The organism is Nocardiopsis sp. NPDC055879, assembly GCF_053615935.1.
Window position 1 is genome coordinate 228,316 of sequence record NZ_JBSHCT010000009.1, and the last position, 51,971, is coordinate 280,286.

The window sequence follows — 51,971 nt, forward strand, 5'->3', positions numbered from 1 at the left end:
AGGCGTACCCGTTCGCCCAACCCCGCCAGCCCGACCCCGGCCCCCGGGAGCTCCAGCGCCACCAGGCCCATCGGCAACACGTTGCGCACCGCCACCTCCAGCCCGCGACCCGGCGCTCCGGTCACCGCGACCGCGACCCGCGCGCCGGGGGCGTGCTTGCGGGTGTTGGTGAGTCCCTCCTGCACGACCCGGTAGGCGGTCCGCTGCACCTGTTCGCGGGGCCGATCGCTCTCGGGAAGAGCGAGGTCGAACTCGACCCGCTCCCCGGCCTCGACCACCTCCCGGACCAACCGCGACAGGTCGTCCAGGCGCGGCTGCGGTGCGGAGCGGTCCTCCTCCGGTCCCTCCCCGACCAGGTCTCCCGAGCGCAACACGTCGAGGATGTCACCGAGTTCGTCCAGCACCCGGTGGGCGTTGTCGCGGATGACCCGCATCGCCGACCCCACCTCGGCGGGCTCCAGCGGTTCGGCCTCCCCCGTCTCGGCCCGTTCCGTGCGGTAGGCCAACGCCCCGGCGTGCACGGACAGCAGCGACATCCGGTGGGCGAGGACATCGTGCATCTCCCGCGCGATCCGGCGGCGTTCCTCCACCCGCGCCGAGATCAGACGTTCCTCGTGCATCTGTCGTTCGCGGCGCACGTCCTCGCGCAGACGTTCGACCAGGCTGCGCCGGGACCGGATCGCCGTGCCCCAGGCAAGGCAGGCACTGAGCATCACGACGATCGTCACCATGGTCACGATCGCGCCCGCGGGGTAGGGCGTGACCAGCAGCACCCAGGGCAGCGACAACACCACGGCCAACAGCGTGACCGCCGCGGCCTGCACGAAGGGCCGGTAGGCCGCGAGCGAGATCAGGGCGACGACCAGCGCGCCCACCGCCGACACCGAGAACACCGAGACCAGGGTGACGCACAGGGCCACTGTGAGGGGGTGCGAGCGTCGCAGCCACAGGCCGGCGCAGGAGAGTGGCAGGAAGGCCAGGTCCAGCCACAGCACCCAGTCCGGCACCCGGTCGACGGGGTGCAGGTCCCCGCCGTAGGAGGAGAAACCCGCCAGGCCGTAGAGCACGGCGAACGCGATCAGCAGGGCGTCCACGGCCACGTCGCGGCGGCTACGGCGACTTCGGTGGTCTGGTTCCACGCCTTGCCTCCTCCCCCATGTACCGCGGCCGTCCACCCCAGGTTAGAACGGTCACCCGTCGTCGGGCCTCGATCGTGTGGCCACCGAACCCGAGGATTCGGCGAGCCCGCCTGTCCACCCGACCGGCCGTGGATGTCCGTACGGCCGATGCGCGCGGCCCGTGTCCACGACCAGCATGGAAGGCATGAAGAGCACAGACCCGCCCACGAGTGACATTCCGGCCCTGGAGCTGGACGCGTTGACCAAGACCTTCAACGAGACCCGGGCCGCGGACGGGGTGTCCCTGGCCGTCCCCCGCGGCACGATGCTGGGGTTGGTCGGCCCCAACGGCGCGGGCAAGACCACCTCGCTGTCGATGGCGGTGGGACTGTTGCGCCCGGACTCGGGGACCGCGCGGGTCCTGGGCGTGGACGTGTGGACCGACCCGGTCGGCGCCAAACGGCGCCTGGGTGTGCTCCCCGACGGTCTCTCCTTGCCGGAGCGCCTCACCGCCGGGGAGCTCCTCGACTACTGGGGGCGGCTGCGCGGTCTCGAACGGGAGCTCACCCGTACCCGGGCCGAGGAACTGCTCCAGGTGCTGGAGCTGGATCGGGCCGAAGGGGACGGGGTCCTGGTCGCCGAGTACTCCACCGGTATGCGCAAGAAGATCGGGCTGGCCACGGCGTTGCTGCACGCGCCGGAGGTCCTGGTCCTGGACGAGCCGTACGAGGCCGTGGACCCGGTGTCGGCGCGGGTGCTGACCGCCATCCTGCGCCGGTTCACCGACGGCGGCGGGACCGTCGTCATCTCCAGCCACGTCATGGCGCTGGTCGAGCAGCTCACCGACCGGGTGTCGATCATCGCCGACGGTCGGGTGCTGGCCGACGGCACCCTCTCCGAGGTGCGGGGGACGGACGCGACCCTGGAGGACACCTTCGTGCGGCTGGTCGGAGCGCGCGAGGTCGGAGAGGGGGACCTGGCGTGGTTGAGCTCCTGATCCGACTCAAGTTCACCCTGGGCCGGCACACCAAGAGCGGTACCCGGTGGCTGACGGTGATCCTGCTCGTGGGCGGCACCGCCTCCACCTGGTTCCTGGCCGTGGCCGCCGCCTCGGACGCCGTGCGGTCGAGTCTGCTGATGCTGGCCCTGGCGGTGTGGGCGGGCTCGTGGATCCTGGGCCCGACCATCACCAACGGGGTGGGGGTACTGCGCTCGCAGTACTTCACCCTCCTGCCGCTGGACCGCGACCGGGTGGGCATGGGCCTGCTGGTGACCATGTTCGCCGGGTTCGGGCCGGCGATGACGCTGGTGTCCGCCGCCGCCCTGGTCTGGCACGCCCATGCCTCGGATCCGGCGACCCTCTTCCTGGGGCTGCTGGGCATGCTGGCGCTGGTGGTGTTCTCGGTCTCCCTGGGCCGACTGGTGTTCCGGGCGCTGGGCGCCGCGATGCACTCACGGATCGGGATGGAGATCGCCTCGCTCCAGTGGGGTCTGATCGTCGCCGGGCTGTTCTTCGGCTGGGTGGCGGTCCAGCCGGCGTTCGTCGCGGCGGGGGCCCTCACCGAGAGGGGCTTCGGAGGAACGACCGCGACGGTCCTGGCCGTGCTGCCCACCTCCTGGCCGGTGCTGGCCGTGGACGCGGCGACCGCGGGTTCGTGGAGCGCCGCCTTCGCGTGGCTGGGCGCGTTCGCGCTGTTGACCGTGGTGACGGTGCTGGTCACCGGGCGTCTGCTGGCGCCGAGCGTGTCCACGCGTGGGGTGCGCCGGCGCTCCCGTCCCCTGGGCTCCGGGGTCCTGGAGCGCCGGCGGTCGTTGCTGCCCGACACCCCGATGGGCGCGGTGGTCGGCAAGGAGCTGCGCTCCTGGTGGCGGGACCCCTGGCGCGGCCTGGAACTGAGGGCGGCCCTGTACGCGGGCCTGTTCATCGGTCTGTTGGGGCTGCTCACCGACATCCCCCAGGTCATGCTGTTCTCCGGGGTGTTCGCGGTGCTCATCATGGGCATGGGCGGGGCGAACATGTACGGGCACGACGGAACGGCCCTGTGGCTCACGGTGGTCGGTCAGGACCACGACACCCTCCGCGCCGACGTGCGCGGCAGACAGATCGCCATCGCCGTGCTCATCGCCCCGCCGGCGACCCTGCTGAGCGCGGCGGCCATCGTCGTCTCCGGTGAGTACTGGGCGGTCCCCTACGTGCTCGCCTGTCTGCTGGTGTTCGTCGGGGTGAGCAACGGGTTGGCGTCCCTGCTGTCGGTGGTGACCGTGACCCCGGGCGTCGACCCCCACAAACGCGTGGACGCCAACGACACCGGTGACAACCAGGTGCAGGTGTGGATCATGCTGCTCGCCGTCCCGCCGCTGTCGTCGCCGACCCTGGCGGTCCTGGTGTGGGGGGCGTTCCAGGGGGCGCCGTGGTGGTCGGTGCCGGTGGCCCTGCTCAACGGGGTCCTGGCCGCCTGGCTGCTGGGGCGGGTCGCCCACCGAAGGTTGGCGGGCCGGCTGCCGGAGACCTTCACCCGGATCCGCTACGGCAAGGAGATCGCGCGACAGTCGCTGTCCATGACCGGGGGCGGTCTGCTCGACCGGCTGGAACGCGGCGCGTTGGCCACCAACGAGGAGATCAAGCCGACCGGTTCCTGAGCGGGCTCCGTCGGCGGGTGAGCGGTAGTGCCAGGGCCAGACCCACGCCGGCCACCAACGCGGCGACGAACGGTACCAGCCCTGTCCCATGGGCGATGGCCGTGCCGCCCACCGCCCCGCCGAGCGCGGCACCCACGTACACGGCGCTGCTGAGCACGGCCAGGACCCGGATCGCCGTGCGGGCTTCCACTCGATCGAGCACCAGGGCCTGCAGGGTGGGCGGCAGCGCCCAGGCCGCGGCCGACCAGCACACCAGCAGTGCACCGGTCACCACGACGTGCACCGGCGCGAGGAGCCAGAGCAGCGCGAGCGCCACCATGGTCAGGCAGAACACCCCACCCGCCAGGAAGAACGTGGCTCGGGGCCCGGACCGGTCCACCAGCCGTCCCGAGTACCGGGTGCCCAGGAGCCCGCCCACCCCGGAGACGACCAGTAGTACGGCCAGGTCCCGGGGTTCGACCTCGGACAGGCCGGCCAGGAAGGGCGCCAGGTAGGTCTGGAACCCCAGGTTGCCGGCCACCACCAGCACGGTGACCATGAGCAGCCCCATCAGGACCGGGTCGAGACGGAACCGTCCGGGGGCGCTCTCGTCGGGCTCCTTCGGTACGGGGTCGGTCTCGGGGAGGCCCCATGCGATCAGCGTCAGGGCGGCCAGCCCCAGCAGCCCGCAGAACACGAAGGTGGCGCGCCAATCGGCCACGGCCCCGATCCAGGTCCCGGTGGGCACCCCGATCAACACCGCCCCGGTCAGTCCGGTCATCACCGTGGCCAGATAGCGGCCTCGTTCGCCTTCGGGGGCGCCGCTGCTCGCCGCGGCCAGGGCCAGGGGCAGGACCACCGCGGCGGCCAGGGCCGCGACCACTCTCAGCACCATGAGGGTCACGTGGTCGTCCACTCCGAGGACGGCCAGGTTGGCCAGGACGAACACCGCCAGCGCGACCATGAGGGCACGGCGTCGAGAGGTGTGGACCAGGGCGACCGCCCACAGCGGCGCGGTGAGCGCGTACACGAGCGAGTACACCGTCACCAGTTGGCCGGCGGCGGTTTCGGAGACCCCGGTGTCGGCGGCCAGGGCGGGCAGGACCCCGATGATGACGAAGTCGTCGGTCTGCACGGTGAAGGCGGCCAGGGCGAGGGCGAGAAGCCAGAGGGGTGGGGTTCGCATAGAATAAAGGTAACACTTGTTACCCTAATGCTGTGTGCCAGAGTGTGGGGATCAAGGAGGTGCGCATGCCGCGCAGGGCCGACCCCGCACGACGCCGCGAGGTACTGGACGCCGTCATCGACCAGCTCGCGCACACCGGGGTCACCGGGTTCACGTTGCGCGGCCTCGCCCAGGGCCTGGGGCAGAGCACACGCGTGCTCACCCATCATTTCGCCGACAGGGAGGCCCTGGTCACGGCGGTGTTGGAGCGCCTGGACGAACGTCAGCACAGGGCCCTGCTCGACACCGGGGGTTGGGAGGACCCGACGGTCCCGATCGGTGACATCGTCCGGTCGGCGTGGCGGCGCAACCTGGTCGACGAACGCGCCATGACCCGGCTCATCCGCGAGATCGAAGGGCTGGCCGCCGCCGAACGCCTGCCCGTTTCCGGCATGGGTTTCGTGCGTGGACGGGCGGAGTTCGTCGTCTCCTGCCTGGCCCTGCGAGGAGTCCCCGCAAGCCGGGCCTCGCACCTGGCCACCCTTTTGAACGCGGCCTTCTCCGGTCTACAGACCGATCACCTGATCACCGGCGACGTCGAACGCGTGGAGTCGGCCCTGGACGAGCTGTGCGCCTGGATCGACGCCCAGGCACCCGCCCTCAGTTAAAGGATCGATCCTTCGCACTCTCGGTCGTCTGGGCCGCCTCGACCCGGACCTTCTCGAAGACCGGGGCCAGTCCGTCCAGGAACGCGGTGAGCGCCAGCTCGAAGCTGTCCTCGTCGATCTCCGCGGCGACCTCGGCCAGCCGGTGGGCCTGGGAGAGGTTCGGATAACGGTCCTGGTAGACACGCGCGTCGTCGTCGAACCCGCGCGCGAAGGAGTTGGTGGCGGCGCCCACGACCAGGTACTTGGTGGAGGCGCCGATCATCGTGGCGAAGCGCGGCGGCCATCCGGCGCCCACCAGTCCCCCGTGGACCGCGTCGGCGCGGCGCAGCGCCTCCTCCCGACGCCCGGGCCCGGAGGCGATCACCGGCAGCAGGTTCGGGTGCTCGGCCAACGCCGCGCGGTAGGAACGGGCCCAGGCGATCAACCCGGCGCGCCAGTCCCCGCCCTCGAACTCGCTGACGTCCACGTGCGCCATGACCTCGTTGGCGACGTCGCTGAGCAGCTCCTCCTTGGTGCGGTAGTGGCTGTACAGCGAGGCGGCCTGGACGTCCAACTCCTGGGCGATCCTGCGCATGGAGAGTTTCTCCAGGCCATCTCGGTCGATGAGCGTCAGCGCGACCTGCCGGATGGCCGGCTTGCTCAGAAGCGGAGTCTTGGGTCGGGCCACGGAAAGGCTCTCCTTCTACGCTGCGCCGCCACCGGCCCGTCCGGCTCGGCGTCCGCCGATCATCGCACGACGGCGTGGTGAGGTGGGCCCGCGACCATTCGTCCTAACACTGTTCGGTTACACCCTTGCGGGGAGGGCGAGGCACACCGTACCCTCAAATAACCGAACAGCGTTAGGTTATTGGGGAGCAGCAGTGATCGATTTCTCACTGAGCGAGGAGCAGCGCGCCATCCAGAGCTGGGTGCGGACCTTCGTCGAGCGGGAGCTGATGCCGCTGGAGAACGAGGTTCTGCGGCGCGAACGCGAGGGCCACCCTCCCGGGCTGACCGCCGAGGAGCGCGACCGGCTGCGCGCCCTGGCCCGCAAGTCCGACTTCTGGGGCGTGGCCACGCCGGAGGAGTACGGCGGCATGGGCCTGGACGCGGTCAGCGAGGCCCTCATCGAGATCGAACTCGGTAGGACCTTCCTGACCTTCAAGTTCGGCGGTGAGGCCGACAACATCCTCTACTACGCCAACGAGGAGCAGAAGCGGCGCTACCTGCTGCCCACCATCGCCGGTGAGCGCAAGTCCTGCTTCGCCATCACCGAGCCCGGCGCCGGTTCCGACGCCAAGGCCATCCGCGCCAAGGCCGTCCGTGACGGCGACGAGTGGATCATCAACGGCGAGAAGACCTTCATCACCGGTGGCAACGAGGCCGACTTCACCATGGTCTTCGCCGTCACCGACCCGGAGAAGGGCGCCAACGGTGGTGTGACGTGCTTCCTCGTCGACCGCGAGATGGGCTGGACCTCCGAGCCCATCGACACCATGGGCGAGCGCCGACCCGCCTCGCTCGTCTTCCAGGACGTGCGCGTCCCGCACGCCAACGTCCTCGGCGAGGAGGGACAGGGCTTCGCGCTGGCCATGAAGTGGATCGGCAAGGGCCGCTACCTGCTGCCGGCCCGTGCCCTGGGCGGCTGCGAACGACTGCTCGACATGGCCATCGAGTACTCCAAGACCCGCGAGACCTTCGGCGCCCCGATCGCCGACCGGCAGGCCATCCAGTGGATGATCGCCGACTCCCAGACCGAGATCGAGGCGCTGCGGCTGCTGGTGCTGCACGCCGCCTGGCAGGTCTCCCAGGGGCGCGACTCACGACACGCTCAGTCCATCGCCAAGCTGTTCGGCGGGGTCAAGGCCAACGAGATCGTCGACCGTGTCATGCAGATCCACGGCGGCATGGGCTACACCCGCGAGCTGCCCATCGAACGCTTCTACCGGGACGTCCGGCTGCTGCGCATCTTCGAGGGCACCGACGAGATCCAGCGCCGCACCATCGCCCGCGACCTGCTCAAGGGCCACGTGAAGGTGGGCGCAACCCTGGGGTAGGACGAGCGGGAGGGGCAAGGGCCCGACGGGACGCCCAGGCGTGCCGCGGGCCCTTGCCGTGTCAGCCCCCGACGGGACGGAACCGGGTCAGTTGACGCCGACCAGGTCCACCACGAACACCAGGGTCTCCCCCGGCTTGATGACGCCGCCGGCGCCACGGTCGCCATAGGCCAGGTTCGGCGGGATGACCAGCTGACGACGGCCGCCCACGCGCATGCCCATGACGCCCTGCTCCCAGCCCGGGATGACCTGGCGCGCACCCAGACGGAAGTTGAGCGGCTCGCCCCGGTTCCAGCTGGCGTCGAACTCCTCGCCCGTGGAGTGGGCGACCCCGACGTACTGGACGCTGACGCTGCTGCCGTGGCCGGCCTGCTCGCCCTCGCCGATCTGGATGTCGGTGACCTCCAGGTCGGCGGGCGGCGGGCCCTCGATGAAGTCGATCTCCGGACGCTCAAGCGCCATAACGGGTCCCCTCTCGCTTCTGTGAAATGCGAGGCCCACGTTATCGGTGTTGTCGGTGCACTCGTCCCGGAATGGTTCAGTGCGACCCGACGGTCGTGGCGATCACGTGGCCCCGCCCCTCGACCTTGATGGGCCCGCTGTCGGCCTGCACGAACACCGACTCACCACGGCTCAGGGTGACGCCCTCGCCGACCTCGGCGACCAGTTCCACCTCGCCGTGCAGGACCAGGATCACGGTGGGTCCGGCCCCGGGCAGGTGCGCGGTGACGCGGCCGGGGCCGATCTCGTGCAGCGCGAACTCGGGGGCGGGCGGGCGGAACTCACGGCGCCCGTCGAGGAAGTCGGGCCGGGCGTAGGGGATGGGCAGGACGGAGAAGTCCACCACGTCGAGCAACTCGGGGGCGTCGACGTGTTTGCCGGTCAACCCGGCGCGGAGCACGTTGTCGGAGCTGGCCATCACCTCCACCGCGGTGCCCTGCAGGTAGGCGTGCAGGTTGCCCGCGGGCAGGAAGAGGGCCTGGCCCGGCCACAGGGTGAGCCGGTTCAGCAGCAGCGCGGCGATCGCCCCGGGATCGCCCGGATAGCGGGCGGCCAGGTCGGCGACGATCTCGGCGTGCGCGCAGACGCGGTCGCGTTCGACCCACTCGGCGACGAACTCGTCGATCATCCGACCGCGGTCGGCGCCCGGGAGGCTGAGCAGGCGGGTCAGGGCGGCGCGCAGCGCGGCGTGGGTGTCGGGGTGCGACAGGTCCTCGCGCAGCCGCACGGACAGGTCGGAGTCGAGACCGACCAGGTCGGCGTGGGTCGCGGCGGGTTCTCGGAAACCGCACAGGGCGTCGAACGGTTCCAGTGCGAGCAGCAGTTCGGGTTTGTGGTGGGGGTCCCGGTAGTTGCGGTGCGCGGCGTCGACCGGGATCCCGGCGCTCTCCTCGGCCTCGTATCCGGAGCGGGCGCGGGCGGCGTCGGGATGGACCTGTAGGGACAGGGGCGCCTCGGCCGCCAGGTACTTGAGGAGGTAGGGCAGACGGGCGCCGAAGCGTTCGGTGGTGGCCGGACCGAGCACGCGCTCGGGGTCCTGGGTGATCAGCTCGGGCAGGGGCCTGGAGCCGTCCCGGCAGTGCGCGGTGCTGGGCGCGCCGTGGTGGGCTCCCAGCCACAGCTCCGCCTGGGGCGTGCCGTCGGGTTCGACACCCAACAGCCGTGGGATGGCGGCCCGCGCTCCCCAGGCGTACGGTCGTACCTGGTTGGTGAGCCTGTGCATCCGCTCCCCACTTTCCCGTCTACGTGTTCTCACCCCGTGGACACCCCGGCGAGGTGGGAACAGTCTCGCGAAGGGCGGCCCCCGGGTCGACCCGGCACACCCCACTCATCGAGGTAGTGCACACTTCACCTCACCAGGTAAGCAGGCCCGTGACCGGCACGAAACCCGACTACGGCAACGAAGTTACTGGGAAGTAAACCACGTTCCCGGACGCGTGAACAGCACCACATTGTCACCTTCCGGACCCGTACAGGGGACCACGAAAACGGCCGGCGCGAGGGGAACCGGGGCCGGCATCATGCCCTCGACGCGTCCTGTTCACCGGCGGGGCACGTCGCACACGCCCCCACGAGCACGGGAGTGAGCCCATGCGGCTACGCCGAGGCGGCACCGAGGACGTTCCGACGCTGACGCGGTTGTTCGACGAGGCGGTGGCCTGGTTGACCGAACGCGGGTCCGGCGCCCAGTGGGGCACCGAACCCTGGTCGAGCGACCCCGACAAGGTGGCGAAGGTGAAGGAGATCGCCGCCGAGGAACTGTGGTTGGCGGAGGTGGACGGGACGACCGTCGGGGCACTGGCCGTCAGTGACACCCCCATCTCCTACACCCCGCCCGTGGCCGAACCCGAGCTGTACGTGCACCTGCTTCTGGTCTCCCGCGGACACCGGGGGCTCAACGTGGGCGGACGCCTGTTGGACCACGCCCGGAGGCGGGCGCGCGAGCGGGGGACGTCCCTGGTGCGGGTGGACTGCTGGGCCGGTGGGGACGGCGCCCTGGTCCGCTACTACGAGGACCAGGGCTTCACGCGGAGCCTGCGCGTGCCGGTGCGCGGCACCGAGGTCCAGGTCTTCGAGGACCGGGTGTAGGGGCCGCCGGGCTAGCGGTGACGCCGGACCCGGTCCGACTCCTCGACCAGGCGGTCGATCATCTTCTGGGTGAGTTCGGGGTCGGGTCGGCCCAGCCCGGCGATCGCCGCCATGTACAGGCCGTCCCCGGCCCGCAGGATGATCTCGGCGAGAACGGGGTCGGTGAGCTCCTCGTGCAGAAGGTCACGCCAGTGCGCGAACAGGTACTGCACGTGCCGGACCGCCTCCTCCTCCAACTCCTCGTGGCTGCGCAGGGCGGCGATGAGCGCCCAGTACAGTTCCCGTTCCTCGGGGCTCTGCGGGAGCGACGTGCGCAGGAAGACCCGGACCACGCCCTCCCCGCCCTCCCGGGCCTCCTTGAACTCGGCCTCGGCGAGCTCGACCAGCCGCTGGACCAGCCCGTTCATCAGGGCGGCCTTGGAGGGGAAGTGGTACAGCAGTCCCCCCTTGGACACCTGGGCGTCGCGCGCCACGGCCTCCAGGGTCACCGCGGAGTAACCGACGCCGACGAGGATGTCCTGGAGCGAGTCGAGGATGCGGTCACGTGTGTTCGAAGTACTCACGATTGACACTGTACCGGCTGGACGGTACTGTACCGGCTGGACGGTTGAAGAGTCCCGGTCCTGCGTCCCGCGGCCCGACCGGTCGACCAGACTTCCCGCCCAGCCCGGACACGACGACACCTCGCGTCCCGGGCCACCTCCGCGCCCTCACACGAGTCGCGCGAGACCCTGCGATCCGATAACGAGGGAAAGATGAGTTCCGCCAAGGCCGGAAACGGCCCTGTCCGCGCACACGGGGGCGACGGGGCCCCGCCCGCGCTCGCGGGTCCGCGCGAGTGGGCCGCACTCGCGGTCCTGGTCCTGCCCGTGGTCCTGATCTCGGTCGACATGACCGTGTTGGGGTTCGCCGTACCCGCGCTGAGCGAGGCGCTTCGCCCCACCTCCGGTCAACTGCTGTGGATCGTCGACATCTACGGCTTCATCCTGGCCGGCCTGCTGATCACCATGGGTTCGCTCGGTGACCGGATCGGGCGACGACGCCTGCTGATGACGGGATCGGCCGCCTTCGGCGTGGCCTCCCTGCTCGCGGCCTTCGCGCCCAACGCCGAGACCCTGATCGTCGCCCGCGCCCTGCTGGGCGTCGCGGGCGCCTCACTGATGCCCTCGACCCTGTCGTTGCTGCGCAACATCTTCCTGGACCCACGCCAGCGCCTGCTCGCCATCGCGATCTGGGCGTCCGGGTTCTCCGGTGGCGCCGCCCTCGGCCCGATCCTGGGCGGCTGGTTGCTGGAACACTTCTTCTGGGGCTCGGTGTTCCTGATCAACCTGCCGGTGATGGCGCTCATCCTGATCCTGGTGCCGTTGCTGGTGCGCGAGTCGCGCAACACCGACTCCGGCCGGATCGACCTGGTCAGCGTGGTGCTGTCGCTCGGCGCCATGCTGCCCGTCGTGTACGGGATCAAGAAGCTGGCCTCCGAGGGCCTGACGGTGGCGCCGGTCGTCTCCCTCGTGCTCGGCCTGGCCCTGGGCTACCTGTTCGTCCGACGCCAGCGCAAGCTCGCGGACCCGCTCATCGACGTCGACCTGTTCCGCTCACGGGTGTTCAGCGTCGCCGTGGTCACCAACCTGATGATCGTGTTCTCGATGGTGGGGTCGCTGTTCTTCCTCACCCAGTACCTGCAACTGGTCCTCGGTGTCTCGCCCATGCGCGCCGGCATCGTGCTGGTGCCCGGTCTGGTGATCTCCGTCGTCGCCGGCCTGGTCGCCGCCCGGGTGGCCCGCCACCTGAGCCTGTCCACCGTGCTCGGGGTGTCCCTGACCGTCACCGCGAGCGGGTTCGCCGCCCTGCTGTTCACGCCCGCCGACGACGTCACTCGTGGTGTGGTCCTGGTCGCCACGGCGTTCGCGCTGATCGCCCTGGGCACCGGTTTCGCCGAGACCCTGACCAACGGCGCCATCATGTCCGCGGCCCCGCCCAAGCGGGCAGGCGCCGCCTCGGCGATCTCCGAGACCGCCTACGAGATGGGCGGAGCGCTCGGTGTGGCCGTGCTGGGCAGTGTGCTGACCGCGTTCTACCGGACCAACCTGACCGAACTGGACGGGGTTCCGACCGCGGCCACCGAGGCGGCACGGGAGACGTTGGGCGGCGCGGCCACCGCCGCGGACCAGGTGGGCGGTGGCGCGGGCGCGGCCCTGATGGACGGCGCGCGGGCCGCGTTCACCGACGGCATGCACCTGACCTCGACGATCGCCGTGGTGATCGTGCTGGTCGCGGCCGTTCAAGCCTGGTTCCTGCTGCGAGGGCGGGGCAACCCGGCCGTGGAGACCCCGGTCCCGGCCTCGACCCAGGTGTCCGAATCCGAAGAGGGCGCACGAGCCCGGGTTCGGTGAGGTAGGGGCGGCCCCGGGGAGCGTGTTCTCCCCGGGGCCGCCCCCTGTGGTTCATGGCACATCCGATCGGTGACCGAGGTCCCCGACTCCACGCCGAGGGACGGAACCGGCGGGGGCCTACGTCCCCGGCAACCGGAGTAGTTCCACATCCGTCCCCGGGCCTTCCGGTGGGACCACCGCGTAGGCCCGGGCCAGCGCGGCCCCTCGCAGACTCCCCGGTCGGTCGTGACCCACCGGTTCGGCGCGACCGTCCACCACGCGCACCGCCACCAGCCGGGTCCGCCCCCCGTTCCGTCCTCGGACCTCACCGACCAACGGCGCTCGACCCAACCCCAGGGTCGCCTCGTCCCGGCGGACCATCCCGGCCAGCAGTGGGACCAGCAGTGTGAGGGAGGCGACCAGCGCGGCGTTCGGATTGCCGGGCAGACCCACGAAGACGGTCTCCTCGGTGTGCGCCAACAACTGCGGGTGTCCCGGTCTACAGGCCACCCCGTCCACCACCACGTTCGCTCCGAGTCCGTTCAGGACGGCGCGCAGATGGTCGGCCGGGCCCTTGGAGGAGGATCCGCACACCACCACCACGTCGGCCCCGCCCCCGATCAACGCCTCGCGCAGGTCGTCATGGCCGTCACCCAGGTGGCGCGTACGCAGCAGTCGGCCGCCCGCCCAGGACACCACCCCGGGCATCAGCGGGCCGATGGCGTCACGTACCGCTCCCTCCCCCGGTAGTCCGTCGGCGGTGATCTCGTCCCCGGTGACCAGTACCTCCACGGTGGGCAGCCGCACCGGCAGCGTGTCGTGCCCCAGCGAGGCGGCCAGTCCCAGCGCCGCCGGGGTGACCTCGGTGCCCGCCTCCAGCACGGTCTCGCCGGGGGCGGTCTCCTCACCGCTCCAGCGCACGTGCCGGCCGGGCGGCGCTTCCCCGCTCACCCACCCGTCCACGACCTCGGCGTGTTCGTAGGGCAACACCGACTCGGTGCCCTTGGGAACCCGCGCGCCCGTGGCGATCTCCACCGCCTCTCCGGCGGTCAACGACAGTCCGGCCACCGGGGTACCCGCCAGTTGGGTTCCGGTCGGTTTCCATGGGGGTGGGCCGGCCACCGCGTACCCGTCCATCGCCGAGGCGTCGAAGGCGGGCAGTCCCACCAACGCCTTCAGGTCTTCGGCCAACCGGCCGCCCAGGGCCCCCTCCAGCGGAAGGTCCACCACGGGACAACCCCGCCGCTCCCCCAGTCCCCGGGCCAGCTCCCGAGCCCTTGACCAGGTCGTCTCCCCCTGGTGTCTCCCGCACTCCTCCGCCACGGTCAGATCCTCCTTCTCCGGCAAGGTGCGCCCCGTCCCTACCGGGCCCTGTGTCGCGGACGCTACCGGGTGCCCTCGGCACGTCGACCACCGCCGCACCCAACCCCGCCCAACATCGATTTTGCCGTCCGTCGAATCTCCGCTAAAGTCTTAACCAGCGGCAAGGCACGGCCCCGGCAAAAACCGGTGGTCAGGCCCGAAAGCACGCGGACGTGGCTCAGCTGGTAGAGCATCACCTTGCCAAGGTGAGGGTCGCGGGTTCGAATCCCGTCGTCCGCTCGGAGGAGACGCTGGTGCGGTTCACCCCGCCCACGTGTACTCGGTGGAGTGGCCGAGAGGCGAGGCAGCGGCCTGCAAAGCCGTCTACACGGGTTCGAATCCCGTCTCCACCTCCCAGTTCCACCCAGGGCGATTAGCTCAGTTGGTTAGAGCACTACCTCGACACGGTAGGGGTCACAGGTTCGAGTCCTGTATCGCCCACAAGTAGCACCGCGGGTCAGAGAGTTATCTGACTGTGGCGGCGAAGAAGATCATCATCGAAGCGGGTTCCTCCGGGAGCCCGCTTTCGCTGTTTACACGGAAGTGCTCTTCGAGCATCGGCGCCATACCGAACAACCGCTCCCGTTCCTTGTGGGTGAGAGCCGCCACGCTCCGCTGCCAGCGCTCTTCCAGCACCGTGAGTACACGCCACTGCATCTGCGGGGTCACGTGTTCGTAGATCCGCGCCATCCCGGGCAGGGTGTGCCCCAATCGTGCGGCCTTGGCCACCTCTGGGATGTTCTCATCGGCCAACCAGGTGCGTTGTGTGTGCCGTCCCGCCTCGTTGAAGGTGATCCCTCGCAACAATGCGCCCTGAAACCACTGCGGCTCGCTGGCGGGGGCACCGTCCCAGGCCGGTCGCCAGAACCTCTGCCGGAAGTTCCCTCGCCGCAGTAGCCCGCCCCGGGGGCCGGTGAACAGGTACTCGTGCTCACAGCCCTCGATCAGATGGGTGTAGAGCAGGTCCAGGAATGGCGGCAGCTGGACCCACCGCTTACCCGCTGGCGTCTTGGGCTTCTTAGCGGCCTCCAGTGCCCCGGCGACCTCACGCAGGGGCGTACGCACCGGGATGGCGTGGTTGACCTCGTCGTAGTCGTGCGGCTGGAGCACGACGAGTTCCGACCACCGGGCGCCGGTGTAGGAGTTCATCAGCCCCAACACCAGACCGGCCTGGCCGAAGCCGTGGTGCAGGCGCATCGCCGCCCGCAAAACCTGGGAGGGGGTGGCGACCTGACGCTCACCCACGTACTCCCCCGAGGTCACCCGTACACCTCGGGCCGGGTTGGCGGGGATCTTGCGTTCCTTGACCGCCACTTCCAGGATCCTGGAGAAGTAGGCGAAGACCGAGGCCACCGACGGTTCGGTGAGTTCCTCGTGCAGGTCCTTCACCCACCCCTCGATCTCCTGGTAGTCGTTGAAGATCGCGCCCAGCGGATAGTCCTACCACTGAGGCAGGATGTGTCGGTCCAGTTAGGAGCGGTACTTGGCGCGGGTGTTGATCGCCAATCGGGCCTTGACGAAGACCTGTTCGGCAAAGCTTCCGAACCTCTCCTCAGCGTGCTTGGGGTCGATCCAGGTACTCCTGCGGATGTCCGTCTCCTGGTCACGACCCCAAGCCAGTGCCGCCTTCTTGGTCTCGAACCCGGACTCCGAAGCCCAGGATCCGTTGGGTTTCTTGTACTTGACGCGCCAGGTCTTACCCCGGCTCTCTGCGTACGCCATGCGTACGAACTCCTTTCCTGGGGTTACTCGATTCTTCTCCGGGAGCGTCCGGCAGGTCCGGTTACGGGGTCGCGATGACCGTCACGGATGATCTGGGCCAGGTCCTCGGCGCTGAACCGCAGGTGCTTACCGATGAAGGTGCACGGCACTTGGCGCCCGGAGGCGCGCTTACGTAGCCAAGACTCGGGAACCTTGAGCTTTTCCGCGGCTTGGGCTGGAGTGAACAACTCCAGCGGTGCGGACTCCCCGGAGGAACTCGAAGCGTAGGTAGCGCTCAGCGGCTGAGGAACCCGCTCGCGGCGCCTGTTCTCAGGTCGCTGCCGTTCACTCACGCGGCACCGCCGTTCATGCCGCCAGTACCGCGGCAACACCACGGCATCCCCTCCCCAGCAGTCTCTGAACAGGAACGGCGCCCGGGGTGAACAGAGCCGTCGGGTAGGTCGAGTATTAGGCGCCGCACGGCAGTGGTCGCCTGTTGCGGCAACACCCCGTTGCCGAGTGTGCGGATCTGCGCCGAGTGCGGCATGCCGAGGTGCGGGTCGGTGACCCATCCGGAGGGGAGGCCCATCATCCACTCGACGAACGCGGCACTCAGCCGGGGTTGTCCTCGGGTTCCGGTCTCGGTGGGTGGGGGTGCCGTGGTGCCGAGCACCGTTTCCCAGTGCCGGATCGCGGGTTCGTAGTCTCCCCATCCGTACGCGAACGGGGTGGAGCATGGCCGTGGGTGTCGGTGGTCATAGCGATGGCCACGCAGGGCAGTGTGAGGCGCCCGTCTGAATCGTTCCGGTTGGAGATCCCCCTGGTTCCGTCGCTCGCGCAGGGCGTGGGCAACAGACGTTCGGACGAGCGCGTGCGGTGTCCGGTGGGGTGCGTCGTGTGGGCGGGTGCGTACGCGAGGGTGTGGGGTGGGTGGCACAGCACATCGACGAGCCGGATCTGTTGGCCGCGCTGGCGTCGTTCCTCGGGTGTGAGGCGACCACCGTTTCCGCCGCTGGCGCACGGGGTGGGCAGCAACGAACACTCGCTCACGTTTGTGGGGTGCTCCGACGTCGCCGGCGCGTACGCAGCACCAGCGTGCGTCATACCCCGTGCGGGCCAGGTCCGCGAGTACGCGGTCGAAGCCTCGGCCCCTCCAACGGAGGGCGGGAACGTTCTCCAGCACGAGTAGGTGTGGTCGAAGATGGCGAACGGCTTCCATGACGTGCATCCACACACTGGATCGGGTTCCTTTCTCGATACCGGCCCCTTTGCCGGCGGCGCTGATGTCCTGGCAGGGGAAGCCCGCAGTGATCACGTCGACCGGTGGCACGCGTGGCCAGTGCACGCAGGCGAGGTCACCGAGGTTGGGGACCGTGGGAAAACGGTCTGCCAGGAGCCTGATGACGTAGGGGTCGTTGTCAACGACCCAGGACAGGCGGGAGTTCCCCCCCAATGCCGCGGCCACACCCATGTCGAGCCCGGCATAGCCGGTGCACAGCGAACCGATCGACACCGAGCGCTCAAGGGCGGCTGTTCGCCCGGTGGTGATCACTGGGCACCACCGCCCTGTGCCGGTTCCTGGTCGGTATCGCCGCGGCAGGACCAGGGCGAGCACCCTTCCGGTTCGGGGCCGTTGTCGATGCCGAGGTCGACCTCCGCCAGGGGACGGCGGGAGGAGTGCAGATAGTAGGTGCCGCGCAGCGGCATGCCGCGCTTGGCCGCTGCCGGATGCCCGTGCCGGATCGCGGCATCGAAGTCGACCGCGTCGGCGAACGCGGCGGGTTCGGTTGCCGCGAGTTCGGCCCAGGTGGTGTTGGACCGGTAGGGGCAGCCGATACAGGCCGAGCGTGGGGTGGTGCCCCATCCGTGGGTGGTCAGGTACTCGCGGCAGTCCTGGCGGGTCCATCCCAAGTCCAGCAAGGGGAAGATGTTCTCGAGGTAGCGAACATCGGCGTCCTTGGCCCGGTGGACCTCATCGGCACTGATCCCGATCGCCTGGGTGGCGTACACCCCGGCCGGCACCCGGCTGGGGTGGGGGTAGCCCAGCAGGTGCCGGGCTTGGCGTTTGAGCGGGCGGACCTTGTACTCGCCCGTGCACTGCCGACGAGCCATCCCACGCCGGCCTTCAGGACCCCGTACGAAGAGCGGCATCGAAGCGAACCGGTGCCGCTCGTCCAAGGCGTCGTCGCGGATGTTGCCGTTGCTGACGCGGATGATGGGGATGCCCGCTTCAGTGGCGGTGTGCTCCAGTCGTTCTAGGTGGTCGTAGACCTGGCGGGGTTCCCATCCGGTGTCGGCGAACAGGGCGGCATCGAAGGGTTCGATGGTGCCTTGGGTTGCGAGCAGGAGCAGGGTGGTGGATTGGACCCCGGCGCCCAGGGAGAGCAGTCGCAGTGCGGGTTCGGTGGTCATCGCTCATCTCCGTCCACGTGGGTTTCGGTGGGTGGGTTATGAGCGCCGAAACGGCGCCAGGGCGCGCACGCGGACCGATCGGTGCCGCTGTCGGCTTCCAGGTCGGTTTGCGCTAGGGGGACCCGGCCGGGGTGAAGGTAGAACGCAGTGCCGGAGGGTGTACCGCGCAGTGCCGGATCGGGGTGTCCACGCCGAAGGGTGGCGTCCACCGCGACCGCCTCGACGAAGGCCTGCGGGGCTTTGTTTCGTACCCACCGCCAGTCGGTGTTGGTTCGCTGCGGGCAAGCGATGCAGGCCAGGTCCATCGTGGTGGGAAGGTCGTGGTGTGCCAGTAGAGCGGCGCAGTCGGCGTCGGTCCATCCAAGAGCGGTGAGCGGCCGGCGGAAGCGGATGTAGGTCGGCCCGGTGGGGTCTGGTGTAGCGGTGTGGTCGAGGGTTGCACCAATGGCACACGCAGCCACCACGCCTTCGGGCACGGCCTGAGGGCGAGGATGACCGAGTAGGCGGCGCACCGTGTTGGACAGGGCCACTCCTTGACGATGTGCGCACCTGTGGGGAAGGTACCCAGGAGTGCCATCGGCGGTCAGGGTGTGCAGCGGTAGTGGCATGAGCGGACCGTTCACCGTCTCGTGAGCGGTGTTGCTGGTGCGGGCGTGGGCCCATCTCGTGCCGGTGGCGGCAGCGACGTCGGCCAGTCGCTCTAGGTCGCGACGTGTGTGGGAGAGCATCCATCCGGTGTCGGGCACCAAGACAGCGTCGAAGGGCGGCAGGACTCGTTGGGAGGCCAGGAACAACAGGGCGGTGGCCCCAGGGGTGCCGTCGATGAGCAGCACCCGCGTGGTGGGGGGTGGGTGGTGGGTCATAGATGGGTGGTCGGCCGTGTATCGATCGCCTCACCCATCAAGAAGAACGAGGCACCGTTTTTCGCTCATTAACGAGTTGGTGTGTGATGGCGAGTGAGGCTTCGTTGGAGAGCCATGGCATTCCCTGGTCGTGACGACCAGGGCCAATCGCGCGGTCCTGACCCGCCCCTGGGAAATGGCCACCGAGGACCACCGGCATCGGTCCCAAGGTGGGGAGAAGAAGCGGGCTGCCGGGGCGGGCGCCTGGCACAGGCTGGTCTTCGCCGATCGGCTGGTGGTCACCCTGATCCACCTGCGTCACGACCTGCCGCACACCGTGCTGGGCCTGCTGTTCAGGGTCGGTCATTCCACCATCACCCGTGCCGTGGGTCAGGACCGGGGCCTTCGCGTGTCGCTGCGGGCCGCGCCGGGTTCCACCGTCCCGGAAGGTGTCCCCTTCCTCCCTCCTGCTACTCGTCGGGGCAGGCCCGCCTCATCTGAACGCGGGCAACTCCGGGCCTTGACCCTGGATCTTGGACACGCTGAACCCGACAGGTGTCGGGGGAAGCGAGAATCAGGGCATGGCCCGCAAGACCTACTCCGAGGAGTTCCGCCAGCAGGCGGTCGATCTCTACCTGAACACCCCGGGCGCCACCTTCAAGGCGATCGCAGCGGACCTTGGCATCTCCCGAGGCACCCTGCAGAACTGGGTCTACGCCCAGCACCCCGCGGGACGCCCCACCCCAGCACCCGCCACAGGTACAACGCCCAAGGGCGAGACCGCTGCCGCCAGGATCGCCCGCTTGGAGGCTGACCTGGCCACCGAACAAGCCGAACGCCACAAGCTTCAGACCGAACGCGACATCCTGCGCCAAGCGGCCAAGTATTTCGCCGGGGAGACGAACTGGTGAACCGCTTCCAGTTCGTCGCCGACCACCGACACACCTTCGAGGTGAAGCGGTTGTGCGAGGTCATCGGCCTGGCCCGGTCCTCGTTCTACGCCTGACTCAAGGCAGCCCCCGCCCGTGCGGCCCGCCAGGTGGCGGACGTGGTCCTGGCCGAGCGGATCCGCTCCTTGCAGGACCCGGAACAGGGCGGCGATGCCGCCTACGGAGCGCCCAGGATCACCGCCGACCTCAACGAGGGAGCAGCCGAGGATGCACGGATCAACCACAAGAAGATCGCCCGCGTGATGGGCGAGCACGACCTGGCCGGGATCCGGCTTCGCCGACGGGTGCGGACCACGGACACCGACCAAGGCGCTCGCAAACACCCCGACCTGCTGGGTCGGGACTTCACCGCCCACAACATCGGCGAGAAGTACGTCGGAGACATCACCTACCTGCCGCTGGCGGACGGGCGTAACCTCTACCTGGCCACGGTCATCGATCTGTGTTCTCGCAAGCTGGCTGGATGGGCGCTGGCCGACCACATGCGTACCGAACTCGTGGCAGACGCGCTGAGGGCGGCCGCCCGCGGCCGGGGCGCCCTTGTCGGGGCTCTGTTCCACTCCGACCACGGGTCGGTCTACACCTCCCGGGCCTACGGGGAGTTGTGTGCCGAGCTCGGCATCGTCCAGTCGATGGGGGTGATCGGGTCGAGCGCGGACAATGCCGCTGCGGAGAGCTTCAACGCCACACTCAAACGCGAGACCCTCGCCGGAGAGGCCGTGTACGCAAACGAGGCGGTGTTGCGGCGCACGGTGTTCCGGTGGGCTCACCGCTACAACACCCGTCGTCGTCACTCACACTGCCAGAACGTGTCTCCGAACGACTTCGAGGCCTCCAGAGCATCTATGCTGGCGGCCGCGGCGTAATCAACCATCCCCGTGTCCAACATCCGGGGTTAAGCCCCCGTTCCACCCATGGGCGCTGGGGCCCTGCATGAGCAGGGCGATGAGTTCGCGTTCCTGCTCGGGGGTGGCAGCAAGGTCTGGGCCCCTTGCCAGCCAGAGGTCAGCGCGTGGATACCGCCTTGGGTTCAGGCGTTGTGCCACAGGTGGACGGCCTGGCGGAAGACATCGAGCATGCGGGCGATGTGGGTTTGGGGATGCTCACCGGACCGAACAGGGCGGCGGCGAGCATGCGACGGTCGTGGCGTTCTTGCGGGGCTCGGGGCCCTCCATACCTTATGGCACGACAGGAATCCTCGCCCGTCAATACCCACCTCAAAGATCAGTAACCTATCGAACTATAACTTGAACCCTAGCAGCCTGATGTTCATCCACTCGAACTTCGAATATCCCAGAGGAGAAAAATTTTATACAGAAGGTATCCAGCGGATCAGAAACCACAAACCTTCCACTATTATTTCCAACCGACCCAGAGAATACAGGAATAGGCAGCAAGTCATCCGCTTGAACACCCTCAATAACTTGCAGACTTACCTCGCCCTCCATTGGAACTCGGACAGCAACAGCAAGAGATCCTGCAAGCAAATGCACAGCGTCGCTTTCCGAATCCCAGTCGCCGTGATCCGACCCCTCTCGAGCTTCCTCAGCTTCGATCAGAATATAGGCAAACTCAATTCTTTTTGAAATACTTCCGATAATGCATCCCGAATTGACCATTAAGACATTCCCCTATTCATCCATTCCTTGAGAAGATTTCTCACGGCATTTCCTTGCCTCCGGTAGCATGTGCCACAGTGCGGAAATGCTGTTTGTGGAGTCCCCGGAGAAACAAGAGAAGTTGGCGGCATATGATCCGGAACCCAATTCCCTGACTTCAGTCCGGATGTTCTTGCCCCGCACGTATGACATCCCCAACGATTCCCAGATTCATTCACCAGATCCCGCACCCCGGGAGCCTCAATATCACCATTTTCCAGAGCAACACCTTCATGCGCATTTGAGCCAGGAGTAAAAAATTCACATCTCTCTTGGGCATTATGATTGAGAACATCCAACGAACCCACAGTAACGTAGTAGGTATGGATTCCCTGTACTGTCAGGTTGTGGACCTTGGCCGTTTGTGTCCAGGCCTGGATACCGTTGACCTGTACCAGGGTGCCCTCAGAGGAAAGTAGCCACATACCCGGCACCAGGTCGATCGCGTCGACCCACGTCTCTGATTCTGGGGACCAGAAGGGGTGTTCGTCGGTGGCGATGATGACGTCACCGAGTACCGTCGGGCCTGGTAGGCCACTCACCTCATCCAGCGTGACTTGGTCGAGTTCGCTCACCTCAATCTGGGTGGTGGTATCCACAGTGATTTCAACCAGGGTCTTGATCCCGGAGCCGATGATCGTGGCCAGGACCTCGCGCGGGCCTTCCTCTCCCGTCTCGGGATCGGTGGCCAGAACCTGCTCGCCGGCTCGGATCTCTTCGATGGGTTTGCTGGTGCCATCGGACATCAGCACCAAGGCCCCTGGGGCAAAGCTATTACAGCTAGGGCCCTCACTGTTCCTACTACCTCCACCACGGCGGAGGTTCTTGATGAGATCCTTGATCTTGTCGCCGTTACGCAGAGCACGCATCGCACTACCTGCGGGGATGGGGCCGGTGGCCACCTCCACGGCGATGTCCACCGTCGTTTCACCGGCCTGGAAGGATCTGGAGTTGGAGTTGACCCCCACATTCGCCATGTGCTGGTCCCAGGTCCTCCCCACCCCGGTTTTACGCACCGCGTAATCACCCAACGCACGCATCGGGCTCCATGTCAGCGCGCTACCCACACCGGCGACGAAGTTGCGCGGCCGTTGAGGAACCCTGCGTACGGTTCGCTGTACAAAGTTGGCGTGACGCCGAGCCCGGTGGACCACGTTCCGGCGCACCGTGGAACGGATATTGCGTACCCGGGAGGAGTTCCACACCCGTCGCACCGAGGCACGTGCCCGGTTGCGCACCCGGCTGACGGTACGTCGGATTCGGTTCCAGGTCTTGCGCAGGAACAATCCGTCGGGGTCGGTGAAGCTGACCGGGTTGCTGTTGGCGTAGGCGTACCCGTGCATCTGTTGGGGGTCGGACACGTCCATGACCGGGTCGGGTGAGATGAACCTGCCCACCGCCGCGTCATAGGCACGGGCTCCGATCTGGGTCAGACCGGTGGAGGCATCGATGGTTCCGCCGACGAATCCATGTTCGCTGGGCCAGGCTCCCGACCCGATGCTGCGATCGGCGCCGAACGCTGTGAAGCGGCGTTGGGTGACCTCTCCCCCAACGGCCGTCACGGCCAGTTGTCCGGTGCCGTGGTGGTCGGCGAAAACCCAGGTGACGTTGCCATCGGCGTCGCGGACAGCGATGGTCTCGTCCTCGTGTTGGTAGAAACGCAGGGCTCGGGTGACCAGTGAGGAGCGCTCGTACTGGACCTCCATCCCTGGCAGGTAGAGGGTGGATGTGGTGGCGTCCCGGCGGATCAGTCGGCCACCATCGGCGTCGTAGGTGTAGGTGGTCTCTCCACTGGCCGCGTCATCGACCCGCACCAGCAGACCTTCGGCGTCCCACTCCAGACCTTGTTCGTGGGCGGGGGTCGTACGAGAGACCATGTTTCCGGCCTCGTCGTAGTCGTAGTGCTCCAGTCGCTCGCCCGCGGGTCCGGTCTCGTGCACCTGGGTCAGGGTGTGCGGCTGGTCCTGGCCCGCGTCGGGGTGGGTGTAGGTGCGTTCGGTAGCTCCCCCGATTCCGCCGTGTTGGGTTTCGGTGACCCGGTTGCCGACGGCGTCGTAGGTGTAGGAGTGCCAGTAGGGAGCCGGTCCGCCCAGTTCCCCCACCTGGGGTGCGGCCTGGCAGGCCTCGGCTCCGGTGGCGTCGGGGGTCCAGGCCTCGGTGAGCTGACGCATGTGGTCGTAGGCGAAGCACTGCACGTCAGCGGGGCGTTCGCTATCGCTGGGTTCATCGCGCAGGGACAGGATGTTACCGGCGTCGTCGTAGGCGAAGTGCAGGTGTTGCAGGGAGCCTGCGCCGAAACGGGGGGTGATCCAGGTTTCGTTGAGTCGGTTGGTGGCCGCGTCGTAGTCCCAGGCCTGCCAGTAGCGGTCGTTGCTGCTCGAGGTTCGGGCCAGGGTCCGCATGATGAGGTTGCCGACTTTGGAGTACTCGGCGGCGGTCACGTAGGAGCCTTCACCGGCGATGGCGGTGACCTTGCCGAGGTCGTCGTAGGTGTAGCTGATGTTCTCTTGACCGAGCCCACCGGCCGCAGGGGACATGTGGCTACGGATGCTGCCGTCGGGGTTGTAACGAGTGATGAACCGGTAGGTTCCGCCCAGACCGAGTTCTTCCTGCGGGACTGTGACGGTCGTGGCCACGGCCCGGTAGAGATCGTCGTAGGACAGAACCTGGTTGCTGTAGGCGAGTCCACCGTCATGGCGTGTGGTGGAGGTCAGTTGGCCCTTGGCCCGGGTGTCGTAGACCCATTCGGCGCGCAGGGGGCCATCGGTGGAGCCCTCGTGCAGGGCGGTCTTGCGGCCCAGGTCGTCATAGACGTGGGCCAGGGTCTGGTCGCGGGCGTCGGTGCTGGAGGTCACCCGGTCCAAGGCGTCGTAGGTGTAGGTGGTGGTACCGGTATCGGGGTCCGAGGTGGAGGTTCGGCGGCCGTTGATGTCGTAGGTGTAGCGCCATTCGTTGCCGTCGGTGTCGGTGACGGTCTCCAGTTCGTCACCATGGGTGTAGGTGTAGTGGATGGCGTCGTAGTCACCGGCCGGCTCGCGCCCGTGGTGGTGGCGCAGTTCGATGGTGTTGCCACGCGGGTCGGTGATGGTGGTGGTGCCGGTACCGCCTTCAGGCGGGGTCATCCGAGTCTGTTCGCCGGCGTATTCGGTACTGGTGCGGTACTGCTCTTGGCCCCGAGACATCTGGACCTGGTGCAGGGGGCGTTCGGCTCCGTCGTAGACGGTGTTGGTGTAACGGGGAATCTCATCGGTGTTGTTGACGACGAAGAGGTTTCCGCTGGGGGCGTCCTCGTTCGGGTAGGCGGAACGGGTCTGGGTCTGCAGGCCGCGGGAGTCGTGCAGGGTGTCGCTGATCAGGCGCCCGCCGCCCGAGGCGGGGCCTTGGGTCTGGCGTACGCGAAGCCAGCCATCGTGGATCTGGTAGCTGGTGATGTAGTCGCCGTGGGGGTTGAGCGCGCTGCTGGCGATGTAGGTGGGGGCGTCCTTGGACAGGTGGTAGGCGAACTTCATGCTCGGGGTGGCGTCACCCTTGGGCCGGTCCGCGAGCCAGATCTCGGTCAGACGACCTAGTGGGTCGTAGGCCAGGTCGGTGCGTTTGTTGTTGGCGTCGATCTCCGCGACGGTGAGCGAGCGTGCCGGGTCGATTTCGATGGAGCTGACGTGTCCGGCCGGGTTGGTCGTGGTGATCGTGGTGGCGTTACCACCGCCGGTGTGGTCGACGTATTCGGTGGTGGTGGTGTTTCCTTCGGCGTCGGTCTGGGTGAGCTGACGGCCGTACCGGTCGAAGGTGGAGATGTCGGTGACCTGGTAGCGGGGGGTGGTTCCGTCGTAGCCGACCAGGCGTTCCGATGAGGTCTGTACCCCTTGGGTCGGGGTCTGGCCGAAGGCCTTTCCGTCGTAATGGGTACGGGCGTCGGCGATCACGTCGTCAGGTCGGCTGGGGGTGGTGTCGCATCCCACGGACACCACTTCTTCCCTGGAGGACAACTCCAGCAGGTGAAGGCCGGCATTGCGCACGTACGTGGTGCGTGCGCACACCTCGTCTCCGCTCTTGGAGACGTCTCCGTGGTCGAAGACCTCGGTGGGCATACCGTGGTCGTCGTAGGTGGTGTCGGTGCGGTCTTGACGCCACCCGCCCTCGGCGAGAGGGGTGTAGCCGCGTACCGAGGCCACATCGACTTGGTGGGATTCCAACGTGCCCCAGGAGTAGGTACGTGAACCTGTCTTACGGCTCCAGGGCAGGGTGATCTCCTTCTCCACCACCTCGCCCTCGGGCCCGTTCCTGGTCAGTGTTTCCAGGGTTTGCCCGTTGTAGCGGTCGTGGTCGGTGTGCTCGCCGCCTTGAGTGTCGGTGACCTTCACACTGCGTGTGCCGCTCGGTTGGTGATCGCCGTGCATTCCCCGGAAGAACCGGTGTTCCTCTTCTGAGCGGGTACCGTCGGCGAGACCGGAGTTGACCCGCACGACCTCGTAGCCACGCCACTGGGACCAGGTGCGTTTATCGTCCTTGGTGAACCCGTCGGCGTCCATGTACCGCCAGGCAGCGCCGCCCCGGTAGTCGTAGGTGGTGACGACGTCGGGTTGGTCGGTGACCAGGTCGACCTCTAGGACCTGGGTGACCACGTACTTGTGGAACCAGTCGGTGATGTCGTCGTCACCACGACCGCTGGGCACCCATTTCACCGGATAGCACCGTTTGGTGTTGGTGTGCGGGGTGGGAGTGGAGCCGGCGGTGCAGTCGGGGTCGGAGTAGGAGATGTCGAGTTGGCCGCCGGTCTCGGTGTAGACGGCGGTGATACGCCACTTGTTGAGGGGTGCGACGCCGTCGCTGGTGGAGTCGACACGGTTGGGCATGGGTGTGCCTGCGAAGGTCAGCGCTGGGTTGGCCAGGGTGCCGCCCACATGGCCGGTGTGGGTGATGGAGTCCAGCCACAGAGTGGGGTCGGTGCCGTCTCCCGGTGCGGGAAAGCGGTGCGCGAACTTCCAGGAGTCGACGGTGGAGTAGGAGGAGCCGTCGTGGATCTGGGTGGTGACGCGTTCCAAGCGTTTGGTGCTGAAAAAGGTCGGGGAGAGCTTGTCGGTGCACTTGGCGTCGGCCTTGCAGTCCTGGTCCAGGGGAACGTCGGGCCAGTGCTTGGCGTTGGTCTTTTCCCGTTTTTCAGGTGCGCAGTCGAAGGAGTCGGTGGTCAAGCAGCGTTCGGCGACGGTGAAGTTCACGCGGGCCGGGGCGGTGGCGAATACGTCGTCCTTGTCCAGTCCGTATTCGATGCGACGTAGGTAGCCGCCCCGGTCATAGGAGGTGCCGTCGTCGGCCTTCCTGTTGCGGCCGTAGTGGTTCTTCTCCTTGGTGTAGTGCAGGGTCATGACGTTGCCCTGTACGTCGACGACGTAGTCCAGGTTCCAGCGCCAGGCCTGTTGGCACCAGGAATCGGCGAAGGAGGACTTGTGGCAGGGTTCGCCTGAGTCGTTGCCGAAGACGGGCATGTTCCAGGCCGAGTTGGTCTCCGGTTTTCCCGAGGACCAACCGGGAAGGCGGTTGCGGCCGAAGAAGTACTGGGTGCCGTCGGTGGTGGTGACCTTCCAGTACTCGCCGTCGTTATCTCCGTTGGTGGCGCCGGTCAGGCGTTCGATCTTGGAACCGTCGTCACTGCGCATCCTCCAGGTGCCGTCGGAGTCGAGCAGCAGTTCACTGGACATACCGTTCAAGGACAGGGTGGCGTTGTGCCGTTTCCAGCACATGTCTCCCGTCTTGTTCGGGTCTTTCTGGCCGTCTTCTCTACAGGGGATGTAGGTGCGTTCGATGAACCCGGGGTGGTAGTCGAACCCTTCACCAATCCATGAGGCCTGGTTGTTGGTGGAGGCGGTGCGTCCATCGACGGACCCGGAGGAGTAGGACAGGGCGATGTCAGGAGCTTGGTCACCGGCCACGTCCGGGACCTCCACTGGGTAGGTCCAGGAGAAGTCACCGGTTTGCAGGCTCACGTCCCATGAGGCCGAGGGCGACAGGTCGCTGGCCTGGTAGTCACCGTTACCGCCGTCCCCTCCCGCAGCAGCCATGAGCATGACCCCAGAGGTGGTGGCCGGGCTGATGACGCTCAGGGTCTTGGTCGCCGGGTCGTTGGTGGATCCCAGGTCGTAGGCCTGGGTGCACTCTTCCCCCTGGTCACCGTCACAGTCGGCCAGGGCCAGGAGACGAAGGCGAGAGCCGTAGTCGCCGCCGAAGGCGGAGGCGAACTCGGAGTAGTCGAGTACGACCTCGACCGGACCGGGGGCTTCGATGCCATCGGTGCGGGTCACCTCCAGCAGAAGGCCGTCCACTCCTGCTTGGGTGGCCTCGTCCTTGCTCAGGAGTGCCACCTGCGCCGACTCAACAGCCTGTGGGGTTTGGTCTTCGACAGGGTCGGCGACGGTACTCTCGTCTTCGGCTGCTTCGTCCCCGCCGTTCTCTTCGGGCAAGTCGGGCTCTTCAGCAGCGGGGTCTTCGTTCTGCTCGTCTTCGGCTTCGAGGTCTTCGGTAGGGTCTTCCGTCCTGGACTCATCCTCCGGCTCTCGGGGCGCCCTCCGCTCTTCACGACCGGACGACTCTTGCGAAACCTCCTCCTCCGGGAGTGGCATCTCCCAGGTATTCAGCAGCTCGTCGGGCACCGTACCGATGCCCACCACAGCCTTCCCGTCCTCCTCCATCAGGGAGAAGGCGTCAACGTCTTCGGACCCGTCGGCCTCGACCGTGAGGTCGACGATCTCCGGTTCGGGCCACTCCGCTGCTTCCAAAGTGGTGACGGACGCTTCCCGTGCCGCGCTATCCCCTTCGACGGCTTGGGCTACGACCTCATCACCCTCGACCCAAGGCTCATCCTCGACCTCCGGAGCCGAGTTCTGAGGGGTGGCCTGGGAGGAAGGTGCCGCCAGCAAGGTGGCCGTCACCGCCAAGATCAGGGTGTTGGTCATGCCACGACTCAACATGCGTCGAATTCGAGCACCACGAGGTTCGGCCTCTTCGGCTTCGTCCTGGGTGGGGGAAGGGCGTTCGGACACAGGGGCCTCCGTCCCGGCGGTCGTCGTTGCCGCCGGGTTCTGTGAACTGGGAAAAGGGTGTGGGGAGAGGAACCAGGTCAGGAAGAGCCTGTGGGGATCAGACCCTCATAGACGTTGTTGATGTCGGCTTGGGAGAGCACGCCTTGGTACAGGTGGACGTCATTGATGTCGCCGGACCAGGGATCGAAGAACTGCTGCTCGAACCGTGCGCCGCCGATGAGTAGCGGACCGTTCGCGTGCCAGGCTTCGGGGATCTCCACCGGGTCCTGGGCCACACCGTCGACGTAGAGCGTGGCCTGGCCCAGGGTGTGGTCGTAGGTGGCCGCCAGGTGGGTCCAGCGTCCGAACTCCGCGGTGCGATCGGACAAGGAACGATGCCACCCGCTCGTGCCGGTGCGATCTTCGGGCGGCAGCTTCATGACCCACTTGTCGTGCTCATAGGTGTGCTGGTAGCTCAGGTAGAACGCGCTGTGGTCATCACCGTTCTGAGCCACCGCGGTGGAGTTGTGGCCGACTTCATCGAGCCTGACCCAGGCCGCGACACTGTAACTCCGGTCCGTGCGAACAGCCGGTCCTGCGGCGGCCAGGTGTTCTTGTTCGGCGACGTTCAGGCTCACACCCGGAGCGAACGTGACCTCGTTGAGCGCCTGGTTCCACGCGGTCAGCGGGTCGGCGTGCAAAGTCGCGTCCAATCCGTGGTCGGAGGAGTCCGCCGCGAGCGTCCCTTTGGTCTCGTCCAACTTCCAGCGACCTTCGAGCGCGGCGGGCCGATTGGCCAACTCCCACACTTCAGATCGGGCTTCGTCGTCCTCGATGAACGGTTCATCGAAGAGGACCCGGTCCCACACTCGTACGTCGTCGATGCCGCCGGGCCAGAAGTCGTGGTGTGTCCCCCGGTACAGTGCCCCTCCGATCACGAAGGGGCCCTCCGCGTTCCACGCGCTCTGCTGAACATGGGTGCCCTGTTTGACACCGTCCACGTACAAAGCGAGCTCTCTGCTTTCGGGGTCATAGGTTCCCACCAGGTGGGTCCACACTCCGGTTTGTGCCTGTTCGGTGGAGAGCACTCGTTCGGAGATTGACGTGTCGTCCCCGTCGTAGGGGGCCTGTTTGAAGATCCACCGGCCGCCCTGGGTGTGCTGGTAGCCGAGGTAGAAACCGCTGTGCCGCTCGCCATTCTGGGCCACCGCGGTGTAGGCCCGGCTCGGGTCTTCGTCCAACCGCACCCACGCGGCCACCGAGAACGCCTCGTCGGTGACCACCACCGGGCCCTGAGTACTCAGCCGTTCGCCACTTGCGGTGTCCAGCCCCGTGTTCTCCAGCCGGTAGGTGTCTCCGTCTCGATGGCCCACACGGCCTCGGGTCCAATCCAAGTTGCCCGAGGCGGTCGCGATCCGTTCGGTGTCCATCGCGTCGGTGGCGCTGTCTCCCTGGCCCTCGTCCAAGGCGAAGTGGGAGATCGGCTCCGCGGGTGGGGCCACAGTGAATCGATAGACCAGGCCGCATTCGGAGGAGTTGCCGTAGGCGTCGCTGATACGGGCGTGAATCAGGTTGGGGCCGTCCCGGCGTGGGGTGATCGGTAGCGTCACGCTTGCGCCCGGTTCGTCGAGTTCGATCTCGGTGGAGCAGGAGGCGTCGTTGAGGCTGTAGTGGTAGGAGGTGGCCTGGTCGACCCCGTTGTTGGCGAAGGTGAACTCACCCGAACGGCCCGCCGAGCCGTGGACCTCGTCGCCGGCCGGGTAGTCGGTGGAGGTCACCTCGGGTCCGGAGTCGGGTTTGGTGGTGTCGATCTCCAGGTAGCACCATGAGGACCACGGTCCCCAGTTGGACTTGTCGTGGCCGCGCACGCGGTAGGCGATCGGTTCCTTTTCGGGGAGGTCACGGGCGGTCACCGGACGATAGGAACCCCCCGACCACTTGCCCACGGTCACGTAGGCGGAGTCCGCCGTACCCAGGGCGGTGTCATCTGCCACGCTCTTCCACTCGAACCGGGACTTGACCTGTTGGCCCACCCAGTAGGAGTCACGGTCGCGGAGTTGGGCGTTGAAGGTGACGGTGGTGTCGTTGATCAGCCGTGGCTTGTCCTGGTCGGTGCTGCACACCCCGCCGAGCGAGTCGGAGATGGTGGAGGTCACCGGTTTCGCCGGCGGATGGTTGTAGTTGACGACCAGTACCGGCGGCTTCTTCTTGAGTTCGATGCGACGCCAAGCGGCCGTGCCGGACTCATCACGCTCTTTCAAGCGTAGATAGATGTGGGAGGCCTTGTTGTCGACCCCCCACTTGTAGGCGGAGGTGGCGTCGAACTCCACTCCGCTGGATGAGGGACAGGTTGCCCATCCACCGCGCACGTTCTGTGTGTCCAGCACTCCACCTTGGGTGGAGGGCTGTTTGTTCCAGGTGGTGTTGCGGTTGAACGTGCTCACCCGCTGCAACTGGATGTAGGAGTTGCTGTTACAGCCGTAAGCCCAATCGACTTCGGCTCGCAGGGTGGCCGAGTTGATGATGGTGTTGGGGTGCATGGTGCGAGCCATCACTGTGAACTGGAAGAACGCTCGACGGGTGTAAGTGCCTTCAGGACCGGAGTAGCGTCCTACGCCCACTGGCTTGCTGCTCGAGGTGTTGAAGTAGGCCTGGTTCGGGTAGGTGCGATCGACGTAGGCCCGATTCGGGCGGCTAGCGCTCACCGACGGATCGATGTAGATCGGAAACTCGGTGGCCTCATCCACCAACATGCCCTGGTCGGGAACCAACCGGATGTGGTCGATCCCCAGAGTGGTCTCCACCGCCTCCACGCGAGAAGTCATCAATGGCCCCAGCGTGGGGTCCTCTTCCGCCACCGGCTCCGGCTCGGTGCTCGAGTCCCACATTGCTGGCGCCTGGGCAGAGAACACGCTCTGTCCGCCCGCTTCTCCGACCGCGTCCAGATTGCCGTACTCATCCACCGTCATGGTCACACCGACGGTGGACAGCGGTAGTTCCAACTCGGCGAGTTCAGGAAGTTGCGCGGCTTCAGGAGTGTGTACGACCAGGACCTGGGAGAAGCCCTCCACCCCAGCGGTCAGAACCAGGTCCACATCCGGCAGCACGTCGGAGTAAGTGGCTTGCTCTCCTTCGAGCGTTGGTTCAGGGAGGCCCTCGATCCAGCCCAAGGAAACACTGTTGGAGCCAATTCCGACGTGGGCCATGACGCTGTCCCCGCCACCAGAGAAAGCGATGTCCATCCCCGCCGCCTTGGGGCGGATCAGCCCATCCGCGCCCCGGACCAGGTCGGTGTCCACATCCATCCATCCTTGGGAGGAGCGCACCCGAACCGGCACTGCGGAGACCTCAGCGGTCAGCGACCCGTCTGGATTGGCGAAATGCTGAGTCTTCTCATCCGTCAGCCCTGGAATCTCCACCCGCTCACCAGACTGCTCGGCCAACGCCAAGGCGTCGAACTCCTGCCGTTGCTGCGAATCCGAACCCTCCGAAGCGTCGGGCTCCGCCCTCGCGGGCAACGTCGACATCAGGGAAACGACAAGCATGGTGGCGATGGAAGCCACCGTCGCACGGGCCAAGGGGCGACGCATGGGGGATGCCGTCCTAAGGAAGGAACTCCGATACCGGAGATTCAGTTATGAATGACTCAGAGCAAGCCAGAAAGTACGGGGTTCCAACTCGTCAGCGCAAGCTGTTGGAGGCGAACTTGCTGCCCCCACCACGTGGGGGCAGCAAAGAAACCCGCTCTGATCAGCAGACATAGAAGATGGCCACATTAGGCCATAGTGTCCTACATCACATACCTCTATGCGCGTGAACCTGGCACGCAGGCAACCTTGGGTGACGCCACCTGTGGGCGCCTCCCCTGGGGATGCGACGCATGCAGTCATAGAGCATGAAGATCCCCAGCCCCAAAAAGACACGCGAATACCTTTCTCAGCGCGTACGCAATTTGGACTCCACGCCAGCCTTCCCCCTTTGAACTCTGAAATACGCAATACGCACATGATGAGCAATAAGAAACATTATTCTACATTCTTGAGTTGCTAATATCTTGCGCATCCGATCGTGCTTCATAGGACTCCCCACCTACGTGAAGGGAGCCGATATGTCTCGCTCGGATCAGCCTCTCGATGTTCTGCGACGCTCGCTCACCCTCTTGACCACCGGACCGAATCAACCACACCTGCACGTGCCCCTGAACGACTCGGGGAGCGAGGAGTTGACCGCCAGCGAGGTTGTCGCACTGCTGCGCTACGGGCCCCGTCATGTCAGTGATCTGCTCTGGCACACCGTCTGTGCCCGCGCCCGTCAGGGGGAGGCGACCTGGACGGTGATCGCGGCCGGCGCGCTTTTGCCGCGCATGGTCACCGCGTGCACGCGGTACGCGCGCGGCCCCGGACAGCACATCGCGGACGTGGAGTCCGAGGTACTGACCACGGTCCTGGAACAGCTCCGATCTCTGCCTGAGAACGCTAATGACGTGGGGGAACGGTTGTGGGCGGCTGCGGCCAACACCGCTGTGCGGTCCGCCTACGTCCACACACGTGACCGGCGCTGGTCGGCCCGGTGGCGTCCGAACCAGGTCCCGCTCGACCCCGCGATGGCGGGGCGGGGGCCAGTCACAGTGGTGGCCGAGGCCGCACAGAGGGGGGTGCTGACTCAAGTGGAGGCCGACCTGATCACGCGCACCCGCCTGGAGCGCCACAAACTGGTTCGGGTCGCCCAGGAGATGGGCTTGACCTACATCACCGCGCGCCGGTGGCGGCGTGCCGCCGAGGATCGGTTGGTGTCCGTCCTGGTCAGAGAAGAATTGTGATTTCGATGAGCGAAAAACGGAATCTCGTTCTTCTTGATGGGTGAGGAGAGTTCCTCCTCCCCCGCCAAGGGAACACGCCGGGGCGAAGACGATCGCCTCATGAAGCGCCGTGACCAGAAAGGAGAAGTCGGCTCTTCGCCCCGGTCTCCGTTTCGTGATTCCCGCACTTTTTAGGCGGGGTGGATCCGAATCGAGGTGACGGCAATGGAGGCGATGAGAAAAAGTACCCGACTGAGGTTTTCTCAACGAAGATCATTTCCATCGCCGGTTGAGGACCAGAGTCGCACGGGCGATATCGCCGATCCGGCAGGGGCTCAGCGTGACGTGTTTGAGCGCACGCCAGCGCTCCTTGAGTTCGGCGGCGGTGCGTTCACCGAGAGCACGCACGTGCCGCAACAGTGCGTTGTACATCCGCGTGTCCGTGTGCAGAGCTCCTTCGCTCTTTCCGGTGGGGCGTTTGATGGGGGTGTGCACGCCGATACCGGCGCCCTGGTAGCCCTTGTCGGCCAGAACCGGTAGGCCCTGGGCTGCTGCCTTGTACAGGGCCGGTAGGGCGTGGATACGGGCGGCGGTGATGTCGGGGGTGGAGCCGGGCTCGGCATCGGAGACCCACAGTGGGGTGCCATCCGGCGCGGACAGGAACTGGAGGTTACCGCCGAAGGCCTTGTGTTTTTGGCTGAACCACAGGTCGTTGCCGTTCTCACGGACGCCTGTGATGCGGTCGGTGGTGATCAGTGTGCCGTCGAGGATGGTGTGCGCTATGCCTTGGTGCAGGCAGCGGTCGGGGCTTAACCCCGGATGTTGGACACGGGGGTGATTGATTACGCCGCGATCGCCAGCGTAGACGCTCTGGAGACCTCGAAGTCGTTCGGAGACACGTTCTGGCAGTGTGAGTGACGACGACGGGTGTTGTTCCGGTGGGCCCACCGGAACACCGTGCGCCGCAACACCGCCTCGTTTGCGTACACGGCCTCTCCGGCGAGGGTCTCGCGTTTGAGTGTGGCGTTGAAGCTCTCCGCGGCGGCGTTGTCCGCGCTCGACCCGATCGCCCCCATCGATTGGACGATGCCGAGCTCGGCACACAGATCCCCGTAGGCCCGGGAGGTGTAGACCGACCCGTGGTCGGAGTGGAACACGGCCCCGGCCAGGGTGCCCCTCTCGCGGGCGGCCGCCCTCAGCGCGTCTGCCACGAGTTCGGTGCGCATGTGGTCGGCCAGCGCCCATCCAGCCAGCTTGCGAGAACACAGATCGATGACCGTGGCCAGGTAGAGGTTACGCCCGCCTGCCAGCGGCAGGTAGGTGATGTCTCCGACGTACTTCTCGCCGATGTTGTGGGCGGTGAAGTCCCGACTCAGCAGGTCGGGGTGCTTGCGCTCGGACTGGTCGGAGGTGGTGGTCCGCACGCGCCGACGGAGCCGGATCCCGGCCAGGTCGTGCTCGCCCATCACGCGGGCGACCTTCTTGTGGTTGATGCGTTCATCCTCGTGTGCTCCGTCGTTGAGGTCAGCGGTGATCCTGGGTGCCCCATAGGCGGCATCGCCGCCCTGTTCCGGGTCCTGCAAGGAGCGGATCCGCTCGGCCAGGGCCACGTCCGCCACCTGGCGGGCCGCACGGGCGGGGGCTGCCTTGAGCCAGGCGTAGAACGAGGACCGGGCCAGGCCGATGACCTCGCACAACCGCTTCACCTCGAAGGTGTGTCGGTGGTCGGCGACGAACTGGAAGCGGTTCACCAGTTCGTCTCCCCGGCGAAATACTTGGCCGCCTGGCGCAGGATGTCGCGTTCGGTCTCGAGCTTGCGGCGTTCGGCTTGTTCGGCGGCCAGGGCGGACTCCAGACGGGCGATCCTGGCGGCAGCGGTCTCGCCCTTGGGCGGTGTAGCTGAGGCGGGCGTGGCGGGTGCTGGGGTGGGGCGTCCCGCGGGGTGCTGGGCGTAGACCCAGTTCTGCAGGGTGCCTCGGGAGATGCCCAGGTCCGCTGCGATCGCCTTGAAGGTGGCGCCCGGGGTGTTCAGGTAGAGATCGACCGCCTGTCGGCGGAACTCCTCGGAGTAGGTCTTACGGGCCATGCCCTGATTCTCGCTTCCCCCGACACCTGTCGGGTTCAGCGTGTCCAAGATCCAGGGTCAAGGCCCATCTTCGTCTCCTTCGGCGGCGACACGACCTCCCTGATCCCGCTGTACGCGGTCGGTGTGTTCCTGGCGTTCACGCTCTCGCAGGCGGGCATGGTGGTGCACTGGTGGCGCTCACGCGCACGGCACTGGCGCAAGAGCCTCGCGTTCAACGCCACGGGGGCCGTGATGTGCGCGGCGGTGTTCGTCACCGCCGCGATCGTCAAGTTCAGTGCGGGAGCGTGGGTGGCGCTCCTGGCCGTGGCCGTGTTCGTCATCGTGGCCGTGCGCGTGCGGGTCCACTACGACACCGTCGGGCGTGCGCTTCGTCTGCGCCCCCACGCGGCCTCCGCTCCGGGCGGCCCGATCAGTGTGGTCCGTCGTCCACCCGATGAGGGATCCCACACGATGACGGGTTCGAGCCGGGCAGGGAGGACAAGCGACCGGGAAGCCGAGGAGATCCACCACCTGTCGGTCGTGCCCGTCGAGACGCTGGATCTGGCCAACATCCGCGCCCTGGCCTACGCGGCGTCACTCCGACAACCGGTCCTCGCCGTCCACCTCAGCCCTTCCGAGGAAGAGGCGGAGAGGATGCGCGGGTACTGGCTGCAGTGGGGAGACCATCTGCCCCTGGAAGTGGTGGTCTGCCCCTACCGGACGATCATCGCGCCGTTGGTGAACTACGTCGAGGCGCTGCACGAACAACGGTCGGACATGACGATCACGGTGATCCTGGCCGAGGTGGTGCCCCTGCGCTGGTGGCACCGGCTACTCCACGACCGGATGGCCTTTCGACTCAGGCACGCCCTGCGTGAACGTCCCAAGATCGTCGTCACCACCGTGCCCTTCCACGTCTGAGCCATCATCGTGGCGGCCCATGGAATCGTCGGAGCCGTGGCCGGGGACACCGTCGGTTTCCTCATCGATCGTCGTCTGGGGCGGCGGCCGACCACCGGGAGATTCGAGTCCTGTATCGCCCACATGTAACACCGAAGGCCAGAACCCACGGTTCTGGCCTTCGGTGTTTCCCGGGCCTCCTTTGGGAGGTGCCTCAGGCCTCGTACTCGGTGATCGACTCGGCGATCCCGTCGACCATCTCGACCGAGGCCAGGATGACGGTCCCGTTCGCGAGGGTGGCGTCGAACTCGTCGAAGTCGCACCTCACCTCGCCGGTGTCGGGGTCCTGGACACCTTCGGCGCAGGCGTAGATCCCAGCGATGATCGTGGTGTCCTCGGCCACGTAGAACGCCGTGCCGTCGACGCGGTATTCGCCCGGGGCGATGTACTCCAGCTCTCCCGTGGCGGTCCCGGTGAACCCACCGGACTCCTCCGGGGCCTCGGGTTCGACGGAGTCGTAGTGGCTGTCGTTGTCGTACTCGGTGACCGACTCGGCGTTGCCCTCCTCGTTCACCTCGACCTCGGCGAAGACGGCCGTGTCCCCCTGGACGGTGGTTTCGAGCGTCTCCAGGTCGCACTCCACGATTCCGAAGCCGATCTCGTCGACACCGTCTTCGGCGGGGCAGACGTGATGGCCGCCCAGGATCCGTGTGTCCTCGGCGATATAGAAGGCCTGTCCGTCGATGATGAACTCGCCCGGGGCCAGGAACTCCAGCTCGCCCGCCAGAGTCTCCACCCCTTCGTCGACCTGGGAGTTCTCGCCCGTATGCGCGGGATCGACCGATGACACCGCGTCGACCATTCCCTGGGCCGAGCAGGCCGCGGAACCGACGACCACCAGACCAGAGGTCGCGAGGGCCAGGACGCTGGAACGGACATCGAGCTTCATGATGTTCCTTTCTTCCCAAGGAAGGACGTGGAAAATTGCGGACAGGTGGCTGTGATCAAGCCTGTGAAAGTGATTTCGGGGATGCGGAAATCGCGCTATGAGTGGAAATCGGTATTCGGGAAACCCCGTTCTTGTCAGTGGCCCTCATCGAGAGGTGGTGTGACCTCTCGGTTACGCCCCATCGGCTTCGGAAGCCGGTGCACCGGACGGGTTCCACCGTCGAGGCGACCCGACCTGGATCGACGACCGGTCGTCCGCGCCCGATGGGTTGGTCGCTCCTGCCGTCGCCCTACATGTGTCTGTGTCGGTTTCGGTGTCAGGGTCTGTGTCAGTGTGGCTGCTTTCTGTGTGTTCCGATGGCGGTCGGGACACTTGAGTTCTGTTGGGGGAGGATATTTTTCGGAGATCCGGCCGAGCCGCAGTCCTCCTGGGGAAAACTTCCTGGTCAGGCCGTCATGGCGTTCTCACGGGCTGTATCCGACCGCATGATGTACATCGACTCGCGATGGACCTTCGGTTCACGGTCGAGCGCGTCGATGTTCGCGAAAACCCTTGCGCACGGGGGTTTCTTGTTGCGCAGAGGGTCTGCGCGCGAGGAGAATGACCGATGGTTCCCGGATCGTCCGCCGGCCAGGAAGGCCCCCATGAACACCCCGCGTATCCCCCTGGACACGACCGTTCCCCACTCCGCACGGGTGATGAACTTCTGGTTGGGGGGCAAGGACCACTATCCGGTCGATCGCGCTCTGGGAGAACATGTCGAATCGGCCTTCCCCGAGATCGTCGAGGTGATGCGCGCCGATCGCCGGTTCCTCCTCCGCTCGGTCACCCATCTGGCCCGGGAAGAGGGCGTCCGCCAGTTCCTGGACATCGGGACCGGTCTTCCCACCGCGAACAACACCCACGAGGTCGCCCAGGCGGTCGCCCCCGAGTCCAAGATCGTCTACGTCGACAACGATCCCCTCGTCCTCACGCACGCCCGGGCTCTGCTGACCAGCGCCGAGGAGGGCAGCACCGACTACATCGACGCCGACCTGCTCGACCCGCGGGCACTACTGGCCCAGGCCCGCGAGCACCTGGACTTCACCCGACCGATCGGGTTGGTCATCATGGGTACGCTCGGCCACTTCCCCGCCGACGAGCGGACCTACGCCGTGGCGCGCGCCTACGTGGACGCCCTGCCCTCGGGGAGCTTCCTGGCCCTGTGCGACAGCACCGACACCAGCCCGCAGATCGTGGAGGCGGCCAAGGCCTGGAACGAGAACGCGGCCCAACCCATCCACCTGCGCACCCCGGAGCAGATCGGCGCCTTCTTCGAGGGGTTGGAGCTGTTGGATCCCGGCGTGGTCTCCGTCCCGTTCTGGCGACCCGAGGAGAGCCGGGTGGGCTCCGTCCGAGAGGTCGCCCAGTACGGCGGTGTCGCCCGCAAGCCCTGAGCCCGTATGGACGTCTCCGTTTCCCGTGCACGCCGGTGCCCCCGCATTGTCCGTGCGGGTGTTTCAATGAAATGACCAGGGAGGGAGTCGAGATGTCTGAGCGGTTCAGCGTGGGCGACCACGTGACCTGGAACTCGGAGGCGGGGCACGTCTCGGGCACGGTGACGAAGGTGCACACGAAGGACTTCGACTACAAGGGCCACACCCGCCGGGCGTCGAAGGACGATCCGCAGTACGAGATCAAGAGCGACAAGACCGACCACGTCGCCGCCCACAAGGGCAGCGCCTTGCGGCCGGTCGATGAATGAGCCGTTCTTCACGATCGGGCACTCCAACCGGACGCTCGGCGAGTTCGTCGAGCTGCTCCGGGAGCCCCACGTCGAGCTGATCGTCGATGTTCGGCGGCTTCCGGGTTCCACCCGGTATCCGTGGTTCGACCAGGACCCGCTCTCAGCCGCCCTCGGTGAGGTGGGGATCCGGTATCGGCGCGCCGAGGGGCTGACCGGGCGTCGTCCGGTGAGCAAGGACGTGCCGTTCGAGGTCAACGCCTGGTGGGAGAACCGCGGCTTCCACAACTACGCCGACCACGCGCTCTCGGACGAGTTCCGAAGTGCCCTCGCCGAGCTGCGGGAGTGGGGACGCACGCGACGCGCGGCCGTGATGTGTTCCGAGGCGGTGTGGTGGCGGTGCCACCGGAGGATCATCGCCGATCACCTCCTCGCCCACGCCGAGTACGTGCGGCACATCCTCGGCGTCGACCACATCGACGCGGCGCGGCCGAGTCCTGGTGCCGTCATCGATCCCCACCGCGACGTCACATATCCGGTCACCGGCTAGCGGCTCGCACGGTCAGGGGCCGGGACCGCGCGACGCGATCCCGGCCGCACCGGCTAGTAGTAGCGAGGGAAGCCCGACCAGTCGGGGCTGCGCTTCTCCAGGAACGCCGTCTTGCCCTCCACGGCCTCCTCGGTCATGTAGGCGAGCCGGGTCGCCTCTCCCGCGAACAGCTGCTGCCCGAGCATCCCGTCGTCGGGAAGGTTGAAGGCGTACTTGAGCATCCGGATCGCCTGCGGGGATTGGTCGGCGATGTCGGTGGCCATCCGCACCGCGGTGTCCTCCAGCTCGCCGTGGTCGGCCACGGTGTTGACCGCGCCCATCTCCTGCATCTCGGTGGCCGAGTACGGCCGGGCCAGGAAGAAGATCTCCCGCGCCCGCTTCTGGCCGACCTGACGGGCCAGCAGCGCGGAACCGTACCCACCGTCGAACGATCCGACCGTGGCGTCCGTCTGTTTGAAGAACCCGTGCTGTCGTGAGGCGACGGTCAGGTCGCACACCACGTGGAGCGAATGTCCGCCGCCGGCCGCCCAGCCGTTGACCACGGCGATGACGACCTTGGGCATGGAGCGGATCAACCGCTGGACCTCCAGGATGTGCAACCGGCCCTGGTCGGCCTTGCGCTGTTCGCCACCGTCCTCACCGCCCTCGTACAGGTAGCCGTCCCGACCGCGCACCCTCTGGTCCCCGCCGGAGCAGAAGGCCCAACCGCCGTCCTTGGCGGACGGCCCGTTCCCGGTGAGCAGGACGGTACCGATCGCCGTCCAGGAGCGCGCGTGCTCCATCGCCGTGTAGAGCTCGTCGACCGTGTGCGGCCGGAAGGCGTTGCGCACCTCCGGACGGTCGAAGGCGATACGCACCGCACCGATGTCCTTGCCCGCGCCACTACGCGCGGGTCCGACATAGCGGTGGTAGGTGATGTCGGTGAAGTCGAAGCCCTCGACCTTCCTCCATTCAGACTCTCTGAACGGCTGCTCGCTCGCCGACGTTTCCATCCCTTTTCCTCTTTTCCGTGACGCCATTGGGGGCTCAACGCTGTCGCGTGTCGATCAAGATCATCCCAGGTGGCGTCGAGCCCGCCGTCAGGTGCTCAGGCGGCGCAGGTGGGCGACCGTGGCGTCGGTGACGGGATGGTCCACTCCGAGTTCTTCCAGGTAGGCCCGGGCCGCTTCCATCTCGTGGACGCGGCGGCCGGCGTGCTGAAGTGTGCCATCGACGAGGCGGTCGACCAGGGCCGCACCGTTCTCACCGAACTCGGCGGCGATCTGGTCACGGAGGTCGCCGTCCGCTCCGACCGCGCTCGCGGCGTCGAGCGACTCGATGATCAACGCCGCGAGGCCCTTCATGAACACGCTGCGCAGCATCTTGCGGGCGGCGGCGTCACCGGCCTCTTCGGAGATCGCGCGCACGGGAGTGCCCAGGGGCGAGAGCGCGGCGGCGAAGGCTCGGGCTCCGCTGCCGGCGGCGAGCAGCGGTGTCCGACTGCCCGCCCGTGGGACGGGGGCCATGACCGCGACGTCGGCGAAGGGAACACCGGCGCCGGAGGCCAGGGACCCGAGCGCCTTCTTCTCCCCCGGGGAGAGGGTGTTCAGGTCCGCGTAGACCGCTGAGGCGGGCATCAGGGCCAGTACCCGCGTCGCGACCTTCTCCGCGGCGTCGGGGCCCACGAGGCTGATGACGATCTCCGCCTCGGCGAGCGCCTCCGCCGGCTCGGGATACTGCACGATGGGCGAGTCGGGCAACGCGACGAACGGATCGTAGCCCTGGACCCGGGCCCCGGCCTCGGCGAGTCCTTCGCCGATGAGCCTGCCGGCCTCTCCCAGGCCGACCATTGTGATGACGGTCATCGCGTCCTCCTGTACCAAGTGCCCTTCAGATGTGAACAACATTGTTTACAATAATGCACACCAAGATGAGCGAAAGGAAGACCATGACCCAGGAGGCAGTAGACCAGGGGGCCCGGGAGAGCGTCAGTGACGCCGACCGCGTGGCCTCGCGCCTTCGCCAGGCCATCGTCGCCGGCGACTTCGCCCCCCGACAGCGTCTGGTGGAGACCGACCTCATCGAGATGTTCGACGCCAGCCGGGGCGCGGTGCGCGCGGCCCTGGCGACCCTCACCGTGGAGGGCCTGGTGGAGAAGATCCGCAACCGGGGAGCCCGGGTGCGGGCCGTCGACCTGGACGAGGCGTTGGAGATCGTGGAGGTGCGCGCGGCCCTGGAATCGATGTGCGCGGCCCGCGCGGCCGAGCGCGTCGACGACGCGGGCATGGCGCGCCTACGCGACTTGGGCGAGGTGATGCGCGGGGCGGTGGACTCGGGCGACGGAGAGGCCTATTCGCAGGCCAACCGTGATCTGCACCAGGCCGTGATGGACATCAGCGGATCCAAGGTGGCACCCGACATCGTCCAGCGTCTGCGCGCCCAGAACGTGCGGTACCGAATCCAGTTGTCCATGCAGCCACATCGCCCGGCCACGTCGCTTCCCGAGCACCTGGAGATCGTGGAGGCGGTCTGCGCGAAGGACCCCGAACGCGCCGCGAACGCGATGCGGGCGCACCTGGAGAGCGTCTTCTCGGCGACGAAGGAGTACTTCGGAAACCGGAAGTAAAACCACAAAGCACGTGTTCTATGACACACCCCCCGGAGGCGACCCGCCCTGACCTGACGTTACGTGGGCATTGACGGATGTGACCAAGATCGTTAACAATGTCGCTCACTAGTTCGTTAGCGAAGGGGCGGCATGTCGCATCACCAAGAACCCACCGCACACGCCCGCCGGCTCGTCCAGGGTGCCTATGACATCCACGTCCACATCGCCCCCGATGTGATGAAGCGCAGGGTCGGCGATCTCGAACTCGCCCCCCGTTTCAAGCGGCACGGCCTGGCGGGCTTCGTGCTCAAGTCCCACTACACCCCCACCACCGAACGCGCCGAGGTCGTCCGCAACGTCCACCCGGACGTGGACGTACTCGGCGCCATCACCCTCAACGCCTCCGTGGGCGGTCTCAACCCCGTCGCGGTCGAGATCGCGGCACGGGGCGGAGCCCAGTTCGTCTGGCTCCCGACCGTGGACAGCGACAACCAGCGCAGCTGCCTCGCCGAGGCCCCCGAGGGCTCCACCCCTCCCATGTGGGCACAGATCCAGCAGGACCTGCGCGACGACGGGATCATCAGTCCCACCGTCGACGTGCTCGACGAGAACGGCGAGGTGGTCCTGGCCGCCCGCCAGGTCCTCGACGTCATCGCCAGGCACGACATGACGCTGGCCACCGGGCACCTGCACGGTGACGAGTCGTCCAAGGTCATCGCCTACGCCCGTGAACGCGGTGTGCGACGCATCGTCGTCACCCACCCCGAGTTCACCTCCCAGCGCATCCCCGCCGAGAACCAGAAGACGCTCGCCGAGCACGGCGCCTACCTGGAGCGCTGCCTGACCACCCCGCTGACCGGCAAGGTGTCCTGGCGGGTGTGGCTGGACAACATCCGCGCGGCCGGCCCCGAGTCCTCCGTCATCAGCTCGGACCTGGGCCAGCCCTTCAACCCACCGGTGGAGGACGGCCTCGCCCTGGCCGCGGACGTCCTGCTCAAGGACGGTTTCTCCGACCATGAGGTGCGCCTGATGGTCGTGCACAACTCGCGCCGGCTCGCGGGAGCCGACCCACTGCCCGACGCCCCGTCGGCCCACCACGAGGAAGAGGCGGTCACCACATGAGCGTCGTTCTGGAGGTCGAGCACCTCACCAAGGAGTTCCAACGCGACGACGTGGCCACGGTGGCCCTGCGGGACTTCAACCTCACCATCGAAGAGGGAACCTTCGTCACCATCCTGGGCCGATCCGGTTGCGGCAAGTCCACGATGTTGAACCTGCTCTCCGGGCTCTCCAAGCCCACCTCGGGCCAGGTGTTGCACCGGGGCAGGGCGCACACCGGCCCCACACCCGACATCGGCTACCTGACCCAGACCGACACGCTCATGCCCTGGCGGAGCGTACGGCGCAACGTCGAGATGCCCATGGAGATCGCGGGCGTGGACAAGGCAGAGCGCGAGGCCAAGGCCCTTGAGCTCGTCGCCACGGTCGGTCTGTCCGACTTCGCCGACAACTACCCGCGGGAGCTCTCCGGCGGTATGCGTCGCCGCGCGAGTCTGGCCCGCATGCTCGCCAACGGTGCCGAGACCATCCTGATGGACGAGCCCTTCGGCGCCCTGGACGCCCAGTTGCGCTCCGAACTCCAGGGCGAGCTACTGCGGCTGTGGTCCAAGACCGGGCACACCATCGTGTTCGTCACCCACGACATCGAGGAGGCCCTGCTGCTCGGCGACCGCGTCGTCGTCCTGGGCCCGCTCGGCACCATCCTGCTCGACCAGGAAGTGGACATCGAGCGCCCGCGCGACCCCGACGAGACCAAGGTGCGACCGCGGTTCGTGGAACTGCACTCCACGTTGACCGCCGCGCTGAAGAAAGGAGCGCGGTGATGACCACCGGATCGGTTTCCGCCACGCGGACCAACGACGGACTGAGCACGAGCGGCCCGGTCAAAGAGGACCGCCGCCGCAGTTGGTGGGACCGCCACGGCCGCACCACCCTGGTGTGGGGGCTGCGAGCGGGGGCCCTACTGCTCTTCCTCGTGCTCTGGCAGTTGGCCGGCGGCCTGGTCGCCAACCCCATGTTCGTCTCCGACCCGATCGCCGTCGGGGAGCAGCTGGTCGCCTGGATCCGGGACGGCACCCTGGGCACGCACACCTGGATCACCATCCAGGAAGTGGTGCTCGGTTACGTCATCGGTGCCCTCACCGGCGCGCTCGCCGGTTTCGTGCTCGCCTCGGTCCGTCTCGTCTACGACGTGTTCGAGCCGTTCATGATGGCGCTGTACTCGATCCCCAAGGTGGCGCTCGCCCCACTGTTCATCGTGTGGTTCGGCATCGGCCTGGACATGAAGGTCATCCTGGCGGCCGTCAGCGTGTTCTTCCTGGTCTTCCTCAACACCGCCGCCGGGGTCCGCGACGTGGACCGCGGCCTGATCGACGCCGTCCGGCTGATGGGCGGGTCGAACAAGGACGTCGCCTTCAAGGTCGTGCTGCCGGCCTCCATGTCCGGTCTGTTGACCGGTCTGAAGGTCTCCATTCCCTACGCGCTCATCGGCGCGGTGATCGGTGAACTCGTCGCCTCCAACCGCGGCCTGGGTTACCTCATCAACGACGCCGCCGCGCAGTTCAACACCGCTGGTGTGTTCGCCGCGGTCGTGGTCCTGACCGCGCTGGCCATGGTCCTCAACGCCCTCGTGAGCGTTCTGTCCTCCCGCGCCAACCGCTGGAAGCCGCTCGACTCCGAGTAGCGCCCCTCCCAACACTCGATCGAGAGCCACATCATGAAACTCAGCACCCACCTCAGGACGGCCGCCGCCATCGCGGCGACCGCGAGCCTCATCGCGACCTCGGGCTGCGCCGACGGCGGCGGCTCCGACCCGAACGTTCTCAACGTGGGCCAGATCAGCGACTCCGTCGCGTTCTTCCCGCTCCACGTCGCCGAGGAGAACGGCTACTTCGAGGAGGAGGGCGTCGAGCTCGGCGAGCGTCCTCGCCTGGGCACCGGCGCCAAGCTCGCGGCGGCCCTGACCTCGGGCTCCATCGACGTGGCCGCCGGGGTCCTCACCGACACGTTCAACCTCGCCGAGAACGACCCCGACACACGGCTCACCGGCTCGCTGGTCACCGAGTACTACGTGGACGTGGTGACGGCCCCGGACTTCGACGGGGACCCGGACGCGCCCCTGGAGGAGAAGATCCAGGCTCTGGAGGGCAAGAACATCGGCATCACCGGCCCGGGTTCGGGAACCGAGGCGCTGCTGATCTACCTGTTCGAGCAGGCGGGAATGGACGCCAACACCGACGCCACCCTGGTGAACCTGGGCGCCGTGTCGTCGTCGGCCATCGGTGCCCTGTCCTCGGGGCAGGTGGACGCCCTGGCCTTCTTCCAACCTGCCGGGCAGATGGCCGAGGCCGAGGGCGCCGGCGAGATCTACCTGTCGCCGCAGCGCGGCGACATCCCCGACATGTCCGGGGCGCTGCACGGAACGCTGTTCAGCACCTCCGACGTGATCGAGAACAAGAGCGAGCAGATCGAGGGCTTCAACCGCGCCATCAACCGCGCGCTGGAGTTCATCGAGTCCGACCCCGAGGGGACCGCGGAGCTGCTCTCGTCCTACATGGACGGCACCGACCCCGAGGCGGTCGAGGCGCTCACCGAGATCCTCCCGCAGGAGTTCGCCACCTCCACGCAGGTGGGGCGGGACGCCTTCGGTGTCGCGACCGACTTCCACGTGGAGTCCGGTCTGGTCGACGAGGCTCCCGACTACGACGAGCTGGTCTGGTCCGAGGTCCGGGAATAGCGCCGCGAGGATGAAGATGAGAGTTTCGAGCACACCATCGGTCCGCGGGGGCCGACGCGCGATCCCCTCCGTGCTGATGCGCGGCGGTACGTCCCGCGGGCCGTTCTTCGCCCGTGCCGACCTGCCCGACGACGACGAGACCCTCGCCCGGGTGTTGCGGTCCGCCCTCGGTTCCCCCCACCCGTTGCAGGTCGACGGGTTGGGGGGCGGGCACCCACTCACCTCCAAGGCGGGCATCGTCGGCCCGAGCACCGAGCCGGGGGCCGACCTCGACTTCCGGTTCGCCCAGCTCAGGCCGGACGACGACTCGGTGGACATGAATGCCAACTGCGGCAACCTGCTGGCCGCCGTGGTGCCCTTCGCCATCGAGACCGGGATGGTCGTGCCCGTCGAGGACACCACCACCGTGCGGGTGCGCACCCTCAACACCGGGGCCATCGCCCACATCTCGGTGCACACGCCCGAGCAGGGCGGCGTGCGGGGCGTGAAGTACGACGGCGACACCCGAATCGACGGCGTCCCGGGCACCTCCGCTCCGGTGACGATCGGGTTCCTCGACACCGCCGGGTCGATCGCCGGTTCCCTGCTGCCGACGGGGAACCGACGTGACGCTGTCGAGCTTCCCAGCGTGGGATCGATCGACGTCACCTGCGTCGACAACGGACAACCCCTCGTCATCGTGGACGCCTCCGCTCTGGGCGTGACCGGGCGGGAGAGCCCCGCCGAACTCACCGCGAACCCCGAGCTGCGCGAGCGGGTGGAGACGTTGCGCCTGATCTGCGGCGAGCTCATGGGACTGGGCGACGTCTCGGACCGCAACTATCCCAAGATGACGCTGGTCTCGCCGCCCGAGGACGGCGGCGCCCTGACCACCCGCAGCTTCATCCCTCGGGTGGTCCACGAATCCATCGGCGTGCTGGCCGCCGTCACCGCCGCCACCGCCTGCGTGCTACCGGGCACGGTCGCGCACGAATCGGCGACCCTCCCGGTCGCGAACGACACCGATACCACCCTGGCCATCGAACACCCGAGCGGCGCCTTCGAGGTGCGGCTCGGCCAGGACCCCGGGGATCCCACCCGCATCACCCGTTCGGCGCTCGTGCGCACCGCACGCGCGCTCATGGCCGGAGAGCTCTACGTCCCTCTGGGCATCTGGAATCCCTGAAGAAGGAAGCACACTGATGATCATCGACTGCCACGGGCACTTCACCACCGCACCCGCCGCGCTCGGCGACTGGCGTCAAGCTCAGATCGCCGCGCTCGACGGTGGTCCCCAGCCCGCTGATCCGAACATCGGCGACGAGGACCTGCGCGAGGCGATCGAGGGCAACCAGCTCCGCCTCATGGACGATCGCGGCATCGACCTGACCGTGTTCTCGCCCCGGGCCTCCTTCATGGCCCACCACGTCGGCGACGCGGCCACTTCCTCCCGATGGGCCGCGATCTGCAACGACCTCATCGCCCGGGTGTCTGAACTCTTCCCCGAGCGCTTCGCCACCGCCGCCATGCTGCCGCAGTCCCCCGGCGTGGACCCGGCCGAGTGCCTGCCCGAGCTGCGTCGCGCCGTGGAGGAACTCGACGCGGTGGCGATCAACCTCAACCCGGACCCCTCCGGTGGGCTGTGGGACTCGCCCCCGCTCACCGATCGGTCCTGGTACCCCATCTACGAGGCGATGTGCGAGTACGACATCCCCGCGATGGTGCACGTGTCCACCAGCGTCAACCCGGCCTTCCACACCACCGGGGCGCACTACCTCAACGCCGACACCACGGCCTTCATGCAGCTGGTCCAGGGCGACCTGTTCGCCGACTTCCCGGACCTGAAGCTGATCATCCCGCACGGCGGCGGCGCGGCCCCCTACCACTGGGGCCGCTTCCGCGGGCTGGCGATGGCGCTGGGCAAGCCGGAGCTGGAGGAACACGTGATGCGCAACGTCTACTTCGACACCTGCGTGTACCACCAGCCCGGCATCGACCTGCTGTTCGACGTCGTCCCGAACGAGAACATCCTCTTCGCCTCGGAGATGATCGGCGCCGTCCGCGACGTCGACCCGTGCTCGGGCCACTACTTCGACGACACCGGCCGCTACATCGAGGGCGTGAAGCTGCCCGACGCCGAACGCGAGGCGATCTTGGAAGGCAACGTCCGCCGCGTCTACCCGCGCCTGGACGCCAGGTTGAAGCGCCAGGGCCGCTGAGTACCACTCCACATCCCGTCCACCCACTCACGAGGAGAGTCATGACCGAGCTCGGAGTCGTCCACCGTTCCATCGAGCGCGCCGCCCCGGAGGCGGTCGAGGCGCTGTCCCACTTCGGGGTCGCCACCGTGCACGAGGCGCAGGGCCGCACCGGCCTGCTGCGGCCCTACGTCCGACCGATCTACCCGGAGGCGAAGCTGTGCGGGACGGCCGTCACCGTGCTGCTCCAGCCCGGGGACAACTGGATGTTCCACGTCGCCGCCGAACAGATCCGACCCGGTGACGTGGTCGTGGCCGGCTGCACCACCGAGTCCGAGGACGGGTTCTTCGGTGAGCTGCTGGCGACCTCCTTCCGGGCCAGGGGCGCGGCCGGCCTGATCATCGACGGCGGCTGCCGCGACGTCGCCGAGCTCTCCGAGATGGACTTCCCGGTGTTCAGCCGCTCCATCAACGCCAAGGGCACCGTGAAGGCGACGCTGGGATCGGTCAACGTGCCCGTCACCGTGGCCAACGCCCTGGTCGAGCCGGGTGACGTCGTCGTCGCGGACGCCGACGGTGTCGTGGTGGTGCCGCGCGAGTCCGCCGCTCAGGTGGCCGAGGCGTCTCGACTCCGTGAGGAGAACGAGGAGTCCAAGCGTGCCCGGTTCCGCGACGGCGAGCTGGGGCTGGACATGTACAAGATGCGCGAGAAGCTGGCCACGGCCGGCCTGCGCTACGTCGACTGATCGGCGCCTCGCCTCCCGGGTGAAGGGCACCTCGACGGCATCCACCGGATGGTGGGTGCCGTCGTCGTTCGAGCGCGCTTCCTCGGTGGATCACCGCCGGGGCGGCCGGGGTCGGCGAGACGTCACCGACCCCGCACCGGGCGCACACCGGGTCCGGACGGGCCCCTTTCCTGGCCGTGCGGGGATTCACATCAACCTCCGGGTCCCGTAGCCTCTCCTTTACTCGTCAGTAACTTTTTCGTTCCAGGCGGAGAGGACACGACTCGTGAAGGTGCCCCCAATGCCCACGAAGGGTCGGCCCCGGGGCGGTACCAATCCCCTGGCCGATGTCCCCGTGGAGTTCGCCGACCACTTCCGCGCCCACGTCGAACCCCTCATCGACGTGGTGGTGGCCCGGATCCACGAGAGCGTGCCCGAATACCTGCGGCCCGGCAACGAGGTGTACGCCGCCGCCACCCGCACCGCGGTCCGTGAGGCCCTGACCGTGTTCCTGGACCGGGTGGGGGTGGCCGATCCGCCCGAGCACCGACTCTGGGAGCGATTCCGCATGCTCGGCGAGGCCGAGGTCCACGAGGGCCGCAGCCTCGACGACCTCCAGACCGCGATGCGCACCGCCCTGGTCATCATGTGGCGCGAACTCCTGAAGGTTCAGGAACAGCGCCCCGAACTCCTGCCCCAGCGGCACATCGGCCCGGTCGCCGAGGCCGCGTTCCTGTTCCTGGAGGAGATGGCCTCCGCCGCCTCCGAGGGCTACAACCAGGCGCGGGCCCGGGCATCGGGAGAACTCCAACGACGTCGGGGGCGCCTGGTCGACCTGTTGTTGTCCGACCCGGCCCCCTCGCCCCGGGCCATCGCCGACCTGGCCTCCTCCGCCCAGTGGCGCGTCCCCGACAAGGTGGCGGTGATCGTCCTCCAAGGAGACGGGAAGGAGACGGCCCCGCCCACTCTGCCCTCCGACGTGCTGCACGACTTCCACCGGTCCGACCCCTGTCTCGTGCTCCCCGATCCGGAAGGGCCCGGCAGGATGCGGACCCTGGAACGCCTGTTGCGCGGCCGGCACGCCGCGGCGGGTCCGGCCGTGGACGTCACCGAGACGGCCCTCTCCCTGAACCACGCGCGCGAGACCCTCGAACTGGTCGAGTCGGGGGTGGTGCCCGCCGACGGGATCTCCCTGTGGAGCGAACACCTCACGCCGCTCCTGCTGTTGCGGGACCGGGATCTGATGCGGGAGATGACCATCTCCCGGTTGGCCCCCATGCGGGAGCTGTCCGACGGGCAACGCGAGCGCCTGTCCGAGACCCTCCTGCTCTGGTTGCAGCACGGGTACAACGCCAAGCGGGTGGCCGAGGTACAGCACCTCCACCCGCAGACGGTGCGGTATCGCCTGCGCCGACTGACGGAGCTGTTCGGCGATCGGCTGGACGAGCCCGATCCGCGTTTCGAGCTGGAGATGGCGCTGCGGGTGGAGCGATTGCTCCGGTCGACCCCGCCCACATGAGAACGGCCGCCGGGACGAGGTTCCCGGCGACCGTGTCACTCCATCCGTGTCACTGGTGTCAGCAGGTGCTGGAGTCCGGTTCCCCGACCAACCGCCCGCTGAGCCAGTCCTGGGCACGTTGGGTGTCCAGGAAGAAGCTCGTCAGGTGCGGCCCGGAGAAGGTCCGTCGCCACTCCACCGAAGCGCCCCCGGCGCAGTAGGCGTCGCGCAACTCCTCGCCCTGCTCGATCGGGATGACGTCATCGCCCGAGGAGTGGTAGAGGTACAGCGGCGCCTCCGGCACGGTCTCGCCGGGCTTGTTCTCCTGAAGCCGGGCCTGCCACTCGGGACTGTTGATGAGGTCGACGTCGACCGTCTCGTCCATGGTCATGCCGGCACCGGAGGTCAGCGCCTCGATCATGCAGCCGTCGACCGAGGCGTCCAGGAGCCGCTGCCCCTTCTCGGTGAGGTGCTCCTCGAAGGACAGCTCGGGATAGGCCGCCGCGAAACCGTAGGCGGTGAAGCCCACGAAGGCGAAGTAGAGACTGCCGTCCAACTGGTCGGCGACCTGCGTCAGGTCCGCCGGAACACCCCCGGCGGCCACACCGGCCAGCGGCAGTTCGGGGGCGTAGTCGGGCTGCATCTGACCGGCCCACACCGAGGCCCCGCCGCCCTGGGAGAATCCGCTGACGCCCATCGGTGCCTCGGCGGAGATGTCGAGTTCGTCCATGCGGGTCGCGGCGCGCAGGCCGTCCAGCACGGCCGCGCCCTGGGAGTGGCCCACCATGTAGGTGTGCGGTGAGGGCGTGCCCAGCCCCTCGTAGTCGGTGACCACCAGCGCGTGCCCCTGGTCGATGACGTTCTTCATCATCGAGGCCTCGTAGTCCAGGCCCTGTTCGAGGCCGATCGAGGGGGCACAGTGAGAGCCGAGGCCGTGGGTGCCGATGGCGTAGGAGACCAGGGGCCGCTCGCCCTCACCCTCCCATTCCGCATCGGGGACCATGACGGTGCCGGTGACCGCCATGGGTTCGCCCATGGCGTTCGTGGACAGGTACATCACCCGCCACACGTCGGCGTCGAACTGGCCGACGCCCAGGGGCGCGGTGTAGGCCTCGGAGGGTTCGGCCCGGATGACGTCGCCGGGCTCTCCCTGGGGCAGGGGGTCCGGGGGAAGGTAGAAGTCGTTGCGGGCTTCGGGGGAATCGGCTTCGGGCTGGTCGAGCTCCTCCCAGTCCTCAAGCGCTTCGGCGACCTCGACGTCCGTGGGCTCTTGGGTCACGGACGGTTCCATGTCGGCCACCGCTGCCACCGGTTGCAGTGCCAGCACGGCGCCGAGCGCGCCGGCGGTGCAGGCCACCGCGGCGGTCCTTCGCAGACCGGGTGTGCGGGGTTGGTGTTCCACGACTTGCTCCAGATCTCCTGTGCGAATCGCGCGTGACGCGCGACACATAGACCTTGTCGCGGAAACGACACGTGGCACTACGCACCGTGCTGCGTGTGCCGCGAAGGGTTTCACTCACCCCGAGACACTCAGGGCTCGGTGGGGCCCGTGGGGTCGGGGGGCGGTGGGCTCGGTTGGTCCGAGACTTCCAGCCAGAGGGAGGCAGCGGAGCCCGGTATTGGGGGCTGGTTCTCCCCTGAGTTATCCACAGGCGGGAGAGTTCGGGGTGGTGAACCGTTCCGCCTACGTGATCCCAT

The 51,971-nt window shown here is 67.5% G+C and carries 42 protein-coding genes, 3 tRNA genes and 2 pseudogenes (1 of these 47 running past the window's edge); 25 read left to right on the forward strand and 22 right to left on the reverse strand.

The features are described from left to right. Positions 1–1,139, reverse strand: the 5' portion of a protein-coding gene (locus ACWGKS_RS13195; RefSeq protein ID WP_358511414.1) for a sensor histidine kinase. It extends 169 nt beyond the left edge of the window; 1,139 of the gene's 1,308 nt are visible here — the first part of the coding sequence; it begins with the start codon at positions 1,137–1,139; its stop codon lies off the left edge, out of view. Positions 1,140–1,323: 184 nt separating this feature from the next. Between ACWGKS_RS13195 and ACWGKS_RS13200 the strand changes: the two genes are divergently transcribed. After that, positions 1,324–2,115, forward strand: coding sequence for an ABC transporter ATP-binding protein (locus tag ACWGKS_RS13200; protein ID WP_358511416.1), 792 nt, complete (start codon positions 1,324–1,326; stop codon positions 2,113–2,115). Then, entirely contained in the window at positions 2,100–3,758 is a 1,659-nt protein-coding gene (locus tag ACWGKS_RS13205) for a hypothetical protein (RefSeq protein ID WP_358511418.1), read from the forward strand. The genes ACWGKS_RS13200 and ACWGKS_RS13205 overlap by 16 nt, the downstream gene beginning before the upstream one ends. Here the strand turns inward: ACWGKS_RS13205 and ACWGKS_RS13210 are convergent. After that, positions 3,739–4,923, reverse strand: coding sequence for an MFS transporter (locus ACWGKS_RS13210; RefSeq protein ID WP_452522691.1), 1,185 nt, complete (start codon positions 4,921–4,923; stop codon positions 3,739–3,741). The two genes, ACWGKS_RS13205 and ACWGKS_RS13210, sit on opposite strands and share 20 nt — an antisense overlap. Before the next feature lie 65 nt (positions 4,924–4,988). Here ACWGKS_RS13210 and ACWGKS_RS13215 point away from each other — a divergent pair, with 65 nt between their 5' ends. Continuing rightward, positions 4,989–5,570, forward strand: a complete 582-nt coding sequence (locus ACWGKS_RS13215) for a TetR/AcrR family transcriptional regulator (protein ID WP_452522739.1) — start codon at positions 4,989–4,991, stop codon at positions 5,568–5,570. Here the strand turns inward: ACWGKS_RS13215 and ACWGKS_RS13220 are convergent. Next, positions 5,563–6,237, reverse strand: a complete 675-nt coding sequence (locus ACWGKS_RS13220) for a TetR/AcrR family transcriptional regulator (RefSeq protein WP_358511422.1) — start codon at positions 6,235–6,237, stop codon at positions 5,563–5,565. The two genes, ACWGKS_RS13215 and ACWGKS_RS13220, sit on opposite strands and share 8 nt — an antisense overlap. Positions 6,238–6,430: 193 nt before the next feature. Here ACWGKS_RS13220 and ACWGKS_RS13225 point away from each other — a divergent pair, with 193 nt between their 5' ends. Then, positions 6,431–7,606, forward strand: a complete 1,176-nt coding sequence (locus ACWGKS_RS13225) for an acyl-CoA dehydrogenase family protein (RefSeq protein ID WP_358511425.1) — start codon at positions 6,431–6,433, stop codon at positions 7,604–7,606. A gap of 87 nt (positions 7,607–7,693) precedes the next feature. Here the strand turns inward: ACWGKS_RS13225 and ACWGKS_RS13230 are convergent, their stop codons facing one another. Further along, positions 7,694–8,068 carry an FKBP-type peptidyl-prolyl cis-trans isomerase gene (locus tag ACWGKS_RS13230; protein WP_358511427.1) on the reverse strand — a complete coding sequence of 125 codons (375 nt, stop codon included), beginning with the start codon at positions 8,066–8,068 and terminating at the stop codon, positions 7,694–7,696. 76 nt (positions 8,069–8,144) lie between these two features. After that, positions 8,145–9,329, reverse strand: coding sequence for a mannose-6-phosphate isomerase, class I (gene manA, locus ACWGKS_RS13235; protein WP_358511430.1), 1,185 nt, complete (start codon positions 9,327–9,329; stop codon positions 8,145–8,147). A gap of 368 nt (positions 9,330–9,697) precedes the next feature. Here manA and ACWGKS_RS13240 point away from each other — a divergent pair, with 368 nt between their 5' ends. Continuing rightward, entirely contained in the window at positions 9,698–10,195 is a 498-nt protein-coding gene (locus tag ACWGKS_RS13240) for a GNAT family N-acetyltransferase (protein ID WP_358511433.1), read from the forward strand. An 11-nt stretch (positions 10,196–10,206) separates the two neighbouring features. On the opposite strand, the gene ACWGKS_RS13245 is transcribed toward ACWGKS_RS13240, so the two are convergent. Further along, a complete protein-coding gene (locus tag ACWGKS_RS13245) occupies positions 10,207–10,758 on the reverse strand; it encodes a TetR/AcrR family transcriptional regulator (protein ID WP_358511436.1) in 552 nt (183 codons plus the stop codon). 192 nt (positions 10,759–10,950) lie between these two features. Between ACWGKS_RS13245 and ACWGKS_RS13250 the strand changes: the two genes are divergently transcribed. Next, a complete protein-coding gene (locus tag ACWGKS_RS13250; RefSeq protein WP_358511438.1) occupies positions 10,951–12,588 on the forward strand; it encodes an MFS transporter in 1,638 nt (545 codons plus the stop codon). Between the two features lie 117 nt (positions 12,589–12,705). Here ACWGKS_RS13250 and ACWGKS_RS13255 read toward each other — a convergent pair whose 3' ends face one another. Further along, positions 12,706–13,914, reverse strand: a complete 1,209-nt coding sequence (locus ACWGKS_RS13255; protein ID WP_358511441.1) for a molybdopterin molybdotransferase MoeA — start codon at positions 13,912–13,914, stop codon at positions 12,706–12,708. A gap of 182 nt (positions 13,915–14,096) precedes the next feature. Between ACWGKS_RS13255 and ACWGKS_RS13260 the strand changes: the two genes are divergently transcribed. The 3 genes from ACWGKS_RS13260 (at position 14,097) to ACWGKS_RS13270 (ending at position 14,370) form a co-directional block, all read left to right on the forward strand. Next, positions 14,097–14,169: transfer RNA gene (locus ACWGKS_RS13260), tRNA-Gly, on the forward strand. A 42-nt stretch (positions 14,170–14,211) separates the two neighbouring features. Beyond that, a tRNA-Cys gene (locus ACWGKS_RS13265) sits at positions 14,212–14,282 on the forward strand. 14 nt (positions 14,283–14,296) lie between these two features. Then, positions 14,297–14,370, forward strand: a tRNA-Val gene (locus ACWGKS_RS13270). 24 nt (positions 14,371–14,394) lie between these two features. Here the strand turns inward: ACWGKS_RS13270 and ACWGKS_RS13275 are convergent. The 6 genes from ACWGKS_RS13275 to ACWGKS_RS13300 form a co-directional block, all read right to left on the reverse strand. Beyond that, positions 14,395–15,318 (reverse strand): hypothetical protein, encoded by a 924-nt coding sequence (locus tag ACWGKS_RS13275; RefSeq protein WP_452522696.1) that lies wholly within the window; start codon positions 15,316–15,318, stop codon positions 14,395–14,397. An 81-nt stretch (positions 15,319–15,399) separates the two neighbouring features. After that, a complete protein-coding gene (locus ACWGKS_RS13280) occupies positions 15,400–15,651 on the reverse strand; it encodes a hypothetical protein (protein WP_452522698.1) in 252 nt (83 codons plus the stop codon). 23 nt (positions 15,652–15,674) lie between these two features. Beyond that, entirely contained in the window at positions 15,675–16,025 is a 351-nt protein-coding gene (locus ACWGKS_RS13285; RefSeq protein WP_452522700.1) for a helix-turn-helix domain-containing protein, read from the reverse strand. Continuing rightward, a complete protein-coding gene (locus ACWGKS_RS13290) occupies positions 15,980–17,245 on the reverse strand; it encodes a DNA cytosine methyltransferase (protein ID WP_452522702.1) in 1,266 nt (421 codons plus the stop codon). Before ACWGKS_RS13290 ends, ACWGKS_RS13285 begins: the two co-directional genes overlap by 46 nt. Continuing rightward, positions 17,179–18,042, reverse strand: a complete 864-nt coding sequence (locus ACWGKS_RS13295; protein WP_452522704.1) for a phosphoadenosine phosphosulfate reductase domain-containing protein — start codon at positions 18,040–18,042, stop codon at positions 17,179–17,181. The genes ACWGKS_RS13290 and ACWGKS_RS13295 overlap by 67 nt, the downstream gene beginning before the upstream one ends. After that, positions 18,039–18,905 (reverse strand): hypothetical protein, encoded by an 867-nt coding sequence (locus ACWGKS_RS13300; protein WP_452522705.1) that lies wholly within the window; start codon positions 18,903–18,905, stop codon positions 18,039–18,041. Before ACWGKS_RS13300 ends, ACWGKS_RS13295 begins: the two co-directional genes overlap by 4 nt. 175 nt (positions 18,906–19,080) lie before the next feature. Between ACWGKS_RS13300 and ACWGKS_RS13305 the strand changes: the two are divergent. Further along, positions 19,081–19,260, forward strand: a pseudogene (locus ACWGKS_RS13305) (transposase family protein); the annotation flags it as partial. A 205-nt stretch (positions 19,261–19,465) separates the two neighbouring features. Next, positions 19,466–20,700 (forward strand): annotated as a pseudogene (locus ACWGKS_RS13310) (IS3 family transposase). 366 nt (positions 20,701–21,066) lie between these two features. Here the strand turns inward: ACWGKS_RS13310 and ACWGKS_RS13315 are convergent. The 3 genes from ACWGKS_RS13315 to ACWGKS_RS13325 form a co-directional block, all read right to left on the reverse strand. Continuing rightward, the gene (locus tag ACWGKS_RS13315) at positions 21,067–21,453 is read right to left on the reverse strand and encodes a hypothetical protein (RefSeq protein ID WP_452522707.1); all 387 of its coding nucleotides are present in this window, start codon (positions 21,451–21,453) and stop codon (positions 21,067–21,069) included. After that, positions 21,453–28,439, reverse strand: a complete 6,987-nt coding sequence (locus ACWGKS_RS13320) for an RHS repeat-associated core domain-containing protein (RefSeq protein ID WP_452522709.1) — start codon at positions 28,437–28,439, stop codon at positions 21,453–21,455. Before ACWGKS_RS13320 ends, ACWGKS_RS13315 begins: the two co-directional genes overlap by 1 nt. A 164-nt stretch (positions 28,440–28,603) precedes the next feature. Further along, a complete protein-coding gene (locus ACWGKS_RS13325) occupies positions 28,604–32,050 on the reverse strand; it encodes a LamG-like jellyroll fold domain-containing protein (protein ID WP_452522711.1) in 3,447 nt (1,148 codons plus the stop codon). A gap of 677 nt (positions 32,051–32,727) precedes the next feature. Here ACWGKS_RS13325 and ACWGKS_RS13330 point away from each other — a divergent pair. Continuing rightward, on the forward strand, positions 32,728–33,324 hold the full coding sequence (locus ACWGKS_RS13330; protein WP_452522713.1) for a hypothetical protein: 597 nt from the start codon (positions 32,728–32,730) through the stop codon (positions 33,322–33,324). Between the two features lie 252 nt (positions 33,325–33,576). Here ACWGKS_RS13330 and ACWGKS_RS13335 read toward each other — a convergent pair whose 3' ends face one another. After that, complete coding sequence (locus tag ACWGKS_RS13335; protein ID WP_452522715.1) at positions 33,577–34,251, reverse strand: transposase family protein; 675 nt, start codon at positions 34,249–34,251, stop codon at positions 33,577–33,579. Further along, positions 34,146–35,389 (reverse strand): IS3 family transposase gene (locus tag ACWGKS_RS13340; protein ID WP_452522717.1). Its coding sequence is split into 2 segments (ribosomal slippage): positions 34,146–35,071 and positions 35,071–35,389, totalling 1,245 coding nucleotides; the frame shifts between segments, so codons are not numbered across the junction. Before ACWGKS_RS13340 ends, ACWGKS_RS13335 begins: the two co-directional genes overlap by 106 nt. A gap of 123 nt (positions 35,390–35,512) precedes the next feature. Here ACWGKS_RS13340 and ACWGKS_RS13345 point away from each other — a divergent pair. Beyond that, positions 35,513–36,289: a hypothetical protein gene (locus tag ACWGKS_RS13345; RefSeq protein WP_452522719.1), complete on the forward strand. Its 777-nt coding sequence runs from the start codon at positions 35,513–35,515 to the stop codon at positions 36,287–36,289. Between the two features lie 193 nt (positions 36,290–36,482). Here the strand turns inward: ACWGKS_RS13345 and ACWGKS_RS13350 are convergent, their stop codons facing one another. Beyond that, positions 36,483–37,217, reverse strand: coding sequence for a hypothetical protein (locus ACWGKS_RS13350; protein ID WP_358511447.1), 735 nt, complete (start codon positions 37,215–37,217; stop codon positions 36,483–36,485). Between the two features lie 644 nt (positions 37,218–37,861). Here ACWGKS_RS13350 and ACWGKS_RS13355 point away from each other — a divergent pair. The 3 genes from ACWGKS_RS13355 to ACWGKS_RS13365 all read left to right on the forward strand — a co-directional run bounded on the left by ACWGKS_RS13355 (position 37,862) and on the right by ACWGKS_RS13365 (position 39,490). Further along, on the forward strand, positions 37,862–38,653 hold the full coding sequence (locus ACWGKS_RS13355) for an SAM-dependent methyltransferase (protein WP_452522721.1): 792 nt from the start codon (positions 37,862–37,864) through the stop codon (positions 38,651–38,653). Between the two features lie 92 nt (positions 38,654–38,745). After that, positions 38,746–38,961, forward strand: a complete 216-nt coding sequence (locus ACWGKS_RS13360) for a hypervirulence associated TUDOR domain-containing protein (RefSeq protein WP_358511452.1) — start codon at positions 38,746–38,748, stop codon at positions 38,959–38,961. Beyond that, positions 38,954–39,490: a DUF488 domain-containing protein gene (locus tag ACWGKS_RS13365; protein ID WP_358511455.1), complete on the forward strand. Its 537-nt coding sequence runs from the start codon at positions 38,954–38,956 to the stop codon at positions 39,488–39,490. The genes ACWGKS_RS13360 and ACWGKS_RS13365 overlap by 8 nt, the downstream gene beginning before the upstream one ends. 53 nt (positions 39,491–39,543) lie before the next feature. Here ACWGKS_RS13365 and ACWGKS_RS13370 read toward each other — a convergent pair whose 3' ends face one another. Both ACWGKS_RS13370 and ACWGKS_RS13375 read right to left on the reverse strand, forming a co-directional pair. Continuing rightward, a complete protein-coding gene (locus tag ACWGKS_RS13370) occupies positions 39,544–40,482 on the reverse strand; it encodes a 1,4-dihydroxy-2-naphthoyl-CoA synthase (RefSeq protein ID WP_358511458.1) in 939 nt (312 codons plus the stop codon). A gap of 87 nt (positions 40,483–40,569) precedes the next feature. Next, the gene (locus tag ACWGKS_RS13375; protein ID WP_358511461.1) at positions 40,570–41,334 is read right to left on the reverse strand and encodes an NAD(P)-dependent oxidoreductase; all 765 of its coding nucleotides are present in this window, start codon (positions 41,332–41,334) and stop codon (positions 40,570–40,572) included. A gap of 65 nt (positions 41,335–41,399) precedes the next feature. Here ACWGKS_RS13375 and ACWGKS_RS13380 point away from each other — a divergent pair, with 65 nt between their 5' ends. From ACWGKS_RS13380 to ACWGKS_RS13420, 9 genes are all read left to right on the forward strand, one after another. Further along, a complete protein-coding gene (locus ACWGKS_RS13380) occupies positions 41,400–42,095 on the forward strand; it encodes a GntR family transcriptional regulator (RefSeq protein WP_452522724.1) in 696 nt (231 codons plus the stop codon). 132 nt (positions 42,096–42,227) lie between these two features. Continuing rightward, a complete protein-coding gene (locus ACWGKS_RS13385) occupies positions 42,228–43,199 on the forward strand; it encodes a DUF6282 family protein (protein WP_358511466.1) in 972 nt (323 codons plus the stop codon). After that, positions 43,196–43,960: an ABC transporter ATP-binding protein gene (locus ACWGKS_RS13390; protein WP_358511469.1), complete on the forward strand. Its 765-nt coding sequence runs from the start codon at positions 43,196–43,198 to the stop codon at positions 43,958–43,960. Before ACWGKS_RS13385 ends, ACWGKS_RS13390 begins: the two co-directional genes overlap by 4 nt. Next, positions 43,960–44,820, forward strand: coding sequence for an ABC transporter permease (locus tag ACWGKS_RS13395; protein ID WP_358511472.1), 861 nt, complete (start codon positions 43,960–43,962; stop codon positions 44,818–44,820). The genes ACWGKS_RS13390 and ACWGKS_RS13395 overlap by 1 nt, the downstream gene beginning before the upstream one ends. Positions 44,821–44,853: 33 nt before the next feature. Next, positions 44,854–45,873 carry an ABC transporter substrate-binding protein gene (locus ACWGKS_RS13400; protein ID WP_452522727.1) on the forward strand — a complete coding sequence of 340 codons (1,020 nt, stop codon included), beginning with the start codon at positions 44,854–44,856 and terminating at the stop codon, positions 45,871–45,873. A gap of 16 nt (positions 45,874–45,889) precedes the next feature. Further along, positions 45,890–47,038, forward strand: coding sequence for a 4-oxalomesaconate tautomerase (locus tag ACWGKS_RS13405; protein WP_452522729.1), 1,149 nt, complete (start codon positions 45,890–45,892; stop codon positions 47,036–47,038). Positions 47,039–47,054: 16 nt separating this feature from the next. Then, positions 47,055–48,071 carry an amidohydrolase family protein gene (locus tag ACWGKS_RS13410; protein WP_358511481.1) on the forward strand — a complete coding sequence of 339 codons (1,017 nt, stop codon included), beginning with the start codon at positions 47,055–47,057 and terminating at the stop codon, positions 48,069–48,071. 41 nt (positions 48,072–48,112) lie between these two features. Then, positions 48,113–48,796: a 4-carboxy-4-hydroxy-2-oxoadipate aldolase/oxaloacetate decarboxylase gene (ligK, locus tag ACWGKS_RS13415; protein ID WP_358511484.1), complete on the forward strand. Its 684-nt coding sequence runs from the start codon at positions 48,113–48,115 to the stop codon at positions 48,794–48,796. Between the two features lie 280 nt (positions 48,797–49,076). After that, on the forward strand, positions 49,077–50,294 hold the full coding sequence (locus ACWGKS_RS13420) for a PucR family transcriptional regulator (protein ID WP_452522732.1): 1,218 nt from the start codon (positions 49,077–49,079) through the stop codon (positions 50,292–50,294). A 58-nt stretch (positions 50,295–50,352) separates the two neighbouring features. Here the strand turns inward: ACWGKS_RS13420 and ACWGKS_RS13425 are convergent, their stop codons facing one another. Continuing rightward, the gene (locus ACWGKS_RS13425; RefSeq protein ID WP_452522733.1) at positions 50,353–51,675 is read right to left on the reverse strand and encodes a lipase family protein; all 1,323 of its coding nucleotides are present in this window, start codon (positions 51,673–51,675) and stop codon (positions 50,353–50,355) included. Positions 51,676–51,971: the final 296 nt, after the last annotated feature.

Excerpts from the sequence above, each read along its gene's own strand:
- ACWGKS_RS13315 (WP_452522707.1), bottom strand. The coding sequence starts at position 21,453 with ATGGTCAATTCGGGATGCATTATCGGAAGTATTTCAAAAAGAATTGAG.
- ACWGKS_RS13370 (WP_358511458.1), bottom strand. The coding sequence starts at position 40,482 with ATGGAAACGTCGGCGAGCGAGCAGCCGTTCAGAGAGTCTGAATGGAGG.
- ACWGKS_RS13410 (WP_358511481.1), top strand. The coding sequence starts at position 47,055 with ATGATCATCGACTGCCACGGGCACTTCACCACCGCACCCGCCGCGCTC.
- ACWGKS_RS13320 (WP_452522709.1), bottom strand. The coding sequence starts at position 28,439 with ATGACCAACACCCTGATCTTGGCGGTGACGGCCACCTTGCTGGCGGCA.
- ACWGKS_RS13365 (WP_358511455.1), top strand. The coding sequence starts at position 38,954 with ATGAATGAGCCGTTCTTCACGATCGGGCACTCCAACCGGACGCTCGGC.
- ACWGKS_RS13200 (WP_358511416.1), top strand. The coding sequence starts at position 1,324 with ATGAAGAGCACAGACCCGCCCACGAGTGACATTCCGGCCCTGGAGCTG.
- manA (WP_358511430.1), bottom strand. The coding sequence starts at position 9,329 with ATGCACAGGCTCACCAACCAGGTACGACCGTACGCCTGGGGAGCGCGG.
- ACWGKS_RS13230 (WP_358511427.1), bottom strand. The coding sequence starts at position 8,068 with ATGGCGCTTGAGCGTCCGGAGATCGACTTCATCGAGGGCCCGCCGCCC.
- ACWGKS_RS13400 (WP_452522727.1), top strand. The coding sequence starts at position 44,854 with ATGAAACTCAGCACCCACCTCAGGACGGCCGCCGCCATCGCGGCGACC.
- ACWGKS_RS13405 (WP_452522729.1), top strand. The coding sequence starts at position 45,890 with ATGAGAGTTTCGAGCACACCATCGGTCCGCGGGGGCCGACGCGCGATC.
- ACWGKS_RS13280 (WP_452522698.1), bottom strand. The coding sequence starts at position 15,651 with ATGGCGTACGCAGAGAGCCGGGGTAAGACCTGGCGCGTCAAGTACAAG.
- ACWGKS_RS13210 (WP_452522691.1), bottom strand. The coding sequence starts at position 4,923 with ATGCGAACCCCACCCCTCTGGCTTCTCGCCCTCGCCCTGGCCGCCTTC.
- ACWGKS_RS13240 (WP_358511433.1), top strand. The coding sequence starts at position 9,698 with ATGCGGCTACGCCGAGGCGGCACCGAGGACGTTCCGACGCTGACGCGG.
- ACWGKS_RS13300 (WP_452522705.1), bottom strand. The coding sequence starts at position 18,905 with ATGACCCACCACCCACCCCCCACCACGCGGGTGCTGCTCATCGACGGC.
- ACWGKS_RS13295 (WP_452522704.1), bottom strand. The coding sequence starts at position 18,042 with ATGACCACCGAACCCGCACTGCGACTGCTCTCCCTGGGCGCCGGGGTC.
- ACWGKS_RS13420 (WP_452522732.1), top strand. The coding sequence starts at position 49,077 with ATGCCCACGAAGGGTCGGCCCCGGGGCGGTACCAATCCCCTGGCCGAT.
- ACWGKS_RS13385 (WP_358511466.1), top strand. The coding sequence starts at position 42,228 with ATGTCGCATCACCAAGAACCCACCGCACACGCCCGCCGGCTCGTCCAG.
- ACWGKS_RS13395 (WP_358511472.1), top strand. The coding sequence starts at position 43,960 with ATGACCACCGGATCGGTTTCCGCCACGCGGACCAACGACGGACTGAGC.
- ligK (WP_358511484.1), top strand. The coding sequence starts at position 48,113 with ATGACCGAGCTCGGAGTCGTCCACCGTTCCATCGAGCGCGCCGCCCCG.
- ACWGKS_RS13380 (WP_452522724.1), top strand. The coding sequence starts at position 41,400 with ATGAGCGAAAGGAAGACCATGACCCAGGAGGCAGTAGACCAGGGGGCC.
- ACWGKS_RS13350 (WP_358511447.1), bottom strand. The coding sequence starts at position 37,217 with ATGAAGCTCGATGTCCGTTCCAGCGTCCTGGCCCTCGCGACCTCTGGT.
- ACWGKS_RS13360 (WP_358511452.1), top strand. The coding sequence starts at position 38,746 with ATGTCTGAGCGGTTCAGCGTGGGCGACCACGTGACCTGGAACTCGGAG.
- ACWGKS_RS13355 (WP_452522721.1), top strand. The coding sequence starts at position 37,862 with ATGAACACCCCGCGTATCCCCCTGGACACGACCGTTCCCCACTCCGCA.
- ACWGKS_RS13215 (WP_452522739.1), top strand. The coding sequence starts at position 4,989 with ATGCCGCGCAGGGCCGACCCCGCACGACGCCGCGAGGTACTGGACGCC.
- ACWGKS_RS13325 (WP_452522711.1), bottom strand. The coding sequence starts at position 32,050 with ATGCTTGTCGTTTCCCTGATGTCGACGTTGCCCGCGAGGGCGGAGCCC.
- ACWGKS_RS13390 (WP_358511469.1), top strand. The coding sequence starts at position 43,196 with ATGAGCGTCGTTCTGGAGGTCGAGCACCTCACCAAGGAGTTCCAACGC.
- ACWGKS_RS13250 (WP_358511438.1), top strand. The coding sequence starts at position 10,951 with ATGAGTTCCGCCAAGGCCGGAAACGGCCCTGTCCGCGCACACGGGGGC.
- ACWGKS_RS13375 (WP_358511461.1), bottom strand. The coding sequence starts at position 41,334 with ATGACCGTCATCACAATGGTCGGCCTGGGAGAGGCCGGCAGGCTCATC.